41 protein-coding genes and 4 pseudogenes are annotated in these 57,671 nt (G+C 59.3%); 11 read left to right on the plus strand and 34 right to left on the minus strand.

The window, feature by feature from the left end:
- Nucleotides 1-606: 606 nt before the first annotated feature.
- The 6 genes from AC0L2K_RS29185 to AC0L2K_RS29210 all read right to left on the minus strand — a co-directional run bounded on the left by AC0L2K_RS29185 (nucleotide 607) and on the right by AC0L2K_RS29210 (nucleotide 7,935).
- A complete protein-coding gene (locus AC0L2K_RS29185) occupies nucleotides 607-1,650 on the minus strand; it encodes a ComEC/Rec2 family competence protein (RefSeq protein WP_473533028.1) in 1,044 nt (347 codons plus the stop codon).
- A 10-nt stretch (nucleotides 1,651-1,660) separates the two neighbouring features.
- A complete protein-coding gene (locus AC0L2K_RS29190; RefSeq protein WP_473533029.1) occupies nucleotides 1,661-2,887 on the minus strand; it encodes a hypothetical protein in 1,227 nt (408 codons plus the stop codon).
- Nucleotides 2,884-4,068 carry a caspase family protein gene (locus AC0L2K_RS29195; RefSeq protein WP_473533030.1) on the minus strand — a complete coding sequence of 395 codons (1,185 nt, stop codon included), beginning with the start codon at nucleotides 4,066-4,068 and terminating at the stop codon, nucleotides 2,884-2,886. The genes AC0L2K_RS29190 and AC0L2K_RS29195 overlap by 4 nt, the downstream gene beginning before the upstream one ends.
- Nucleotides 4,069-4,093: 25 nt before the next feature.
- Nucleotides 4,094-6,523 carry a S8 family peptidase gene (locus tag AC0L2K_RS29200; protein WP_473533031.1) on the minus strand — a complete coding sequence of 810 codons (2,430 nt, stop codon included), beginning with the start codon at nucleotides 6,521-6,523 and terminating at the stop codon, nucleotides 4,094-4,096.
- Nucleotides 6,524-6,615: 92 nt separating this feature from the next.
- A complete protein-coding gene (locus tag AC0L2K_RS29205; protein ID WP_473533032.1) occupies nucleotides 6,616-7,584 on the minus strand; it encodes an AAA family ATPase in 969 nt (322 codons plus the stop codon).
- Between the two features lie 3 nt (nucleotides 7,585-7,587).
- The gene (locus AC0L2K_RS29210; protein ID WP_473533033.1) at nucleotides 7,588-7,935 is read right to left on the minus strand and encodes a helix-turn-helix domain-containing protein; all 348 of its coding nucleotides are present in this window, start codon (nucleotides 7,933-7,935) and stop codon (nucleotides 7,588-7,590) included.
- A gap of 486 nt (nucleotides 7,936-8,421) precedes the next feature.
- Here AC0L2K_RS29210 and AC0L2K_RS29215 point away from each other — a divergent pair, with 486 nt between their 5' ends.
- Nucleotides 8,422-9,156 (plus strand): DUF4336 domain-containing protein, encoded by a 735-nt coding sequence (locus tag AC0L2K_RS29215; protein ID WP_473533034.1) that lies wholly within the window; start codon nucleotides 8,422-8,424, stop codon nucleotides 9,154-9,156.
- Nucleotides 9,157-9,993: 837 nt separating this feature from the next.
- Here AC0L2K_RS29215 and AC0L2K_RS29220 read toward each other — a convergent pair.
- Nucleotides 9,994-12,240 carry a heavy metal translocating P-type ATPase gene (locus tag AC0L2K_RS29220; RefSeq protein ID WP_473533035.1) on the minus strand — a complete coding sequence of 749 codons (2,247 nt, stop codon included), beginning with the start codon at nucleotides 12,238-12,240 and terminating at the stop codon, nucleotides 9,994-9,996.
- A 70-nt stretch (nucleotides 12,241-12,310) separates the two neighbouring features.
- Here AC0L2K_RS29220 and AC0L2K_RS29225 point away from each other — a divergent pair, with 70 nt between their 5' ends.
- The gene (locus AC0L2K_RS29225) at nucleotides 12,311-12,733 is read left to right on the plus strand and encodes a MerR family transcriptional regulator (protein WP_473533036.1); all 423 of its coding nucleotides are present in this window, start codon (nucleotides 12,311-12,313) and stop codon (nucleotides 12,731-12,733) included.
- Nucleotides 12,734-13,244: 511 nt separating this feature from the next.
- Here the strand turns inward: AC0L2K_RS29225 and AC0L2K_RS29230 are convergent.
- From AC0L2K_RS29230 to nifA, 4 genes are all read right to left on the minus strand, one after another.
- Nucleotides 13,245-14,339 carry a Fic family protein gene (locus tag AC0L2K_RS29230; protein WP_473533037.1) on the minus strand — a complete coding sequence of 365 codons (1,095 nt, stop codon included), beginning with the start codon at nucleotides 14,337-14,339 and terminating at the stop codon, nucleotides 13,245-13,247.
- Between the two features lie 294 nt (nucleotides 14,340-14,633).
- Entirely contained in the window at nucleotides 14,634-15,662 is a 1,029-nt protein-coding gene (locus AC0L2K_RS29235) for an LLM class flavin-dependent oxidoreductase (protein WP_473533038.1), read from the minus strand.
- Nucleotides 15,663-15,748: 86 nt separating this feature from the next.
- Nucleotides 15,749-16,888: a histidinol-phosphate transaminase gene (hisC, locus tag AC0L2K_RS29240; protein ID WP_473533039.1), complete on the minus strand. Its 1,140-nt coding sequence runs from the start codon at nucleotides 16,886-16,888 to the stop codon at nucleotides 15,749-15,751.
- 219 nt (nucleotides 16,889-17,107) lie between these two features.
- The gene (gene nifA, locus AC0L2K_RS29245) at nucleotides 17,108-18,892 is read right to left on the minus strand and encodes a nif-specific transcriptional activator NifA (RefSeq protein ID WP_473533055.1); all 1,785 of its coding nucleotides are present in this window, start codon (nucleotides 18,890-18,892) and stop codon (nucleotides 17,108-17,110) included.
- Nucleotides 18,893-20,050: 1,158 nt separating this feature from the next.
- On the opposite strand from nifA, the gene AC0L2K_RS29250 reads away from it, so the two are divergent.
- From AC0L2K_RS29250 to AC0L2K_RS29260, 3 genes are all read left to right on the plus strand, one after another.
- Complete coding sequence (locus AC0L2K_RS29250; protein WP_473533056.1) at nucleotides 20,051-21,349, plus strand: dicarboxylate/amino acid:cation symporter; 1,299 nt, start codon at nucleotides 20,051-20,053, stop codon at nucleotides 21,347-21,349.
- 282 nt (nucleotides 21,350-21,631) lie between these two features.
- Nucleotides 21,632-22,696, plus strand: coding sequence for a LacI family DNA-binding transcriptional regulator (locus AC0L2K_RS29255; RefSeq protein ID WP_065011499.1), 1,065 nt, complete (start codon nucleotides 21,632-21,634; stop codon nucleotides 22,694-22,696).
- 1,630 nt (nucleotides 22,697-24,326) lie between these two features.
- Nucleotides 24,327-24,788, plus strand: coding sequence for a transposase (locus AC0L2K_RS29260; RefSeq protein ID WP_473533040.1), 462 nt, complete (start codon nucleotides 24,327-24,329; stop codon nucleotides 24,786-24,788).
- 430 nt (nucleotides 24,789-25,218) lie between these two features.
- On the opposite strand, the gene AC0L2K_RS29265 is transcribed toward AC0L2K_RS29260, so the two are convergent.
- The 4 genes and pseudogenes from AC0L2K_RS29265 to pdxR (AC0L2K_RS29280) all read right to left on the minus strand — a co-directional run bounded on the left by AC0L2K_RS29265 (nucleotide 25,219) and on the right by pdxR (AC0L2K_RS29280) (nucleotide 30,486).
- Entirely contained in the window at nucleotides 25,219-26,061 is an 843-nt protein-coding gene (locus AC0L2K_RS29265) for a TIM barrel protein (protein ID WP_065011503.1), read from the minus strand.
- Between the two features lie 299 nt (nucleotides 26,062-26,360).
- Nucleotides 26,361-26,692, minus strand: a pseudogene (locus AC0L2K_RS29270) (FMN-binding negative transcriptional regulator); the annotation flags it as partial.
- Between the two features lie 1,353 nt (nucleotides 26,693-28,045).
- Complete coding sequence (locus AC0L2K_RS29275) at nucleotides 28,046-28,768, minus strand: B3/B4 domain-containing protein (protein WP_176478102.1); 723 nt, start codon at nucleotides 28,766-28,768, stop codon at nucleotides 28,046-28,048.
- Between the two features lie 179 nt (nucleotides 28,769-28,947).
- On the minus strand, nucleotides 28,948-30,486 hold the full coding sequence (gene pdxR, locus AC0L2K_RS29280; RefSeq protein ID WP_065011497.1) for a MocR-like pyridoxine biosynthesis transcription factor PdxR: 1,539 nt from the start codon (nucleotides 30,484-30,486) through the stop codon (nucleotides 28,948-28,950).
- A gap of 68 nt (nucleotides 30,487-30,554) precedes the next feature.
- Here pdxR (AC0L2K_RS29280) and AC0L2K_RS29285 point away from each other — a divergent pair.
- Nucleotides 30,555-31,792, plus strand: a pseudogene (locus tag AC0L2K_RS29285) (trans-sulfuration enzyme family protein).
- Between the two features lie 40 nt (nucleotides 31,793-31,832).
- Nucleotides 31,833-32,735 (plus strand): dihydrodipicolinate synthase family protein, encoded by a 903-nt coding sequence (locus AC0L2K_RS29290; protein ID WP_473533041.1) that lies wholly within the window; start codon nucleotides 31,833-31,835, stop codon nucleotides 32,733-32,735.
- 293 nt (nucleotides 32,736-33,028) lie between these two features.
- On the opposite strand, the gene AC0L2K_RS29295 is transcribed toward AC0L2K_RS29290, so the two are convergent.
- A complete protein-coding gene (locus AC0L2K_RS29295; protein WP_348626648.1) occupies nucleotides 33,029-33,301 on the minus strand; it encodes a DUF982 domain-containing protein in 273 nt (90 codons plus the stop codon).
- 623 nt (nucleotides 33,302-33,924) lie between these two features.
- Between AC0L2K_RS29295 and nodU the strand changes: the two genes are divergently transcribed.
- Entirely contained in the window at nucleotides 33,925-35,610 is a 1,686-nt protein-coding gene (gene nodU / locus AC0L2K_RS29300; RefSeq protein WP_473533042.1) for a nodulation protein NodU, read from the plus strand.
- A gap of 811 nt (nucleotides 35,611-36,421) precedes the next feature.
- The gene (locus AC0L2K_RS29305; protein ID WP_473533043.1) at nucleotides 36,422-36,916 is read left to right on the plus strand and encodes a hypothetical protein; all 495 of its coding nucleotides are present in this window, start codon (nucleotides 36,422-36,424) and stop codon (nucleotides 36,914-36,916) included.
- A 153-nt stretch (nucleotides 36,917-37,069) separates the two neighbouring features.
- On the opposite strand, the gene AC0L2K_RS29310 is transcribed toward AC0L2K_RS29305, so the two are convergent.
- From AC0L2K_RS29310 to AC0L2K_RS29325, 4 genes and pseudogenes are all read right to left on the minus strand, one after another.
- Entirely contained in the window at nucleotides 37,070-37,471 is a 402-nt protein-coding gene (locus AC0L2K_RS29310) for a hypothetical protein (protein WP_473533044.1), read from the minus strand.
- 118 nt (nucleotides 37,472-37,589) lie between these two features.
- On the minus strand, nucleotides 37,590-38,495 hold the full coding sequence (locus AC0L2K_RS29315; protein ID WP_473511976.1) for a LysR family transcriptional regulator: 906 nt from the start codon (nucleotides 38,493-38,495) through the stop codon (nucleotides 37,590-37,592).
- Nucleotides 38,496-38,546: 51 nt separating this feature from the next.
- On the minus strand, nucleotides 38,547-39,668 hold the full coding sequence (nolL, locus tag AC0L2K_RS29320) for a nodulation factor fucose acetyltransferase NolL (protein WP_473533057.1): 1,122 nt from the start codon (nucleotides 39,666-39,668) through the stop codon (nucleotides 38,547-38,549).
- A pseudogene (locus AC0L2K_RS29325) lies at nucleotides 39,661-40,268 on the minus strand (NodA family N-acyltransferase). Before AC0L2K_RS29325 ends, nolL begins: the two are co-directional and overlap by 8 nt.
- 124 nt (nucleotides 40,269-40,392) lie before the next feature.
- Between AC0L2K_RS29325 and AC0L2K_RS29330 the strand changes: the two are divergent.
- Nucleotides 40,393-41,328, plus strand: a complete 936-nt coding sequence (locus AC0L2K_RS29330; RefSeq protein ID WP_473533045.1) for a LysR family transcriptional regulator — start codon at nucleotides 40,393-40,395, stop codon at nucleotides 41,326-41,328.
- Here the strand turns inward: AC0L2K_RS29330 and AC0L2K_RS29335 are convergent.
- The 12 genes and pseudogenes from AC0L2K_RS29335 to AC0L2K_RS29390 form a co-directional block, all read right to left on the minus strand.
- Nucleotides 41,269-42,054 carry a TIM barrel protein gene (locus tag AC0L2K_RS29335; RefSeq protein WP_473533058.1) on the minus strand — a complete coding sequence of 262 codons (786 nt, stop codon included), beginning with the start codon at nucleotides 42,052-42,054 and terminating at the stop codon, nucleotides 41,269-41,271. The genes AC0L2K_RS29330 and AC0L2K_RS29335 overlap by 60 nt on opposite strands.
- Nucleotides 42,055-42,111: 57 nt before the next feature.
- Nucleotides 42,112-42,753, minus strand: coding sequence for a LysE family translocator (locus tag AC0L2K_RS29340; protein ID WP_473512043.1), 642 nt, complete (start codon nucleotides 42,751-42,753; stop codon nucleotides 42,112-42,114).
- Between the two features lie 28 nt (nucleotides 42,754-42,781).
- The gene (locus tag AC0L2K_RS29345; protein WP_065010655.1) at nucleotides 42,782-43,405 is read right to left on the minus strand and encodes an FMN-binding negative transcriptional regulator; all 624 of its coding nucleotides are present in this window, start codon (nucleotides 43,403-43,405) and stop codon (nucleotides 42,782-42,784) included.
- 464 nt (nucleotides 43,406-43,869) lie between these two features.
- Nucleotides 43,870-44,529 carry a chitooligosaccharide deacetylase NodB gene (gene nodB, locus AC0L2K_RS29350; protein WP_473511980.1) on the minus strand — a complete coding sequence of 220 codons (660 nt, stop codon included), beginning with the start codon at nucleotides 44,527-44,529 and terminating at the stop codon, nucleotides 43,870-43,872.
- Nucleotides 44,526-44,633 (minus strand): hypothetical protein, encoded by a 108-nt coding sequence (locus tag AC0L2K_RS29355; protein ID WP_473489080.1) that lies wholly within the window; start codon nucleotides 44,631-44,633, stop codon nucleotides 44,526-44,528. Before AC0L2K_RS29355 ends, nodB begins: the two co-directional genes overlap by 4 nt.
- Before the next feature lie 111 nt (nucleotides 44,634-44,744).
- Nucleotides 44,745-44,849, minus strand: a complete 105-nt coding sequence (locus AC0L2K_RS29360) for a hypothetical protein (protein ID WP_082982601.1) — start codon at nucleotides 44,847-44,849, stop codon at nucleotides 44,745-44,747.
- A 494-nt stretch (nucleotides 44,850-45,343) separates the two neighbouring features.
- Nucleotides 45,344-46,533, minus strand: a pseudogene (gene pdxR / locus AC0L2K_RS29365) (MocR-like pyridoxine biosynthesis transcription factor PdxR); the annotation flags it as partial.
- 629 nt (nucleotides 46,534-47,162) lie between these two features.
- Nucleotides 47,163-49,178: a carbamoyltransferase family protein gene (locus tag AC0L2K_RS29370; protein ID WP_473512044.1), complete on the minus strand. Its 2,016-nt coding sequence runs from the start codon at nucleotides 49,176-49,178 to the stop codon at nucleotides 47,163-47,165.
- A 292-nt stretch (nucleotides 49,179-49,470) separates the two neighbouring features.
- A complete protein-coding gene (locus AC0L2K_RS29375) occupies nucleotides 49,471-50,259 on the minus strand; it encodes an ABC transporter permease (protein WP_065010657.1) in 789 nt (262 codons plus the stop codon).
- Nucleotides 50,260-50,262: 3 nt separating this feature from the next.
- Nucleotides 50,263-51,285, minus strand: coding sequence for a nodulation factor ABC transporter ATP-binding protein NodI (nodI, locus tag AC0L2K_RS29380; protein WP_082982602.1), 1,023 nt, complete (start codon nucleotides 51,283-51,285; stop codon nucleotides 50,263-50,265).
- 49 nt (nucleotides 51,286-51,334) lie between these two features.
- Entirely contained in the window at nucleotides 51,335-52,609 is a 1,275-nt protein-coding gene (nodC, locus tag AC0L2K_RS29385) for a chitooligosaccharide synthase NodC (RefSeq protein WP_473533046.1), read from the minus strand.
- Nucleotides 52,610-52,664: 55 nt separating this feature from the next.
- On the minus strand, nucleotides 52,665-53,261 hold the full coding sequence (locus tag AC0L2K_RS29390) for a NodA family N-acyltransferase (protein ID WP_065010659.1): 597 nt from the start codon (nucleotides 53,259-53,261) through the stop codon (nucleotides 52,665-52,667).
- A 941-nt stretch (nucleotides 53,262-54,202) separates the two neighbouring features.
- Here AC0L2K_RS29390 and AC0L2K_RS29395 point away from each other — a divergent pair.
- On the plus strand, nucleotides 54,203-54,496 hold the full coding sequence (locus tag AC0L2K_RS29395) for a hypothetical protein (protein ID WP_163602975.1): 294 nt from the start codon (nucleotides 54,203-54,205) through the stop codon (nucleotides 54,494-54,496).
- Between the two features lie 705 nt (nucleotides 54,497-55,201).
- On the opposite strand, the gene nodS is transcribed toward AC0L2K_RS29395, so the two are convergent.
- Nucleotides 55,202-55,810, minus strand: a complete 609-nt coding sequence (gene nodS / locus AC0L2K_RS29400; RefSeq protein ID WP_095780356.1) for a nodulation methyltransferase NodS — start codon at nucleotides 55,808-55,810, stop codon at nucleotides 55,202-55,204.
- A gap of 349 nt (nucleotides 55,811-56,159) precedes the next feature.
- The gene (ubiM, locus tag AC0L2K_RS29405) at nucleotides 56,160-57,341 is read right to left on the minus strand and encodes a 5-demethoxyubiquinol-8 5-hydroxylase UbiM (RefSeq protein WP_473533047.1); all 1,182 of its coding nucleotides are present in this window, start codon (nucleotides 57,339-57,341) and stop codon (nucleotides 56,160-56,162) included.
- Nucleotides 57,342-57,671: the final 330 nt, after the last annotated feature.

The raw sequence follows: 57,671 nt of genomic DNA on the forward strand, positions 1-57,671 counted from the left end.
AAACGCTGTCCGCGAATTACTGAAATCACTGTCCGGGATTTAGCGAAAAGGGTGTCCGGGAATTAACGAAACACGCATCGCGGTACGCTTCTTGGTGATAGTGACCGCATTTCTTACCGGGGTGGCTGGCCTAAGAGCAGTAATCTTCTTACGTATATTTGAGGCCATCTGCGCTTCTCCTCCTTGCCGGCGCGTTAACCCTCGTCGTGAGCCGCCCGCCACAATGACCGATATAGGCCCACAAGGAAATCTTCCGAGCATTGTTGAGGCCGTGACCGGACTGTCTGCTGTTGGGCAGCACTGGGCGGGTAGCTGCCATTCGGCAGCCGACGCCGTTCCAGCGTTTGCAGGTCAATCTTGAGATAAAGCCGTCAATGAAGTGCGATTGAGTGACGGCACTTCAACCGCATCGTCATCTTCCAGGCCGTCCAGCAGCACCTTAAGGCCCGCGGCGCCCACACTATCTGAAGGCTAAGATGCCGAATGTCAGAAAATTCTTCGCAGAATGTCTACGGATGGTTCGTGCGGTCGGAACGGGGGCCTGAGACATCGCTCTCGTTGGACATCACGCGTTTGAAAACTTGAAGAGTCAGGGGACTCTTGATCTCATACGTCGATCTTCATCTCGACTCCTTCGCCGAAGAAGCATTCATGGCCGAAGGCATCGCGCATGGCCTGTGAATCCCAGGCCTCGGTATATGGTGTCCGATAGTTGAAATAGAAATGCAATTCCTTTGGACCGTATTGGATCAGCCTCGCGACCGCTTCCGGGTTCGGGTGTCGGTTTCGAGCGCCACTGGTCGAAATCGCGATGCGCTTAGCTGCCATGGCCCTTACCAGCGGGATGGTCGTGTTCGCCTTGCTTCCGTGATGCGAGAGCTTCACCAGGTGAAGTTCCTCGGTGTCGAGCTTCCGCAACCCTTCCAAGAGATCCGACGGGTGGGCATCCGCAGCCAACAGGACTCGTCGGCCCTCGAATTTGGCGACGAATGCAATGCTCGATCCGTTCGGGACGGTTCTGTCCTCCACATCCGGCGCGTCCGCCAGCGCCGCGACGTTTCCAGGGACGGTCGCGAGCTTCGGGCCAAGGATCTCAAGCCCGGCTGGGACTGGATCGGGATCGACAGGCAGGCTCTTGGATTGACGATACTCGATCCAGTCCGAGCGTAGCCGGGATAGCGCTTTCATCGTCGGTGTCAGGAGGGTTATCTTCATCCCGCCTACTACGTCAATAACCGGCAGTTTCGCTTCGCGGATTGCCACCGCCTTGCCATTGAAGTCGGCGTTCCAGGGCCATGCTCGTTTCAGAAGACCGTCCGAGAAGGCGTCTCCTTGTCTGGGCCCCAAGATCTCCAGATCCGATAGCTGGTCGAAACCGTTGAACCAGACCTGCGCCACGGATCCTGGCAGGTCAGGATCCTCAATCAGGGGCAGTAGTCCTTCGATATGGTCGGCGTCGAGGTGACTGAGGACGAGGAGATCGATGCGTTCACCGCGCGCGCGTATATCCTTCAGCGCCGGGACGATCGAAGCGGCGTAGGTGGACCCACGTCCACCATCGATCAGGATATGATGCTGTCGATCCTCCGTCCCGTAATCCAGAAGAAGACAGTCGCCGTCATCGGCAGGCAGCATCCTGACGCGGAACATGACATCCCTTTCAATGACGTGGGAACTGAAGTGTCGTGAAGGCCTCGCTGATCTCGCATCGAGAACTCATCGAGCGGACGCGGCCCAACATCTGCTTTGCTTCGGCATCGTCAGCCGAGAAGATCGTGAAGATGTCGCGCAGGTGACTGAACCCGACAGTGAAGAACGGCAGCCCGCGGTTAAAGGCTTCCTTGGCAAGTTGAAGGATTTCGGACCGCGTATCGCTGGAGACCGGGCCATCCATCAGCGTGCAGGCTCGGATGATCGCACCGTCGGGCATCCACGGAAAGAAATTCATCAAGTTGGGCGCCCAGTTCCGCCAGCGTTCGATCTGCTTCCTGTCCGCCGTCGCCAGGCTCACATAGGCGGCCGCGCATGCCGCCAGGGGATTGGAACGCTTGTCCCGGATGGCATGAACGATCGTGTTGTCATCCGAGAACATTGCGACCGATGCCGCTGCGGCCGAAAGCCTGCCCGCTTTGAGATACTCGAGCAACGCATCCAGTCTGGAGTCGCGTACGGTGACGCCGAGATGATTACTTACCCGCTCGAACCTGACTTCAACCGAAGCCACGGGAGATTGGGTCGCGCCGGACAACCAGGCCAGCGGCAGAACTCCGAGGCTCTCCCCGCGATCGTGACGCACACGAACCCACCAACGTTCGAACTGCGACCCGAAGTAGTCATGGCCGTCGCCGGCACTGATGGACAAGGCATTGGTGCCAGCATCGAAACTCACGTCCAAGCCGTGCCCGATTTCTCCGTTAACTTCGACGATGTGGTCATGTACGTCGGTCCAGGACACGAAGGACGGGGTTTCTGTGCATATATCCAACGTCTCCGTCGGTTCGTCGTCGAATCCGGAAGTGAACGCGGGCTGCAACTCGAAGGGGTCGTACTCCTTGCTGAGATCTACCCTGTACATTCCGAGGCGGTACCGGGTGTAGGCGGTCGCGCGCGACATTGGCGGCCTCAATTCCACCGGAGTTTCGGAGGCCTCTTCCACGTTTGCGCTGTATTGCAGGATTTGTCCGGATGGGAGCCAGGCCTGTAGCCTGTAGGTTCCCGCATCGACTTCAACGGAGAGGCCGTGAGGAGACGTAGGGACGAGGACTGACCAAGCGGTCGCTTCGCCATCGCTTTCGGAGAGCGTTCTCTCGATCCGGACAGCGATACCCGACGGCAAATCCCGGATGCCTTCACCACGGGCGAAGTAGAGTTTCAACGTGCCCTTCATGGCACGGCCCCGGCTTGTATCGTCAGGGTGTAGACCGTCTCCGGCGGGGCGACCATCACCACTTCAGCTGCGTGATTGTAGGCAGCACCCTGCTTGAAGGCGGCTGCGACCATGTGCTCGCGCAGAGGCACGACACACGACCATTCCTCGATCGGATTCGCGGGATCGTGGGTCAAGCTCGCCGAGATGCCCGTCGCACAGCGCGCCTCCACGTTGTCCAGGTGTCCCCAGGCTTCGGCGAGATCGAGAGAGATATGGAGCGGTACGTCCACTTTCGCGGGTTTGGAAATCTTGAAGAACTGGCCACGCGATCTCTCCGGGACCTGTATCACGGAGTGCTTTTGCGCGGCCCGTGACACATATGCTCCCAACGCCTGCTCCAGGCCACTCGTGCCAACATGCCATTGCAGATGAGGTTGCGCACCTCCGCCACGAAGGGCGCGAAGCAACGCTTCGGTGAACAAACTAACCCCATCGGTCGTCCCATAAGCCGGGGCGAATTCGGTTGAAGCATGATGTACGCTTTGGAGAGCCAGCTTTCGCCCGGTTCCGGTGGGGTCAACGGCGGAAACCAGCCCTACACCCCGGTGCTCGCCGGCGAGTTCGACGGATGTCTTCTCCGTTGTCCGGCAGGCGTCGATAAGGAACAGCTGCTTTCCGGGGACCATCGTTCGCATTCCACCGAGGAAGTCTTCAAGGTTTACGGAAGTCGCGTATTTATCGAATAACCGGGCCCCGAAATCCTGGAGGAAAAGCAGGGGGTCCGATGAAGATACACCATGCCCTGCGAAGAAGAATACCACCATATTGTCAGGAGACTTCGCAGAACGGCCGAGCCAGCCGTCGATCGCAGCGGTGACGCTCCCGATCGTCGCGGTCGGAGGTACCTTCGGCTCGCTCAGGTTCCCGGGAAAGCTGAACGGCGTAGGCGAAGGATCCGAGATCAAAAGCGAGAGGCTTTGAAGGGGAGTGTCGGCGTTCTCGAACTCCGTCAGAAACCATTCGGCGAGGGCGCGCGCCGACTTGGCAGGCGACGCCAGCTGCCCCATGTCGTTGGCGAGGTGCGGTTTCTCGTCGGTGCCTCCCAGCAGATGATCGTAAGCGGAGACGCCGATCAGTAGGACGTGAGTTCCGGGACCGTCTGGCGCGGGACCCTCGAATACGAGTGCAGCATCGGTCATGGTCGAGACCATACTTGGGCAGCGCTCATACGTTTGTCGAAACGATGATCGCGTGGGCCGGCACGTTGGCCATCGCCTCAGTGTAAAGGTCGACGTCGGCGTGCGCCGTGCGTAGCGAGATGACTAGGCTGAACGGTGTAGAAACTCGACACTCGGGCGAACTGCGATCAGCCCACCAGCCTTTGACTGGATAGACACATACGCCGCCGCGGACCGCCAGCTCGTGCGCAGGCCCCATCCATATGTTGTTATGAACGGTACCTATGTCGCTGCGGCGCCAATCCATGAACCAACGACCGTCATCGAGGTTCGGGACCTCAATTTCGTCGTCATCCAGTTCGACGAGTTGATTCAATCGACTTTGAGCAGTTGTGGCAGTGTCGTCGGGCTGGTTGAATCGGAACCGCAACCTGTGCGACGCGTACCGATCCTTCCTAGCGCGTTTGTCCGCCAAAGGGTCGGGTTCGATGAAATACGATAGGGTGCAGGCAAGCCTGACTTCGGCATTGCCGATCCGTTCGAGTTCACGTTTTGGCCACGGAAGGTCGAAATACTTCATTTCCTTGAGGCCGCATCGACCGTCTCGCGTTTCGAACGGTGTGATCTCGTCTTCAATGACCAGAGTAAGCGAGTTGCTGTCGCTTTCCCGAATGAGCCGCTCGTCCGGAACTCCCCAGCCAAACGTGTCGAGTACCCGCTTTCGTTCCTCGGAGCCGCCCTCTGCCTGCCGTTGCATCGCTGGTGTCCAGGATGCGCCGTTCACGATCAGGCCTCGGACGCTTTCCGAGCGCATCTGAGGATATCGGGAAAGTAGACGGGTCGCGAGACCGGCGACCCCGGCTGTCGCTGCACTGGTTTCGCCTGTGAGATCCAACTCCTCCCCGGCTGCCCGACCCGTCGTCAAAACGCGTGTGTCGGCGGAACCACGCGACGTCTTCTTGCCAGGATCGAAGATGTGGTTGCCACCTTCGAAAACCACGTCCGGCTTGTTGGAGGTGCGGTACTTGTTGTCCCACTTCTGGCTGGTGCGCGAGACCGGGCAAAGGTCGCCCTTCGGCGCAACTGGCGTGCCGACGCTGATGTCCTTATCGGTATACGCGCCTACCGACAACGCATTGACTGCCTGCCCGGGAGATTGAACCGGGAAATCCGCGTTGCGCCCGTCGTAATGAGCTACCTGATAAGGCGTCTCCCGGCTCACGGGAACATTGCCGGCCGCCACGCAGAAAAGCCTCGACCGAACTCCGTCGTTCCATGCCAGCTTGTCGATGGCAGCCGAAGTGGCGCTCTGCCGTCCGCTCTCGTCCTCGCCAGGAATCGTCGCCGATAGTGAGAAGACACGCTCTACTCCGGAATCACGCTCCACCAGTTTGACTGCCTCCTGGATCGCGTCGCGCGGAACGATCAGGTTCGTGGAAGACAACGGTCGGAAAACCTTGACGGACTCCAACGCGGTCGTCAGGATGATCGGCGCGCGAGAGGTAGCAGCCGCCTCGAGGTTCGGGAACAATGCCACACCCGCCATCGCGGTGCCGTGGCCGCTCTTGTCGTCCGTTCCCCAATCCGCATCCACGGTTTTGAGGTTGGCCGGAGATATCGAGGCTCGCAGCAACGGGTTGGCCGCATATACGCCCGAGTCGAGGATCACGGTGCGAGGTGCGCCGGCAGGCGCGGGAACGATCCGTTGAGCGACCGCATTCGAAATCGCCTTGCGTGCGTCTCCGTCCCCGCGTCGGTAATCGTGCACGAAATGGGACGAGGGACGGAACTCGATGACAGCTCCCGTGGAGTCCAGCAGTGCCTGCATCTGGACCGTGTTCAGAGTCATGTCAACGACAATGCTGTCCGTGAACTTTGTAGGATTCCCGATGGTGGAAATCCCCAGCCGCTCGACCACCCGATAAAAGTAAGTCGCCCTGTCGGAACGGATCCAGGTTTCGACGGACTCGGACTTCCTCTTGGGCATGTCGTCGATAGGTCCGGTCCAGACGTCTTCCAGCAAAGTAGGCTTGAATTCCGACGTGCTTTCGAACAGCTGAAAGCGTGTGGGCTTCTTCTTCGAGCTGAAGTTCGAATGGCGCGTTTCGAAGGCTGAGTACTCGTCGATCTGGTTCGAGATCGTCTCCAGGCTGTTCCTGGTCACGAACAGTTTCGCTGAGGCAGGCGCGCCATCGTACGCCGACGTAACGGACAGCAGGCTGACGCCCGGGCTGGAGGCCTTCATTTCGCCGACCCAGAGCTTCTGGACTCCGAAGCCCGTGGCGGTGATTACCACCCCCTGCTTGTTCTTGGGAATTCCCGCTTCCTCCTGCGCGGGAGTATGCTCCGCCAGACGGTCAGCAATCGTTGCGAAATTCGCTTTCAGGGCACGGGCATGGCCTGCCCGATCCGGAATGGTCGCCGGATCTTTCTTTGTCCGTCCGCTGCGATGAGGTCGAAACGGAGTAGCGTCCAAGGTAAGGTTTCGTAGATGAAGGTGAGGCTGAAGCGGCATCTATTCAAATCTTAGAGTGATTCCCTGCCTCAAGAATACACCAGATACCATCCTTAGTTCGAGTGGATTTGCATCCTTCCCTCGAGTGCCCACAACAATTCTTCGGTCGTCAGCTTTCCGTCATTTTCGAGCACGGCTTTTCGCGCTGCATCGACAGCGGCCGCCGCGAGATCTGCCTGTGACAGAGCACTGGCATGTTTCTCGATGGATTCCCAATCGACCGAACCCGCATCGAACGCCAGGATGTTGTTTCGAATGACCTGGCGCGCTTCGTCACCCGTGGGCAGCTCGTATCGAAAAGCGCTGTCGAACCGCCGGAAGACGGCGCGATCCAGAAGGGAACTGTGGTTGGTCGCCGCGATGATGATGCTGTGCGACTGGTCGCGGTCCACGAGTTGCAGGAACGAATTCAGCAGACGCCGGGCCTCCCCGATGTCGTTCTCGTGCGCCCGACTTGCCGCGATCGCATCGATCTCGTCGAAGAAGTAGACGCCCCGAACGCCAGTCATGGATTCGAAGATCAATCGCAGCTTGGACGCGGAGGCACCCATGAACTTGGTGATGACGCCATCGAGTTGAACGGTGAAGAGGGGAAGTCCAAGCTCGGAAGCGATCCCATGAGAGGTCATCGACTTTCCTGTGCCGGGCGGGCCGACAAAAAGCAGTTTGCGGCGCGGCTTCAGGCCGTAAGCTTCGAGCTCGACAAGTCGCTTGTGCTCGTCGACGATGCGGTCGATACCATCACGCAAATCCCGGCGCAGAACGACGTCCGGAAGCAGGATGTCCGGATACGTGACATCGAGGAGTTCGGCGAGATCGCCCCGGGGCTTCGCCAATTGGATCGTGCGCGAGGTCTTTTCGCTACGCGCGGCAGTCACGAACTTATGCAGGGACTCTGCGAATTTGCCTCGCCCGGCCTTTTCGGCCTCTAGCGCGATCTGCTCCGCGATCGACAGAAAACGAACGCCATCCCCGGCGATATGGCTCTGAACCATTCCCAATACCTGTCGAGAAGTCGTCATGCGTTACCCCTTCTGCTTTTTGGCTTCGCGCATCAATACATCGAGCTGCTTGAGCAGATCGTTAAGTTTTTGGGACATCGGCAATATTTGTCCCATAATTTCTATTTCCCGGTCCTTTTTAGCTTTCATTACAATCGCCGACGGGGACGTGTCCACGGTCTTCAGCCAACGGGCCACTGCTTCACGGGATGGCTGCGATACGGTGCCTTCAGATAGAAGTCGATGAAGCGTTGATTTGGGAACGCCCGCTGCTGCGCTTATGTCTCTGACCGATAGGCTGCGTTCACGACTGGCAGTCGCTACCGCGGCGGCCAGCGCATGATCAATGCTATTTTTGGGACGACCAATCATGTCCCATTAATCCGCTTTCGGTGGTTTGGTCAAGCGGCGACGCTCAGCCAACGGGAACGCGGCCGATTACGCGCTAGCTGTCAGGGGCAGACGAGCATGCCCGACGCGTTGAACAACTTAAAAGCACGGTATCGTTGATGAAGCTCGCCCTTGCCGGAGAGCGCGGCCACCAATGCCGTCAGCTACACCACTCCCAGAGACACGATCTCGAACATGCCAGGAGACAGCGAAAACCTCAGCAAGCGCAAAGGCTGCGGAGTGCTATCGCCCTCCGTTAAAACTCCGACAGACGTAGGAAATGTCGGCTTTCAGGAAGTGATGTGGTCTGTCGCTACGGCCGACTTTAAGGCGCGAAGCGGTCTTACAGCGCGCAGAATCAAGTGAGATTCCAATCCCACCAGACAAGTAGGTCCGCCGAGCAATTTGTGCTGGAACAGATTACCGCGATCTCTGTTGCGCTGGGTTCAGGCTACTGGAGAGCAGGCCATGAAACCCGAAGATGCGACCTACCCGCCTCTTGATGTTCCCAAAGCCGTCGCGACTGGGATCTGGATCGTGGACAGCGGACCCCTGAGAGTGGTGGGCATTCCAGTGCCGGTGCGCATGACAGTAATCCAGCTCGGGAATGGCGGCCTCCTTCTGCACTCGCCGACACGGTTCGACTTTGAGCTGAGAAAACGGCTCGAGCAAATTGGCACGATCGAGCACCTGGTTGCTCCAAACAGCGCACACTGGACCTTCATCAAGGAATGGCAGAGCCATGTGCCGGGGGCGTTGACGTGGGCCACTCCCGGCTTGCGCTATCGGGCACAGGTCCGCCGGGCAGGCACAAGGATCGATCACGATCTGGAAGCAGCGGCGCCAGATGTTTGGGCGAAAGATCTCGATCAGGTTCTGGTTGCAGGATCCGGGTTCGCTGAAGTCGCGCTCTACCACAAGAGCAGCCGGAGCCTGGTGCTTACCGATCTCGTTCTGAATCTCGAGCCGGAAAAGTTGCCTCTCATGATCAGGCCGGCGGCGCGCTTCTTAGGCGTCACAACGCCCGTAGGGAGAGCTCCCTTTTACCTGCGCATGATCGTCAAACGAAAACGTGACGAGGCGAAGGCTGCCGCGCAGCGTCTCGTGGCCTTTCAGCCAAAGCGCGTCATATTCAGCCATGGCAGGTGGTTCCACAAGGACGGAACCGCACTGCTTCGCCAGTCGCTGGAATGGCTTCTGTGAGCACCGGCCCCGCAACAGAATCGTCAGGCGGTAATACCCACCAGCTCCCGCTGCCGTTTCCACTCTACGGGTATTCCCCTGATAAACGCCTGGAGCTGAACTGTAGGGGATTGCCGCCCGTCGAGAATGACCTGAAGCCCTTCGCCTGCAATGTACGGGCCAGGATGCTAGCTAGTCACGGGCCTGGGCACGGGCAGGGTTGTGTGTCCGAAGGCGACCTCGACCTGCGGGACGATCGCCGGCAAACGGTCTCGCCGGTACGTTCCATCTTCGTTTCGCAGCTTGTGCCGCGAGCTCGGCGCTCCTCTGCCACACAATTATCTGATCAAACTGACGCTCAACGAGGTCGCCGCAGCATCGGGATGAGCGTCGGCGACGAACCGACCTGGATCGCGCCGAGCAGCGATGTCCGCTCTGGAGGACCGGCAGGGGCCAGCGAATGACCGGGATGGGCGCAAAGCTGCCGTCCACACTCGATGCCTCCCAAAGTATCCTAAAACCGAGTCTACTGTCCTACGTTGTCCATAAGCGCCCGCAATTCGGGCGGAGGCGCGACCCAGAAAGTTCGAAAAGCTTCCAAGAACCCCAGGCAAACTGGACGCCGCGGCAGACAAGGAGGTTCAAAGATAGCCCGGCGAACATCCGCATTAAGTCGGTCAAAATCGGCGACAGAAGAGCGCCCGAAAGAGGGTTCGGCGGCTCCTTCGTGCGAACGAAAAAAGAAGAGAAGCAGAACTTTCGTGTGCGCTTTCGCGCGAGGGTCGGAAGCCGCGCATGGCCATGAAGCGCCGGCACGGCTCACTGCGAGCCGTCCCAAAAGAAATGGAAGGCGGCAATCTACACCCCACCTTTCCAGCGCAACAGCCGCATGGCGTTGGCTGTCACCAGCACCGTCGCGCCTGTGTCGGCGAGAATGGCGGGCCACAGGCCGGTGATGCCGACTACGGTCGTCACCAGGAACACCGCCTTCAGCCCCAACGCCATGGTGATGTTCTGCTTGATGTTGGCCATGGTCGCCTGAGACAGTTTTATCATCGCCGCGACATCGCCGACGCGGCCATGCAGCACCGCCGCATCTGCCGTCTCCAGGGCGACATCGGTGCCGCCGCCCATGGCAATGCCGATGTCGGCCGCGGCGAGCGCCGGCGCATCGTTGATGCCGTCGCCGACCTTAGCGACCGTCAGCCCCTGTCCTTTCAACTCGCCGACAATGCGCTGCTTGTCTTCGGGCAGCAGTTCCGAGCGCACCTCGATATCGAGGTGCTTGCCGATTGCTGCCGCCGTGCGCTGGTTGTCGCCAGTCAGCATGACAGTCCTGATGCCAACATCGGTCAGCGCCTTCAGGCCGGCCTGCGCGTCCGGCCGAGGCTCGTCGCGCATGGCGATGAAACCGGCCAGCACATCGTTGATCAGCAGCACCGACACCGACTTGCCCTGGTCGTTGAGTTCGGCGATGCAGGCCGCCTGCTCGGCCGGCAGCGCGACCTTCTCGCCTCCAGCGATCGGCGAGCCCAGGAAGACGTTCTTACCGCCAATGCGACCGACCACGCCCTTGCCGCCGAGCGCCTTGGCCTCCGCCGCCGGCGGCACCGGCACGCGATCGGCCTTGGCCTTTCGCAGGATAGCCAGGGCAAGCGGATGGCTCGATCCGGTTTCGAGTGCAGCGGCCAGCGACAGCACCTCTTTTTCGCTAATCCCGATGGCCACGACATCCGTCACCACGGGCTTGCCTTCAGTCAGCGTCCCGGTCTTGTCCAAAGCCACGGCGGTGATCTTGCCCAAGCCTTCCAGCACCGCGCCGCCTTTCATTAAAAGACCACGCCTGGCGCCGGCCGAGAGCGAGGCGGCGATTGCCGCCGGCACCGATATGACGAGCGCGCAGGGGCAGCCGATGAGCAGCAGCGCCAGGCCTTTGTAGATCCATTCGTTCCAGTCGCCGCCGAAGGCCAGCGGCGGGACGACGGCCACCAGAGCCCCCACGGCGACGACGGCGGGCGTATACCAGCGTGAGAAACGGTCGATGAAGCGTTCCGTCGGCGCCTTGCTTTCCTGGGCCTCCTCGACCAGCTTGACGATGCGGGCGATGGTGTTGTCGGACGCCGCAGCCGTGACGGTGATGCGCAACACGCCGTCGCCATTGATGGTGCCGGCGAACACGTCCGCGTCGACGCCCTTGCGCACCGGCACGCTTTCCCCCGACACCGGCGATTCATCGATGGCGCTTTCCCCCTCGATGATCTTGCCGTCGGCTGGAACGCGATCGCCCGGCCGCACCAGAATGACGGCGCCAACCCCAAGGGCTTCGGCCGGAACTTCGCGCGTGGCGCCATTCTCCTCCAGGAATGCGGTCTTGGGCACCAGCGTGGTTAGCGCCTGGATGCTGGAGCGCGCCTTGCCGGCGGCCACGCCTTCCAGCAACTCGCCGACGAGGAACAGGAAGACTACGGTGGCGGCTTCCTCGCCGGCACCGATGATGACGGCGCCGATCGCGGCGATGGTCATCAGCATTTCGATGGTGAAGGGAATGCCGGCGAGCGCGGCCATCACAGCTCGCCGTGCAATCGGCACCAGTCCGATCAGCATGGCGGCAATGAAAAGCCAGACGCCGGTGGCCGGCCAGACATAGTGAATCGCAAAAGCTGCGGCCAATGCGGCGCCGCTGGCGATGCTCAGCCGGCCTTTGGCGCTGTTCCACCACGGCCCCGTGGCCGGCGTGTGGTCGTGGCCATGCAAGCCCTCCACGTCGTCGTGGTCATCTTTGGCTGTGCCGGCATGGTCGCGGCCAGCATGGTCGTGGCCAGCGTGGTCATGGCCGCCTTTGGTGCCGTGCCCGGCCGGTTTGGCGTTCTGTCCGGCTTCGCTCGTGAGCTGAGCCACAGAATAGCCGAGGCCTCTCACCTTCTTTTCGATCGCGGCGAGGTCGCTTTCGGCAGTGTGCCTGACGGTCATGGTGCCGGCAGTGACCGAGACGTTCACATCCCGGACGCCATGCATGCGGCGCACCGCGCCATCGATTTTCGTCGCGCAGCCGGCACAATCCATGCCTTCGACGCGATAACGGGTTTGTGGGGCGGTTGCAGCCATCGTCTCACTCCTTGAACCATTCCAGCGGCACGCTACATTCTCTAGCGACTAGAGGAGCAAGCGAAAAATCATGCGCAGTGTCCCGATTGGCGAAGCGGCACGACAGAGCGGCGTGAAAGTGCCGACTATCCGCTACTATGAGCATATCGGTCTGCTGCCCGCGCCGAACCGCAGCGAGGGAAATCGACGGCACTATGAAACCAGCGATTTGCGCCGGCTGGCGTTTATTCGCCATTCACGCGAGTTGGGGTTCGGCATCGAAGCCATCCGCACCCTGCTGACGTTGCAGGATAATCCCAGCCAGCCCTGCGCCACGGCCGACACCATAGCCCAGGCGCGGCTGGCCGACGTCGTTCAGCGGATACGCAGCCTCACGGCATTGAAGGCCGAACTTGAACTCATGGTCGAAGGCTGCCGGCACGGGAAGGTCGGCGAATGCAGGGTGATTGAGGTGCTGGCCGATCACAGCCAATGCGAACACGCCCGGCACTGACTGGACCCGGTGTCGAACGATCTAATCATTCGTGAGCCGGCCTTTCCGCCACCCTCCAGGTCATGAGGCGCGACCGCACGGCGAGGTGATGGTTTTGACCACGGCTAAGCCACCGAGCTGAAGTGCGGCTTGCACTTCGGCAATTGGTAGCAGCCGCCCTCTATTTCTATGCATCGGCGCGTCGCAAGTACGTGATTTGCTTTGCTCATGTAACAAACCAGATGGGCCAGATCGAAGGTGATTTTGAGAAAGGCGGAGCGGGACCGCCGATGCGTTGGCCGTATCGCTTCGTCCCGAAATGCCATGAACATTGCCGACACTTGAAGATAAAAACATGCTGGGACCGCAACCGTTGCCCTGAAATTCTCAGCGAAATGCAGACGGACCCGTTTAAGTCGGACTTGGTGCCCAGGCTTTGCCCAGCGCGATCCTGAATTCATAGACCTTTTTTGCTCAAAAACTTCGCACGTGTGGCTGCGCGAGTAAGGTGGCAACAAATCTGTGCTGCGGTTTACCTGCGGTCATCCAGAATGTTCAGGGCGTAACGTGTGTGTCGCCGTTCGCCAGTTCTTATCATCGCGCCCTTGGAAACGAGGTCTTGCAGATCTCTTGTCGCCGTCGCGCGCGATGCTTGAGTGATGGCGATATAATTCTCGGCGCTGAGCCCTCCTTTGAACCCGTCGATGTCTTCGCGGAACATTCGGGCGATGACCTTTTCCTGCCGCTCGTTGAGATGGTTTCGGTAGCGTTCGTAAAACTTGGCCTTGGCGACGGAGAATTCGACACGGGCAAGCGTTACACGCTGCGCCTCAAGGATCGTGTTGGCAAAGTAGAGCAGCCAATGTGTTACCGCGTTGCTCTTATTGCTGGCCTGCAGGTTGTCGTAATAGGCCTTGCGGTGGCGTTCGATCGTGTATGCCAAAGCGATGAGACTTGGCTCACCCAGGCTTTGAGCAAGCGCCTTTTCGCAAAGGGCACGCCCTATGCGGCCGTTGCCATCCTCAAATGGGTGGATGCTCTCGAAATAAAGGTGCGCGATACCGGCTCGCGTCAACGCCGGGAGCGGCGTCTTACCTTTAGGTGCGGTATCGTTGAACCAAGCGGTGAAAGCATCCATTTCGGCTTTGACCCGCGCTGAGGGAGGTGCCTCGAAATGCACTTTGGGCTTATCCAGCCGATTGGAAACGATCTGCATGACGTCGGCATGCTGGCGGTAATTGCCAATGGTCTCAATACGCCGTTCCCCCGACATCACCATCTTGTGCCAGGCGTAGAGAGTGCGATGCGAGAGGGCATGGCCAAAATGTAAATACACGTCGGCCATCATTTCCGCGATGCCGCGCTCGGCAGGCGGAATGCGCCTGTTCTCGCTGCCCAGCCCAAGTTGCTGGCGCAGGGATGATTGCAGACTCTCGCGGTTGAGGTATTCCCCTTCAATCGCGGATGTCTTCAAGGCCTCTTCACTGATAAGATCGATGCGTATCTGGTCGCGATCGTCAGAACCGACGTGCCGAAAGACACCCAGGAACTCACCCGATCGCAGCAGGAATTCGCTTTCCAGCGGTTCCAATACTTCCTTATCGTAGGTAAAATGCCCCAATTCCATACCATGAGTTATAGCGCACCTCTCTATAACTCATAATACCGTAAATAATGAGCTATAGCAATCTTCTCTATGCCTCAGAAACCGGGCTTTGCCCTGATACGCACAAGTTCGCCCTCTCTTGCGAAACGAAATCGGGGCGATTTCTTAACCGGCAGGCCGGTCGCTCCAAGTATCCAGGGCCTCCACAACGCCCTCCACCCACACACCAAGCACTATACCGGCATCATGCGCGGGACCGGAAGGTGATGGTGCGCCGGAGAAATTCAACTTCGAACGCGGAACGCGCATTTCACGTCAGGTAACTCGAGCCATGATTTCAGATTGGATCGTCCTTGCGGTGTATAGCGAAGCGTCTAAGGACAGATTCCCAAATGCAAGTTGGCAAAGCAGATAATTAGCACCGGCCTCTTCGAGCTGATCAAGAAGAGCTTGTCGCGCGGAAGATGCCGTTCCCACCACGCACAATTCGCTTTCGATTGCTGCATCCAAGCTCAGCGGCAGATTCGGGGGCGTCTGGAGCGCATTGAGGTCGTAGAGGAACCTGAAGCTCTTGAGCCATCGTTCGTAAGCGGGTGCCGCGAGCGCATATGCATCTGTTTCCGATCGCGCGATCACGACCATGCGGAGCATTCCAAGAAATGGCCCTCGCTCGTCCGCGTCGGCACTGCGCTCCCGGCAGGCTCGGAATGCATCAGTAATTCTGCGAACAGAAGAGCCAGGTCCCAGGCACGCGATATTTGCGCCACTTGCAGCGGCCCAACTCGCCGACTCGGGTCTATTGGTGGCGATCCATGTCGGTGGATGGGGGCGCTGATGAGATCTCAGCGTCAAAGGGACGTCATTCAGCTCAAAATGGCGGCCGCGATAGGACAGCGTGTCGCCTTTCATCGCCTTGATAAGGATTTCGCTGGCTTCCGCATAGTGACCCGGCGCCGCCTCCGCAGCAATCCCGAAGTAACCCAGTTCGACTGGGAGAGAGCCGCGCCCTATGCCCAGTTCGACCCTGCCACCACTCAATTGGTCGAGCATGCAGATCTCCTCGAACGCACGCAGCGGATGATAAAGGGCAAGGAGCATTACCATCGGGCCGACGCGAAGGTGCCGGGTGCGCTGGACGACGCTGGATAAGAACAGATTCGGCGATGGGCTCCTCCCGTGCGGAGTGCAGTGGTGCTCTGCCAGATGATATGCATAGAAGCCAAGCTGATCGCACGCCTCTGCCAAACTCAGGCGATTGGCGTATTGCCGGGCAATCTCGCAGCCGTCCTCGTCCAGATGGTCGAATATGCCGAAGGTCAGGCCCCGGGGGAAGGCATTCTTCACGAATTTTCTCCAACTCTTTGCAACAGTTCGTGGCTCGCAATGATGCAAGCAAATCCAAATTATTGGTGCGCTGAAATTGCGGGGAACTATCGACTGGTTAAGGCAGAAGCAGCGGCCGCTGACGGCGGGATCGTTTCCTTCGCCGTTGCAGCTATCTCTGTGGCGACCTCAAGAAATTCATCCATCTCATTTTTTGTGCCGATGCTAATGCGGATGTAATTTTCCAGCCCTGCATCCTCAAAGAAGGCGACGAGTATCTTTTGCCTTTCCAAGGCTGCTTGCCACCATGAGCCTTCCTGCCCCGCTGGCACACGCGCTAGCAGGAAATTTGCGTGAGAAGGTATGACGGAAAATCCGAGTTTCGACAGTGCCACTGTCACTCGCTGTCTTTCATGCTTGATGTGCTTGTGGTTCTCGGCATAGGCGGCGCGGTGCCCAAGCACACTGATGCCAACAGCCTGGCCGATCACGTTCATGTTGAAGACGTTCTGGAGATCCCGCAGCCTGCCAATGACTTCAGGGTGGCCAAGTCCGAAACCGACGCGAATGCCGGCGGTGGCATAGCTTTTCGAGAATGTTCTCAAGATCAGGAGGTTTGGATAGCGATCGAGGAGATGCAGACCATTGTCCGGTGCAAAATCGACATAGGCCTCATCCAAGACAATCAGACGGTCTGATTGTGATACCAGGCGTTCAACATCGGCCACAGGAACAAACGTTCCGGTCGGATTGTTTGGGTTGGCCAGCAGAATGAACTTGGCATCTTTTGCTGGTCCCGAAAGCAAGTCTTCGACGGGCAAGGAATGATCTGCGCACCATCCGATTTCGAGAAATTGAGCACCCTGCAAACGGGCAAGCTTGCGGTTGAACGAAAACCCCGGCGACATCATCGCCATTCTGTCTCCTGGAACCAGGAAAGCTCTGTAGATAAGCCCGAGCAGTTCAGACGATCCGTTTCCGGCGATCACCTGATCCTTCGAGACGCCGTAGGCTTCCGACGCTGCTTGCCTCAAGCTGACGTTGTCGTCTTCTGGATATAGATATTGCCGTTCGAGAGCCGCCATCGCACTTTGCATTATGGGTTTCGGCAACGGAAACGGGTTCTCGTTCGTGTTTAGCTTGACGCAACAAGGATCCGGCGCCGGTTTGTCGGACAGCAGAACATCTAACTGTCCCGCTACTTGCGAAAGGGAAGAAAGCACAGTTTGCAGTTTTGCATCAGACATCAATTTTCTCCGTTTCGGTCTCAGTGCGTCCGGTACGAACTGGTGATCAAGACATGGCCTGGACCAACGGCGATAGCGCTGCCGTCCGACCCGGGTGCACGGTGGGCAACGACCGCGGGGGCAGCGCGGCCTGTGCGATCGGATCGGAATTGCAGGAGCCCCGCATCACTCGTCTCAACGCGCCAAGGCACGAATGCTTGATTGTCCCAGCTACTCGGTTCAAAGACGCTTGATCTCGATGCCGTATTTCCTCAACACGTAGCCGATCTGGCGCGGCGTCAGTCCGAGCAGGCGCGCCGCCTTTGCCTGGACCCAGCCACATCTCTCCATCGCCTGGATGACACGTTCGGCATCGGCCTTTCTCGCAGAGTGGACTACCCCGACTGGGTCCAGCGGCGGCTGCCCTTCGGTCGCTGACGGCGGTGGGACGGCGGCAGAACTAACCCCAGCAGCCGGCGGTATGGCCCGAACCACTGGTAGCGGCCCGATCGGCGAAGGTTGCAGCGCGACTTTGCCAACTCTGCAATTATGCAGCGCCTCGGCGAAGCATTTGCCCTGGCAGCATGCAAAGTCGTCTTTCCCGATTGATGGCCCCGCTGCCAGAACCGCTGTCCGATGTACGCAGTTTTCCAGTTCGCGAATGTTGCCGGGAAAGTCACAGTTTATCAGTACTTCGATTGCGCTCGGATCGAACGTCAACATAAGGCCATTCTCATCGTTGAAATTCTTGAGAAACTCAGCTGCAAGGAGCGGAATATCGCTGCGCCTTTCGCGTAGCGCCGGCACCAGCAAGGGAACAACACTGATGCGGTAGTAGAGGTCGGCACGGAACTCGTTTCTGGCAACTGCCTCTTCCAGGTTCTTGTTCGTGGCGGCAATGATACGGACGTCGACTTTAATGGTCTGGTTGCCCCCGACGCGCTCAAACTCCTGCTCCTGCAGCACGCGCAAGAGCTTTGCCTGGAACGAGGCCGAAATCTCGCCGATCTCGTCTAGGAACAATGTCCCCTTGTCGGCGAGCTCAAAGCGCCCCTTGCGCGAGTTGAACGCACTTGTGAATGCACCCTTCTCATGGCCGAACAATTCGGATTCCAGCACGGTCTCGGGTAGCGCCGCGCAATTGAGCTTGATGAAGGGCCGCTTGGCGCGCGGGGACAATTCGTGGATAGCCTTGGCGACCAGCTCCTTCCCGGTACCGGATTCGCCTCGCAACAGAACCGCAATCTTGGCCTTGGCCACGAGCGCGACCTTCTCAAGCAGACCGCGCAACGCCAAACTGTCGCCAATCATCCCCTCCACGTGAGTGTTACGCTGCGGGGCCAGGCGCTTCTGCTTTGGCAGGGAGTCCTGCTTTGCCATCGGTTGCTCGCGGTCGCCCTCGAAAGAGCGATGCGACTTCACTGCCTGCCCTACCAGGTTGGCGATTAGCGGGAGCAGACAGAGGCTGTAATCGAGCCAAACTCTTGAGTCATGGCGCAGTACGTGGTCGATGGTCAGAGCGCCCACGACATTTGCATCGACGCGAATGGGAACGCCGATGAAGGACACTGGTATGTCGTCGGAAGCCCCGAGCACATCCATGTCGGCGGCGGTGAAAGCCGGATGAGACGCAATGTTCTCGGTGGCCAGGGGCTTGTCCGTCGCCAAAACCTGGTCGATTGCATTCCGTGGCAGGTACGTCCGGCAGCGCTCACTGCAGCTCTCGGTCCGGCCGGCGCCTGCGATGATTTCCAGTTCGCCATCACCGTCGAAAAGAGAGATGATGCCGTGCCTCATCTGCAGAAACGATCGCAGCAGGTCTACAACCTTGGCCAGCCTGACCTCGAGCCCGGAGGGGGCGGCGAGCGCTTTCGAAATTTCGTAGATGCCGGCAAGCGCGCTCGCGCGCGACGGCAGAATGGCGGGTTCCGAGTCATCCCTTTTGGTGTCGTGCAATGATGTGCAGCTTGACGAAGTCTGCTCAGCACTGTCTTCAGATTGGCGACCATTGTCCTGATCTGACATGTCATCCTCGATCTTGGGCCGCGACAGCAACGCCGCGCCATCTGGATCTGCGATGTCCCCCGGCGTAAACGCATCATCAGATGGCATCAGGGCCCGAGCCACCGATGGCCGGCACCAACAAGAATGTCTTCGCACCGCGAGCCGCAGCATGATTGGCGCACTTGCTTGCGAGCGAGAGCCGCTTACCGGAACGCTTAAGACGTTGATGCGGGTAGTCGTGATGTGTCGGCGGGAGGACGCCAGAGTTCCGCACGCGACATACTGCCTTGCATAAGATCAAGTGTGGGTCACGGTTTTGGGCGTCGGTCAGGCTCTGACGAGGGGCAAGCCCGAAAGACGCCGGAGGCAAGGCTTGATGCATGGCTTGGCTATCCTTACTGAACTGAGGCGCGGTTCAGGCTTCCGGAGCGCAACCACACGTTGCCCTACAGAGCGGGAACGAGGATGGCTAGTCAACCGAGCTTTCCTCGCATTTCTGAAAGGAAAGCAGGAGGACATGATAGAATTCCATCAACTGAGATTTGCCGACAGATCGATCTCGAACGGCAGAGTTACCCCGGCGTGTTCACGGATGCCCGGCGCGGTGAGCGTACGGAGGTCGACGCCTCCGGGATGCTGTCGGCGTTAGGGCGGCTCGTCGGACACTACGGCCCGAAGTGTCGTCGAGCGGCCAAAGTGTTCGCGCTATGAAGCATCTTCTGAGTCGCACCGATGCGCGCCAGGTCCGGTGAATCATTCGGTCTTATCGACGACCCGTCGGGATGCCACGGCTGCAGCGGGAGCGCGGTAAGAGCCAGCTCGTGTAGGCAATCCTCCACTTCCGTGCCCGGCCGGGTCGCAATTGCGACAAAGAAGCGAGCGGGCACAGCGGATCCCAGAGTTACCGACTGGCGGCTGTCAGGCTAAAGCAATGGGTGCAAAGCTGGGCGTTAGTGCGGGATTTCGCCAGAGATGACGGCAACAGTGCGGAAACCCGCACAGCCTACCCCTACTGAGGCTGCCTCACCGAGCGGAGGAATACGCGTATTTCGGCGCGGGCCCCACTTGGCACGACACTTGCTGTCGACATGCCAGCAGCGCGTGACCGGAGCGCCGCGATGGGAGAAGCGCGGGAGGGAGGAGGCCCCCACCGCGACCCGGTCAGGGAGAGAAAAGCTGTTGGTTTCACCAATCCGAAGCGCGGGTCCTGCGCCCCGCAAGGCCTTCTACGCCCAGCCCTACATTCAGGTGCTTACCGCCATCGCACTCGGTGTCGCAGTTGGGTATTTCTACCCGGACGTCGGCGAGAGCCTGAAGCCGCTCGGCGATGCCTTCATCAAGCTCGTCAAGATGATTATCGCGCCGGTGATCTTCCTAACCGTGACGACCGGCATTGCCGGTATGAATGACCTCAAGAAGGTCGGCCGGGTCGCCGGCAAAGCAATGATCTATTTCCTCACCTTCTCGAGCCTCGCATTGATTGTCGGTCTCGTTGTCGCAAATGTCGTTCAGCCGGGTGCCGGCCTGAACATCGATCCGGCGTCGCTCGATCCCCAGGCCGTGAAGGGCTATGCCGCCAAGGCCCACGAGCAGTCGGTGACCGGCTTCCTGATGAACATCATTCCCTCGACGATCGTTAGTGCCTTCGCGGAGGGCGACATCCTGCAGGTCCTGTTCTTCTCGGTGCTGTTCGGCATCGCTCTGGCGATGGTCGGCGACACGGGCAAGCCTGTGCTTTCTCTGCTTCAGGCGCTCCTCGCGCCGGTGTTCAAGCTGGTCGGCATTCTGATGAGGGCCGCGCCCGTCGGCGCTTTCGGCGCCATGGCCTTCACCATTGGCAAATATGGCATCGGTTCGGTGGCCAACCTCGCCATGCTGGTCGCGACGTTCTATTTCACCGCCTTCCTCTTCGTATTCGGGATTCTAGGCGCGGTCTGCCGATACAACGGCTTCTCGATCTTTTCTCTCGTGCGCTACATCAAGGAAGAGCTGCTGCTGGTCCTGGCAACGTCCTCCTCGGAGGCCGCACTGCCTTCGCTCATCGCGAAGATGGAGAACGCCGGCGCGAAGCGTTCCGTCGTGGGTCTCGTTATCCCGACTGGATATTCCTTTAATCTGGACGGCACCAATATCTACATGACGCTCGCCGCCCTCTTCATCGCCCAGGCAACGAACACGCACTTGTCGATTCCCGATCAGATATTCCTATTGCTTGTCGCGATGCTTTCCTCGAAAGGTGCCGCAGGTATAACAGGGGCCGGCTTTATCACGTTGGCCGCTACGCTCTCCGTAATCCCAAGCGTCCCCGTTGCTGGGATGGCTCTCATCCTTGGCGTGGACCGCTTCATGTCCGAATGCCGAGCGCTGACGAACGTAATCGGCAATGCGGTGGCCTCGCTGGTTGTCGCCCGCTGGGAAGGCGAACTGGACGAAACGCGTATGAAAGCTGCCTTCTACGGGAGCTTGCCGAGAGATTAAACCGGCCACGCGCCCCAGCAAGATTGCTGCAGCGCGACCAGCCAAGTCGCCGGCTCATCAGCCACCAAACAATCGGCTCGCCGGGTCTAAACAGCGCTTCGCGGGCCACAGATCAGAAGCATCAAATGCGGTGAGGACAAGAAACATGCATGCCCTATGGAAACGGACCGCAGACCGAGACGCGCCCGGGTGCGCCTGGAGCGCTGATCAATGTGTAGGCCGTCGATCGGGGAGGATGCCGAAATCACTTTGCCGCCCCAATCCGTCGCCGGCATGCACCGGATGACGGAGCGCCAGCCGATCAAAATCGGAGCGACGGCAAAGCGCCCTACAATTGCCGATCTCGCCCGCGAAGCGGGGGTGAGCGTGGCAACGGTCGATCGGGTGCTGAACGCTCGCCTTCCGGTGCGGGAGGAGACCGCGCGTCGCGTCCACCACGCGGCCCACGCGATCGGCTATCATGCTGCGGGACTTATCAAACAGCGCATGGGAAAGGACCTGCCTCGCTACCGGCTGGGCTTCATCTTGAGGAAACCGGCCCAGCATTTCTACCAGGAGTTCGCGCGCGAGGTCGAGGCGTCGGTCAGTTCGGCCCACTGCTTCCACGGCATTCCGCTCATCGAATTCGCGCCGTCACATTTGCCTGGGGACCTGACGGCACTGCTTAAGGATCTTGGTAGCCGATGCCACGCGATCGCCATGGTGGCGCCAGATCACCCGAAGATCACGGCAGCAGTCGAGGAGCTCAAGGCGAAAGGCATCCCGGTCTTTTCGCTACTTTCTGACTTCGCCGCCGGCGTGCGCGAGGGCTACATAGGTCTCAACAACCGCAGCGTCGGTCGGACGGCAGCTTGGATGTTCTCCAAGGTCGCTAAACGGTCTGGCAAGGTGGCCGTGTTTGTCGGCAGCCACCGTTTCCAGGGTCATGAGCTGCGGGAAAGCGGGTTTCGTTCCTATTTCCGTGAGAACGAGCCAGCATTCGAGGTGCTGGATACGCTCGTCAATCTTGAGAAGCGACAGATCACTTACGAGGCGCTGCTGGATCTTATGCAGCGGGAACCTGAGCTCGTCGGCTTTTACATGGCCGGCGGTGGCATGGAGGGGGCTATCTCCGCGCTCCGGGAAGAGGGCAAAGGCCAGGATCTCGTCGCGATCGTGAATGAAATCACGCCGGAGTCGCGGGAGGCCCTCGCGGACGACATCATCACGATGGCGGTGGCGACGCCACTGCGCCGACTTTGCCAGGAGCTGATGTTGCTGATGGATCGCGCCATCAGGACCGGCACCGCGGAGACGCCGGGGCAGACATTTCTACCGTTTGACATCTATCTGCCGGAAAACATCTGAAATGATGGGATCTATCGCCATGGCCGACATTCCTTCCAAAATGCCCGCGCAGTCCACTCCACTCGGGACAGTGTGCGCATTTCAAATGAAGTGTACGCTCTGCTCATTCAGATCGAGGCCGAAGCCGTGCTGGGGGATCTCCTCAATTCAATCACGTTAGATGAAGCTAAGCGTGAAGCTCTTACAAAGGAGCTTCGCCAGTTGTGGGAGCAGCGCTGCATTCGGCTGCATCCCTCACAAGCTGCTCGCGTCCGCCGATCGTTTGCTGGACGAAGCATAACGGGCCCACCCAAATGGCTCTTTCGCTTCATGCGGTGTTCCGAACAGGAGCGGTGCGTTGCCCAGAGTCGGACCGCTCACTAATGGTCGGGCGACGCCGAGGCCGGTCGGGGGCAGTTTTGGCGCCGTTTTGCAGCAATGCTTGCTGATGGCTCAGCGAAGTCCCCCGTGATCGCCTGGCTGCCGGAGAGGCAACCTGGCGTGCGTCCTTCAGCATTCCCAAACCTCACCGTCGACATCACGGCCATGATCGGCCTTGAGAACGCGCCATCGATCGAACGCGAAAAGCGGGTTGGCAGGCCTTCAGGAGAGGCGAACACAAGTGAAGCGGCTTGAAGCTCGGCGTGAAAGGGGAAACAACTTTTCCGGACATATCGTGAGCGTGGCAAACTCGCTCCCAAGAGGTATAGCGGCCCGGTAAAGGCTCGGGGAATTTATGCACTCCGCGGGCCACGAAAACGTCCTGCCCAGGGCAAGCCTATATTGGCTTTCCCGATTGCGCACGACGCCGCTGCGTGGCTACGCAAAATTCACTCGGTCAGTACCGGGACGACGTTCCGACCAGGCGGCCGCCGCGGTTACTCGTGGAAGAAGGGTCGCCCCAGCAACGACTGCGGCGACGAGTAGCTTCGGTCAGGCTCCGTTCTTGTCGAAGCATGCTCTGCCGCTGCCGGACGACGCTCGATGCGAGTTCGACTCGGCTCGTGCCCTCGCCTCTCCCCGCTCGCCAATTCTGCGCAGCTGTCCGTTCTTCGGCGCCAACCGATGTCGGTAATCAGCGGGCTAGCGTCGGTAGCACCGGCCTTCGGAGGTTTTGCACTGCCAGCGCAGACTGGATCGCAGCTCTTAAGCAGCTCCTTTCAGTTCGGATGCCAGCCGTCGCGCTACCATCGAAAACACGGGAGATAGCTTTTGCATGCTGCAGGAATCCACCATCTCCTCGGTCCCGAGATGGCATTGCATACTTGCTCTTAGGTGCTCATAGGAACCGGTCTGTTCCGGGGTGTGCGTCGCCAGCGGGGCTTGCTCGGGCGGTCGGATGCATATAGCTCGGCTACAGAAGAAGCGGCCAGACCTTCATTCGTCGTCTGCCGCGACTTCCTGCATAATTCGTGTTCACAAGGAACGACCTATGAGGCGGCAGCCCCGAGCATTCACGGTGGAGATCAGACAGAAGCGCAGTTCTCAAAAACGGAGTCGTTCGATCTGGAGCGATGTCGATCTTACCGCAGCAATGGCCGAGACAACAAGGGAACTCGAGGAGATGGAGTTGCCAAATGGTCGCCCTGTTGACTCAAGTGTTGTAGCGCTTGATGCTGAACACTTGCACAAACCGCGAGCGGAGTATCTCATGGCAAATCCCCTGGACGCAGAACCAGAAATAACTGCAACGCAACCGGCAGCCAAGGTAGAGGGGCCTCAAAAGAAGAAAGCCAAACGGTCGCCGAGAGCGAAGGCTGAGCCTAGGCCGCCTGCTCGGAAAGCGCCCAATGCCGCGTCTCAGGCGGAGGAAGCACCAGCAGCGACCGTGCGGACCGGACGTAAGATCTACTCTGAAAAGGAGCGCGCCCAGATGCTCGCCCTGATACAGAAGTCTATCAGTGGCGGCGCCACCCTCAAGAGCGCCGTAAAGCAGGCCGGCATTTCGGAACAGACCTACTATCAATGGAAGAAAGCTGCGTTGCCCGCATCGGTTGGTGACGATCTGAAGGACCTCGTCGCGCTTGAGGAAGAAAACAAACGACTGAAGAGCCTGCTCGCGGAACGCCTGCGCAAGGAGAACGCGGAACTGAAGAGGAAGCTGGGGTTTTAATAACGCTGAATCGCAGATCGGAGCGCCAGAATTCTTGTCCGACGCGCTATCCGAGAGCTCATAACTGCGGGTCTGGCACCGGCACTTCTGGTCGGATGAAGCGGGTCGTCGGTGAATCCCGGAGAGGCCGCCTAGGTGAAGCAGCTGCTGCGCGACCGCGGTCCTAGAAGAAGATCACCTCAGGACCACCTGCGATTGGCTTCGCGCACTCGCCCTTTGTCCGCCATCAGGTGCTCTTCGTCCGAAAATTCCGATAGTCCGTCGCCCTCAGCATCAGATCCAACCTTCGCCTTGCGGGCCCATCGAACTGCCGCGGCCGCCCAAGGCAGTCCAATGGCCAGTGTTGACAATGGTGATCCGGCAAGCATCTGCATGAGCGGGACATAGGAGCGATCTCGAATGACTACTCCGCTCAATTTGTCTACGCGCCTTAGACCGGCACTCGCGCCAGTAGCCCGTGTCGGATGAGATCGATGCTGGCGGCAAATGCGCCTGCAGAGTCATTCAATGCGTGGACTTCCTCGACGAGCTCAAGAGAAAAGGGACCCGTATAGCCGCCATCAAGTAGCGCCCGGATCTGGCTGCAATTGTCGGAACCTCCCAGGAGGCGATCCGGGTGAACCCACAAGGTTGGATCGTTTATGCCTGAAATGTGCACGAGACCGGTCAGATCGCAGAAGAAGGACGTCTCGCCGGCGAGTGTGTGGTGGAATGTATCGTGCACAAGCCGGAAGACGGACTGGCCATCAACCCAGGCAATAGCGTTAGCCGCTTCGGTCTTCGACCGAAGCGAGGAGGTCTGGAAGCCAAGCGGTTCGATGAGCCCAACCAGACCCCGTGACTGAAGTATCGGCTTGAGCGCCTTCAAGGCGACGCGGAGATTGCCATTGCGCTCGCCATTGGCGGACCACGAACCGTCGTTCACCGGCACTAGCATGAGCGCCTGGGCGCCACAGGCGGCCGCATAATCGGCGAGCTTGCTGGCCTCGGCCTTGCGGGCGGGAGTCCATTCGTTGAACCGCTGTAGGGCGTTGACTGAGATGATCGTGACGCCCGCTTCGGCAGCGGCAGACCGAACCTCCGCCGGCGGCTTGCCGCGCACAACAGCCTTACTGCAGGGATTATTCCGGATTTGCACGTCGGTCAGACCGAGATCGCGGGCGAGCGCGAAGAACGTCCTGACGTCAAGCCCGGGCGTCGCCATGTGGTCGAGTGCAAACCGAAGTGGCGCCTGGCGCACGGAGAGGCTTTCCTCCATGAAGGCGGCCGCCATTCTCGGCTGACTGGCTTCTGCCGTTTGTTGATTTACGAGGCCGAAATGATCGGCATAGGGAGGCGAATCAATCGAACTGACCCGCTCTTTATTCACACGATTGTGCTTCATTGTGAGCCGACTTTCACGCAGCGGATACTACCGCGCCTCTTGAGAACATTGATCTGCTAGGCGAAATGACCGAAGATCGATCGAGGCTATCCAGCTGCTTCCGCAGAGTAGGCGCCAACCCGGAAAGATGCTGAACCGATCCGGAGCCAAACTGATGTGGCAGGCTGCTTCTTCGTAGCGAGGCCGATGCCCAGCGCAATCATAGCGCGTCCCTTCCAGGTCGGCACAACCTTCCTGGTTTCCCGTTTGGCCGCATACCACGCCGGGTCACGTAAGCGTCCGGCCCCATGAAGGTGGCCAAGCCATCGCTCAGCGGCGGAACACGGCACTGCGGATTGGCCTTCGCGAGCTAGCCGTAGATCACGCCGTGCTCGCCCTCGCTTTCATCAAGCAAGAGGGGCAGTGACGAGGCGAAAAGTCATTGGGCCGTGGCAGTGACGAAGTTCGCCAGCGGCGCTGCGCGGACGCTCGCTCGCAGGAAATCGATATCATCATCTCGGAAGGCTGGAGGGGTGTACATCGGGGGAACTCCTTGTGTGCATTGCAGGTCAGATACTTGCAATCTGGCCCTCTGGAAACAGCCAGTTCGTTGCAATTGAAGCCGTCCAGTTGGTGAAGTGGCATGGCGGGGGATCATCGGGCTAACAATTTGGCGGTCCAACAATGAGGCCCTCCGGCTTCTGCGCCCCCGACATCTCTTGGCTTCGCCCAACCGTCCGTGGCTCCGCCGTCGCCAGCGTACCGCTACCGATCGAGTTGCCGGCGATAAAGATAGAATCAGCGGCAGCCTTTCTGGCGGCCCTGATGGGGTGCTGTTGAAGACACCTACCCGGAGATGGCGCATCTCGTGCGGCTCGTTCAAGGGAGGAGGAGCGGCCAGTGCATTATGGCCCACGGTCACAAAGAGCGCATGCTGCTGCCGATCGAGCGGGGCGCGGCGCCCGGTGCCGTGATGCCATGCTGTCGGCCGGCCGGCTTAGCCGACTGCGCTACGCATGTAGGTCGGGCGGCAGCAGGGCGTCGCTGCGGTGGCTGGCCGTTCCCGGGGCAGCACGCGATTACCCGACGTTGCAGATCCATCGGATTGTCGCCGAGACTGCAAAAGCGCCAACCCCGTAAAGGGGCCCGGCCGGCACACGCTGCGTCACAGCTTCGCCAAGCCTGGAGGCCGGCGCCGAAGTCGGAGTTACCCGGGTCCTGCTGGGGCTCGACCCGCAGATATGCTGCAGGCCAGTCAGCTCGAGAACTTAGCCTTTTCAAGGAGGCGGAGAGCTCGCCCGACGGGTGAGCGTGCGGCGACTCGATCGAGATCGCCGATATGCTCCGTGCTGCCCGGCCTGCCTATCAGGTCGCGCATGCAGGCCAGCTCAGCCTCGGCAGCTCAAGGTCATGTCGGCGATCGAGCACTGCCGCACGGCAGGTGTTACGCGGCCAACGGCGGATCGGGCACAACTGCCGTGGTCGTCACACACGTCGATGAGGTAGGCGGAAATGAATCGTCATCCGCATCCCCCCCTCGGCGGAGAGCCACGAGTCTGCCCAAGCATGGCAGATGTCTCGCGACCGCTTCGATCCGAATTAATCCGGCTTTCGCGACGAGATGTATGAAGGCTCGGAGTGCCAGGACTGAAGCTCGCCCCGGAGCGTCTGACGTCGAGATTGATCAAAGCAGCAACCCGAAGAGGTGCGCATCTTTGGACCGTGGCTACACTGGGTCGATTCGAATTATGAATGCGGTGCACCTTCCGCTGGCCTGTACGAAATGGCCAGAGGGGTTACCTCCTATCGACCTTCGCAGCCCCAGGAGACCCAGCTCGCAAAGGAACGCAGACTGCTTGGAGTGAACCGATTATCATCGGGGCGGGCACGTTCCTCAACCGACCCGCCTGTCGAGACTAGCGACCGAGGCTTTAGCGGTGGTGATTTCCTGCTTGTAGACCTTACACCCTGGTGCCAGCTCTCTCAGACCGCTCACGAGCATGTTGGCCGCCTGCTCGAGCGCCTCTTCCGGCATCGCTGCCAAGCTTTCCAAAATAAACCACATGCGGCCGCCCACCGTCTCCAACCGGGTGCGCGTGCTCTGCCGCCAATTCCAGCGGCGACATGTAGCTCCCAGATCGTCGCGCCAGATGACCTCCCCCTTGGAAGCGCTTTCGACGACCGCTTCCCCATTCAAAACAGTGTGGAAGGACTCCGTTCCTACGGCAATCGTCAGCCGCGGTTTGCCGACATATGCATCGAAATTTTCGCCGCCAATGGGTATTGAGAAACGCAGGCTCACTGCATTGTAGAGGTCAACGACAGGATTTATTGGTGGGATGCGGCCATCCTTCTCCACCCGTTTTTTCAATGCCTGCGCCGAGCACGGCGTCCGGTTTGGTTTCGCGCCGAACCGGACGTATGCCTCCGCCCAATTGGCCAAGTGCGCTTCTCCCCAGGCGGGTCCCCCCGCTCGGGCGAAATCGCAAGCCTCTCCCAACACGTCCCGAGCCATGACGCCTCGCGCACTGTCCTCTGCATCAACAAGAATGCTGATTGCGCGAAAGTCAGGTGCGATCTCTGCTATTTCTTCGTCGATCAGCGGAAAATCCAACAACGCTTCCTCCTTTAAGCCGGCCGCGATGGCGCCTCTGCTTCCACTGGATTTTAGAGTCTCCTCAAGAATTCCTTTCCCCAGGTCCCAGGGTCAGAGTACTGCCCGGACCCGGACTGGCCGACAGAGCCAGTCCTGGCAAGTCTTGCTGGTCTGCGATCACTGCCGGCGTGACTCCGGGGTCACGAGCCAGGCCCGTTCGCTGTCAGGGCGGGTATTGAGCATCTTGCCGAATCCTTGGCAAAGCTTTTTACCCGTTGGACAGCGCCAGTAAGGAGCCGAACGCCATTCTCGATCTGCCGAATCGTCAGGGCGGAATAGCCCATCACCAGTCCAATCCGGTCAGCACGGCCTTCATCTCGGATGTACAGCAATGAAATCGGATGGATGCCAACCCCGACCCGCCGCGCCTCTTCAACCAGGACGTCCTCCAGCGACCGAGAAAGATCCTTGAACCAGACGACGACATGCAGCCCTGCATCGGCCCCCTCGATGGCAATGCTGTCTGCGAACGCGCGTCGAAGGACGGCAAGCAGTGCCTCTCGCCGCTCGCCGTTAAGACGGCGGACGCGGCGGACATGGCTTTCATAACCACCGCTCTCGATGAGTGAGGCCAGGGCCTCCTGTTCCGCGACCGGAGAATGCCTGTCGAGAAGCTGCTTGGCCATCGCAAAGACGTCTTGCAACTCGGCCGGAACCACCAGGTAGCCGATGCGCAGCATCGGCGACAGTGTCTTGGAGATCGTGCCAACATAGATTACGGAACTGCGGTCTTCCAGCTTGTGCAGCGGGGGCACCGGTCGAATGTCGTACCGGTACTCGCCATCGTAATCGTCCTCGATAATATAGGCGTCATTGCGCCGAGCCCATTCGAGGAGCTGATACCGCCGCGAAATCGACAAGACGGCGCCGAGCGGGAACTGGTGCGACGGGGTGACATAGGCCAGCCGCGCTGGGATCTCCTGCAGCAACTCGGTCTTCATGCCCTCGCTATCGACGGCGACAGCGACGGGCGTGGCTCCTGTGCTGGCAAAGACTTGGCGCGCCATTCTATAGCAGGGATCCTCGATCACGAAGCTGTCAGAAGGATCGAGCAGCAGGCGCGCGCACATATCGAGGCACTGCTGTGATCCGCTGACGACGAGGATCTGCTCGACCTGGCAGCTAAGCGCTCGGGCACGCCACAAATATCCCTGCAGCGCCTGGCGCAAGCGATGCGAGCCGCGTGGATCGTGATAGGCCAGCCTTCCGGGGCTTTGTGACATCGCCGCGTTCATCGCACGCTTCCACGTCAGCGCCGGGAAATCAGATGGGGCGAGGTCGCCATAACGAAAATCGACCTTGAGGCGGTTGGGGAGGTAATCGCGCCGTGGCGGACTGGCGCGCAGTCGCTCGCCGTAACAGGAAAGGTGGATCGGGCCAGTCCGTTTCGGCACCGCGCTGGTCTCTTTACTCCGGACTAGCGAAGATGCAACGCGAGGTCTTGCGCCTTGAATGACCTCGATGAAACCTTCGGCGACCAGCTGATCATAAGCCACGGTGACGGTGGTTCGCGACACACCGAGTTCATTTGCGAGGCCGCGTGACGACGGCAGCTGGCTGCCCGTTTCATAGATCCCACCCAGGATCTGCTCGCGAAGAGCTTCGCAGATCTGGCGCGCGCCGAGACCTTGCGAGCGAGCTGCCGACGCTTCAGGAGAAGGCTGGACCATTTCTTTCATCGCCAACTGGACGTTCCATCTGAGTTAGTGTGACGGCATTGTCCCCGAAATCAAGAGGGTTAAAGCCGATGACCAGCGCCGAAGATCAGCTTGAAGCCGAGGCAACATCAACGCCGTCCCGGAACGACGTCGGTCTCGCATTCGCCACCCGGGCCATCCATCATGGCTACGATCCGGCCGGCTTTTCCAATTCTGTTCAGACGCCGGTGTTTCTTACATCGACCTATGGATTTGAAAGCGTTGCAGCAAACGAAGCCGTCGCAGCGCTTGGCGGAAGGCTCTACGCACGCGAATACAACCCGACCACCGAGATCCTCGAAAAGCGGCTCGCCAATCTCGAAGGAGCCGAAGCTGGGCTGGTACTCGCCTCGGGGATCGCCGCCTTCGGCACGCTGATCCTTTCGCTGCTTTCGCAAGGTGACGAACTCATTGTCCACAAGACACTCTATTCAAATACGCTCGCCATGGTCGAGCAGGGGCTGCCGCAGTTTGGCATCAAGGTCGTTGCCGTCGACCTGTCGAATCCGAGCAATCTCAATGGCGCCATCACTGACAGGACCCGGCTCGTGTTCTTCGAGACACCAATCAACCCGCTGAGCCGTATCCTCGACATCGCTGCCATTGCCGAACACGCCCATTCTCGCGGCGTGAAGGTCGCCGTCGACAGCACCTTCGCCTCGCCCGCCCTCCAGCGTCCGCTGGAACTCGGAGCCGACATCGTGATCCATTCGCTGACCAAGTACATCAATGGCCATGGCGATGCTCTGGGCGGTGTGATACTGGGCGATGCGAAAACACTGCACCTGCTGCGCGAAACTGGCCTGCGCTATCTCACCGGGGCAGCGCTCTCGCCCATGTCGGCGTTCCTGATATTGCGCGGGCTGAAGACACTCACGTTGCGTATGGAGCGTCACAGTGCCTCTGGGCTTGCGGTCGCTCAGGCGCTCGCGGCGCACCCGGCTGTGGCTTGGGTTAGCTATCCATTTCTCGGCTCTCATCCCGACCATGAGATCGCGCGCAGACAGATGTCGCAAGGCTCGGGCATGTTGGCTCTCGGCCTCCAAACGGGGTTCGAGGGCGCGCGCCGTATGATGGACCGGCTCAAGCTGATCATCAGGGCGGTCAGCCTCGGCGACGCTGACAGTCTCATCTATCATCCGGCAAGCCTGACCCGCTCGCGCAAGTCAATCCGCAAGGACGCGCATTTGCCTGACGGGTCGGCGACGACCTCATGCGTCTGTCGGTAGGGCTCGAAGACGCCGCCGATTTGATCGCGGATCTAGAGCAGGCGCTGGACGGGGTCTGATGCCCAACGCCTCACCCAATGTAACAACGGGAGCTTCAGCATGGCTTTCCTGAGCGGCCTTTCGGCCTTCCCAATAACGCCAAGCGACAGTGACGGCGGCGTCGATGTCCTGGCGCTTCGAAAGCTGATAGCGCGGCTTTGCGCAGCAAAGGTGGATTCCATCGGCCTGCTCGGTAGCACCGGCACCTACATGTATCTGTCGCGCGCGGAACGCCGCCGGGCGATTTGCGAGGCGCTGGACGAGACGCGTGGACGAGTCCCGCTCGTGGTTGGCGTGGGCGCTTTGCGCACCGATGAAGCGGTACACTATGCAAGTGATGCGAAGGCCATTGGCGCAGCCGCGGGGTTGCTCGCGGCTGTTTCCTACACCCCGCTTGCTGACGACGAAGTTTTCGAGCATTTTTCGACAGTGGCGCGCGAAAGCGGCCTGCCGATCGTGATCTACGACAATCCTGCAAACACGCATTTTCGCTTCACGCCAGCGCTCATCGAGCGTCTGGGACAGCTGCCTGAGATCCTCGCTATTAAAAACTCAACCGACCGGGGCGATGCTATCAAAGGCCAACTTGCGCACCAGAAAAAAATTGTGCCGAAAGGATTCTCGATCGGCTACAGCGGCGACTGGAACGCCACCGAGGCCCTGATCGCCGGCGCCGATACATGGTACAGCGTCCTCGGTGGCATCTTGCCCGACCCCTGCCTGAGGATGGTCAGAGCCGCTCAGCACGGCGACCACGCAGAAGCACACCGGATCGACGCCACCCTGGCCCCGGTGTGGGAGCTTTTCAAGACGTTCTCGAGCCTTCGCGTCGTCTACGCAATCGCCGAGCTCCTCGAAATCTGTTCCGCCGAGCCCCCACGGCCAATCAAGCCGCTTTCCGCTGCGGCGAAGGGCCAGCTCGCCGGCGTCTTGGACCGTCTAGGATCAGGTGTCGGATCGTAAGCCGCGCGACTTCATATTGCCGAGGGAAAAATGTACGCACCGACCCCTTTCGATGACTAGCCGAGATGTTCTCCATAATCTGATCGGGAACAATGCGCGCGGCGTGCTGATCACCGATGGATCGACAGGCCTCGACGCCAATCACGTCCTCGTCAACGTGTTCGATTGGCAGAACGTCTTATCGGCGAGTGAGGTAGGCGTCCGGGGCCGCCAACGCCTACATTTCTCCGGACGAGTGTGCAGGCCAGACGACTTCCACTCGAAGCATCAAAGCCTTGATGCGCTAACAGCATTCAATCGCTGCGCAGGATCTTTGCTTCAAGCGCGGCTGCCACAAAAGCCCTTCGAGCAGCTGGTGGATGGGCCTCACCACGCAATACCTGCAGACAAGCGTCCATCGCTACCCTCCGTTTCTCGGTCCGATGATGAAGGGCACGGATCAGGATAGCGGCCGCCTGGTTGACATCGAACACGATACGCTCAGAACTGTGGCGGCCAACCTGAACAACGACCGCCCTCTCAAATCTGTGCAAGCCGGTCATCTCTCCGCCCCCCAAGGCGATCATCCGTCAATAGGGCCCAGGGTCGTCTTCTTTGCCGAGCCGACACTGCATCTGTGAGCCGAGACAATGCCCTTGACCGACCCCGCGCTAGCCTCACACGCGCTTAGCCGCTCTGTTCCGCTGCCGATCTGCAGGCGGGATCCATCGGTTGTCGGAGGTTGTTCCTCCAACATGACGGCGCGATTCAAAAAGCCGAATAGGCCCTTTGGGCGCTGCCCTCGCCATCGAAAATCTTGTCGATGACCTAAAGAGTAGCTTGATCAGGGAAGGCTCTCTTCTAACGCGATAACCTTCGTGCTCAGCACGCGCGCTCGGTGCCGAGGGAGCGCGGCACCTCCCGTGGCGCGGGTGATGTGTGACCGTGCACATCCTTGCCCAGCGCTTGCGGTGGCCAGGCCTTCTAGACTGCCGCACAGCGCTGCCTCGCAATTCTGGTGATTTTTGCGTGTCAGCCATTTTGTTCTAGATCACGCGGCAGACCTGATCATTCACCGCGCGGATCCCTCACATCCAAACAATCTAATTTACCGGTTCCTCATGATCCTGCATAGCGCGACAAAACCCACGGCTATGTTTTCCAGCCGTTTTCTGCGGTTGCTCTACGGTCACCTCGACAAGGATCTGCTATGCGCATTTGCGGTATCAAGCTGACGCACGACGGGGGAATTGCTGTCGTGGAAGACGGCAGATTACTCTTTTGCATCGAGATGGAGAAGCTCGACAATAACCTACGACACCAACATATCGAGCGGCTTGAGACGGTCGTCGCCGTTTTGACGGAAAACGGGCTTGCTCCGCGCGATATCGACCGGTTCGTTATTGACGGATGGGACGGTGAAATCCAGTCAGAATTCCAGGTTCTGAGTAACGGCTCCCCTATCACTCTCAACGGCGCGCCATATGTGGAGCGGGACGCCGAAGATCCCCTGACAGCCTATCAAGGTTCCGGTCTCATGCTCGACAATGGGGTATGTTCTTATGAAAGCTACCCGCATGTTGTTGGGCACGTGGCTTCCGCATACTGCACCAGCTCATTCGCCAAAGCAGAGGAACCGGCATTTTGTCTGGTATGGGACGGCTGCATCTTTCCGCGGCTTTACCACGTCGAGCCAAGTGGAGTCCGATTTGTTGGGTGCCTGTTTCCGATGATAGGCCATGCCTATGCGGCCGCGGGCCAACATTTCGGTCCTTACAGGCGAGAGCTGCGGACTGGCTGGAGTCTCGGTATCCCCGGCAAGTTGATGGCCTATATTGCGCTCGGAGTGGTCCATGAACACATCGTGAACGTGTTTCAGGAGCTTTACGAGGACCATTTTGCCTGGGATACGGACCTTGCCTTTGGCTACAGGAACAACAGCCACAGCGAAGACGCGTTACTCACGGCTGTGCACGACTTCTTCGATGCAAGCGCGTCGCGGCTAATCCCCGAAACGCCCGAGGACATACTTGCTTCGTTCCATGCCTTCATGGAGCGTCTTCTCGTCCGGGGGATGACAAGGGCGCTGCGTGGGTACTCAGTCCCCAAAACCCGAAACCTGTGCATCGCCGGCGGATGCGGGCTGAACATCAAATGGAACAGCGCCCTTCGGGCGAGTGGTTTGTTCGACGCAGTATGGGTGCCTCCGTTTCCAAACGACAGCGGATCGGCGATCGGCGCCGCTTGCTGTGCGCTGGCCGCCGACAAAGGTTTCGTGCATCTCGACTGGTCAGTCTACAGCGGGCCAAATGTGAGCCATGGCAAGGTTCCGCCTGGTTGGCAATCTGCTGCTTGCAGCCTGAAAGAACTTGCCGGCGTGCTCGCTGACAACAAGCCTGTGGTGTTCCTTGCAGGTCGCGCAGAGCTTGGTCCACGTGCTTTGGGAGCCAGAAGCATCCTGGCGGCCGCAACTTCGCCGGAAATGAAGGACCATCTCAACAAAATCAAAGTTCGAGAGCATTTCCGACCGGTAGCGCCAATATGCTTGGAGGATCGTGCACCTGACATGTTTGACCCCGGCACGCCGGATCCTTACATGCTGTTCGAACACCGAACCCGTTCGGAGTGGAAAGAAAAAATCCCGGCGGTCGTCCATCTCGACGGGACTGCGCGCCTTCAGACAGTTTCGAGAACTTCTGAACACCCAATTGCAGAACTTCTGATAGAATATGAGAAACTCACGGGCATTTCGCTGCTCTGCAACACGAGTGCAAATCTCAATGGACGTGGTTTTTTTCCGGATGCGGCTGCCGCTTGTGAGTGGGGATGCGTAGACCACGTTTGGTGCGATGGGTTGCTGTTGACCAAGACAGGTGCAAGTCAATTCGAGGGCTGAGCGGCGGGCTGTAACGAACTTGAGTTACCGCGCTCTAGGGCTGCAATGGCCGGCAGCATCGCTGAGGGAGCCGGACACTGCGGGTGCGTGCGGTTACGGCTCTTGAAGCTGCCCTGATCTGACGAACGAATCTGATCGTCATGGCCGATAAAGCGCCGAGACTGTGCTGTTGAGCTGTTGAGCTGGCAAGCACGCGAATGCTTTTGCTTAACGATGTGAATGGAGGGTTCGAACACCAGGGCCTGCACGGCCCTGCCGACCGGCACGCCAGTCGTCTGCTACGGTGGCGACAAGCATGAGCGAATTAGCTGTTTGAGCTCCTTCTGCCAACGGAATCCCGCATTGCCTGCCGCGTTAATCCCTGGGAGCGTCCGCCTTGCCGTCCGCGACTTTGCTCAGCACCGAACCACTCCGCCATCGCGCCGGGCATGTGGCCGACCACGTTGACCCCGACACCCTCCGTCAGTGTCAGCAAGTCGGAGTAGAGGTCCACATCCTCGAGCATGCTCCTTGCAGGATCCATACGTGCGAGATCGGTTGCAGCAACCCTATGCCGAAGAGCACAATTGCCAGCGCACGGTCCTGGTGCCGTCGCGGGGTCGCTGCCGGTTCTTCTGACCGCCCGCGTCGTGCTCGGAATAGCGCTCGGAGGCTTCTGGTCGATGTCGGCAGCGTTGGCGATGCGGCTCGTTCCAGGTCACCTCCTGCGGCGCGCCATGTCGATCATCCTCACCGGCGTACCGTCGCTACCGTTTGTGCGGTTCAATCGGCGCCTATGTCGGCGACGTCTGGGGGGTGGCGAAGCGCCTTCATGATCGCTGTAGTCTTCGGCGCGTTACACTGGTGTGCAACTCATGAGTTTTCCGAGGCTGCCTCCGATAGAGCGGCCAGCTTCCGCAGTCTGCTGGATGTGGCCAAGAATCCGATGATCAAAGTCGCGATTTTGGTCGTCCTGCTGGTCGCTTCCGGGCACTTCGCCGGCTTCATCTGTATCCGCGCCTTCCTCGAGAATGTTCCCGCGCTCAATATCGAGACGATCTCGCTCGTGTTGCTCGCCTTTGGCGCCGGCGGCTTCTTCGGCAATTTGGCCGGCGGATTCTTGGCCGAGCACAGCCTCCAGGCAGTCGCGGCCCTGCCGCCCCTGCTCATAGCGATGGCCGACGCTGCTGACGTCGGGAGCATCGGCCTGGGCCGAGGCGATTGCGGTACCGTATGGGGCTTTGCGTTCGGCGCGGTGCCGGTGGGACTGCAGAATGCATGGTGCTGCGCGCCCCTCCCGAGCAGGCCGAAAACGCCGGTGGGCTGATGGCCGCAACGTTCCAAGTGGCCATGGCCGCCGGCGCGATTTTCGGCGGACGCTGGTGGACGATGCCGGCGTTGCCAGTGCCTTTGCCTACAGCGCCGTTGCCTCGCTCCTCGCTGCCGTGACAGTGTTCTTGCTCGTACCGAAGCGCGAACCCTAGACCGCCTGACACAGGCCAGTGCAGCACGGGGAAAGATGCAATCGAATCAGCCGCGCGGTGCGATCCTGCTCACGATTTTTGGCGGTTGCAGCCTCGTCTCCGCGCGATCGCACGTTGTTGTCCGGTCGATTTCGACCAGCGGCGGCGTTTTGAATGATGGTGCCGACGAGAGAAGCCAAGAGTGCCGGACCGAAGCGGACCGCCTCGCCGTCGACCGCTCGCCTCGTACGACTATTAATCCAAGGGCGATCCCGTGCTTGATCCGTGTGAGGCGGCTTTCCATTCCTCCGGGCCGAAGCAGCTTTTGACTTGATGGAATTCCCGGCAATTGGGCGGTGCATAGGGGGTAGGCCTTCAGACTCGCAAAGCCTGCGGTAAAAGTACTTCTTCCACTTCATGTTTTTGGTGTTGCCGGCTACCAGCGTCGGAAAATCAGCACCACACTGTCATGCAAAAATCACCGAATTGGAGTCAAACCCAATTTTTGCGTGCCGTTCGCCAGGAGCGCCCGCGGCTTCACATGCGGGATGCCTCCTGCAACATTATCTGCCGCATCCAGGTGCTTGCCGGATCACTGTTGTGAAGGGTGGGCCATTGGACGGCCTCAGTGAACGTGGGTAGTGGCAGGGGAAGTTCGACGATCCGCAGAGGAAAAGTCTTTTTGAAATGCTGAACCAGCCGGAAGGGCATGGTCGCTATACGATCTGTGCCTGAGACCATCGGCGGGATCATGCTAAAGGCCTGCACGATAATCTCGACACGTCTCTTGAGACCATGTTCAAGCAAAAACCGTTCCTCGATGGATGGCATCTGCGCACGGCCGACCCTGAACGCAATGTGCTTCATCGACACGTACCTCTCGAATGTAAGCTGCTGTGGCAGCTGCTTGTTCGTGGGGCAGCCTACGCACACGAATGTCTCGTCGAACAGCGCCGCTCTTGGATGCGCGCTCGACATGAACAATTCCGGAAGAATCAGAAAATCGACGTCACCGCGCCGGAGAAGCTCATCGAGATCGTCGTCGAGCGGCAGCAATTCGAAGCTGACGGCGGGTGCTTCGCGTGCAACACGCTCCACGACCTTTTCAAAAAACACGAGTGTGGCGAAATCGGAAATCATGATCCGGAAGCGGCGATCGGATTGAGCCGGTTTAAACGGATCCCAAGAAATAATCGAGCACTGTATGTGCAAGAGTGCGCCGCGAACAGCGGGGGCGAGTGTTTCCGCACGCGAGGTTAGAACACGTTCGCGGCCGCTCATCGTAAACAGTTCATCGTTGAAATAATCGCGCAGCCGGCCGACGGCCGCGCTCATGGCCGGCTGACTTAGGTTGATGCTGCTTGCCGCCGCCGTGAGGTTGCGCTCGGTCAGCAGTGCGTCGAGCACAACGAGAAGGTTCAGATCAAGGCCTTTGAAACGCATGCCTCATCTGTCCGTAACGTGGTTGCTTGTCATCGCGACCATTGTGGATGGCTAATTTATTGCAGATTGAGATTTGAGCAGACTTGGGCGTGGCGGCGCTCCGACAAGGATCTGCGACACATATCCAAGGTCGCGCGCAATCTTGCGAATTGCCATCGCCGTGACGACAATCGCCACTCCAACCACACTTGCGAACGCGATTCTGGTCGTGAGATTCCAGAGTTCTCCAAACTGTATCAAATCCATGAGGCGAAACACGGCACCCTGGACCAGGTACAGCAGCAGCGTGCTCTGACCAAGCTCCACCGCGACAAACTGAGCTACTCTAGTTGAATGGACAATTCTCCAGCACTGGAACATAAGCTGCATCGCTACTGCAGAAGCTGCTGCAGAGCCAGCGAACATCATAAACACTTGTTTAGCTGACTGTTCATCATAAACTAAAACAAGATTGTTGTAGACGTAAGTCTCCTTGCCCCACCCAAGGAAGCATAAGAAAGCTATTATCGAAAATAAGACCAAGAAAAGCGATTTGTGGCGCCAGACGATACTTTTCTGCCATCCGATCGGCTGGGCAAACAAGAACCCCAAACAATAAAATGGGTAAGTGTATCTTAACGACGGGGTTATTGACAATGTGATCGGCGCCAATGCGACCCCAATTGCGGATGCGCTTATGATCCACATCGATAGTCGATTGAAAGTTGCAAAAAATCTAACTAGAACGAACGAAATAAACGCCGCCCATATGAACCAGTATGTTCCAATGACCTCCTTCGATAGGTCCAGCAATACACCAGTTAAACTCTTCGTTGGATAAATCATGGCGGACTTTATTGCGAAAATAAACGCACACCAAAGAATCATTGGCAGTAGTAACTGCACTGCTCGATTACGGACCCCTTGAATGAACGTTTTTCGCAAAATTGCCCCAGAAGAAACATATCCACTTATCGCCATAAAGAGAGGCATATGAAACATGTAGATCGTCTTATAATACGCAGACATCCAAAAATCGTCAGTGCCTCGATAAATTACATATTGTAATAGGTGCCCAATTATCACTAAAGTAATTAGTATACCTTTGGCGAAGTCAAGGCTTAGGTCTCGGTCGTTTGTCTCTGCTGGGCGCGAGCCGCGTCCCTTCGCTCCGACTGTTATTTGATCAAGCATCAGACTCCAGCCCATCTGTTGCGGTTGCTACCGGCCGTTTCTGGGCACGGCGAGCACGCCAGTTTCGGTGAAAAGGATCGAATTTTACGCGGATCGCGGCGTGGTATCGAGGGCCGACTGGCTGCAACCGAGCGGACGAAATCCCAGTGCCTGATCGCAAACCTGGAGCGCAGTGGCGGTCGCGATCATGTGTGGCGACGCGATGGCCCGGCACTATGGTCGCCAGGACGTCTCTGCAGAACCTCTCAAGATGATTCCGCAGCGCGTGCCGAACCGTGCCAAAAGCGAATGGAATGCCAATCTGCTGCTGCACCGGACGCATGACGTGGATAGAATGGCTCATTCCGAGTCTCTCAAGATCCGGATGCACCCTGTACAATCCGAGTTCGCCTACCAAGAAATCAACCTCGCCAACCGTAGTGAACGGCGCAGCAGGTCCAAGTGAGCCGCTACGCCGTGCACATAGAGCCGATTGCGCGAACCTCCGGCCTTGCACCGGCCCAGCTACGACCGCCTGAAAGCCCCTGTCGGCCCATAGGCCTTTCGGAAGAAAGCGGAGAGCTCGACATGATCGGCTACTTGCAAGTCATTTCCCAGCACACGCTACAGAAGCCGTGGCGTGATCGGGTGCATGTCAGGTCCGGTCATCTATGCAGCGCCCTGGAAGTTTGGTAAAATCGATTGTTTAGATCGCGAGCATTCACGCTATGGATAAGTGAAAGCGATGCGCTTCAAAGGCCTTGATCTGAACCTTCTCGTCGTGCTCGACGCACTGCTGACCCAGCGCAACCTCACGGCGGCGGCAAGCAGCATCAACCTGAGTCAGCCGGCCATGAGCGCGGCCGTCGCCCGGCTGCGCGATTATTTCAACGATGAACTGTTTACGATGAGCGGCCGCGAACGTGTTCTAACCCCACGTGCGGAAACACTCGCCCCCGCTGTTCGCGGCGCACTCTTGAAAATCCAGAGCTCGATTATTTCTTGGGATCCGTTTAATCCGGCTCAGTCCGATCGCCGTTTCAGGATCACCCTTTCCGATTTCGCCACACTCGTGTTTTTTGAAAAGGTCGTGGAGCGTGTTGCACGCGAAGCTCCCGCCGTCAGCTTCGAATTGCTGCCGCTCGACGACGACCCCGATGAGCTTCTCCGGCGCGGTGACGTCGATTTTCTGATTTGTCCAGAATTGTTCATGTCGAGCGCGCATCCAAGAGCGGCGCTGTTCGACGACACGCTCGTGTGCGTAGGCTGCCCCACGAACAAGCAGCTGCCGCAGCAGCTTACATTCGAGAGATACATGTCGATGAGGCACGTTGCGGCCAAGTTCGGGCGGAAGCCCTCCGTCGAGGAGCGTTTTTTTCTTGAGCATGGCCTGAAGAGACGTGTCGAGGTTATCGTGCAGGCCTTCAGCATGATCCCGCCGATGGTCTCAGGCACAGCTCGTATATCGACCATGCCCTTCCGGCTGGTTGAGCATTTCAAGAAAACCTTCCCGCTGCGGATCATCGAACTTCCGCTGCCGCTTCCCGCATTTACCGAGGCCCTCCAATGGCCCGCCCTTCACAACAGTGATGCGGCAAGCGTCTGGATGCGAGAGATATTGTTACAGGAGGCGTCGAGAATGAGTTCTCCGCGGGACGCCAAAAAGGGTCGCAAGCCCTGATTGACTACCGCGTCTCACACCGGCACTCGTGTCAACAGGCGTGTCGAACGAGATGATAGTCGCGGAAAGAGCGCCTGCGAGGTCGTCCAGCGGGTGGCTTTCGTCGACAAACGGTGCGAATGAGAAGGGGCCCGCATAACCGCCATCAAGCAGCGCCCGGATCTGGCTGCCATTGTCGGAACCGACCAGGACGCGATCCGGGTAGATCCAGTGGATCGGATCGTTCACTCTTGAAATGTGCACGAGACCGGTCAGGTCGCAGGAGAAGAACGTCTCCCCGGCGAGCGTGTGATGAAACGTGTCGTGCACGAGGCGGAAGACGGACTGGCCATCAATGGCGGCAATGGCCTTAGCCGCTTCGTTTTTCGATCGAAGCGAGCAGGTCTGGAAGCCCAGCGGCTCGATGAGACCGATCAGGCCGCGCGACTGGAGGATCGGCTTGAGCGCCTTCAAGGCAAAGCGGAGATCGCCCCGGCGCTCGCCATTGGCAGGCCACGAGCCGTCGTTGACAGGCACCGGCATGAGCGTCTTGGCTCCGCAGGCCGCCGCATAATCGGCGAGCTTGCTCGCCTCGGCCCTGCGGGCGGGAGTCACTCGTTGAAGCGCTGCAAGGCATTGATGGAAAAATCCCAACGCCTGCTTCAGCGGCGGCAGACCGGACGTCCGCGCCTGCTGAGACATCGCCTGAATCGGTGTAATGACCGAAGCTGGCTCGCAGCCATCCATCTGCTTCAAGCTAACCCGCCGACCCGGAGAGATGCCCAATCAGATCGGATGCAAAATTCAGGCAGCAGGGTGCTTCGCCAGAGCGAGGCCGACGCCCAGCGCAATCATCGCGCCGCCCGACGCCTCCCTCAGGCGGCGGATCAACCTGGGACGCGCTGTCGCGCCGTCTTGAATGCCGCTGGCCACGAAGGCAACCACGATGTCGGCGAGCGTGTTGAGCGCAATCGACACGGAGCCAAGCACCACGAATTGCAGAGCTACGTGCCCTGCGCTCGGGTTCACGAACTGCGGAAGGAAGGCTAGAAAAAAGGCTGCCGTCTTCGGGTTGAGAGCCTCGACCAGCACCCCTTCACGAAACGCCCGCCGGGGTCCGACTGAACGCACCGGGGCGCCATCATCGCCAGTCGCTCGGCGCGCGGCTTGAAAGGTGCGAAAGCCTAGCCAGACGAGGTAGACCGCGCCGAACAGCTTCAATGCGGAGAACAGTTCCGAGCTCTCGAGCACGATCGCGGAAACACCTAGGCTTGCTGCGAGGACGTGGATCATGCCCCCCAACCCCGTGCCGAAGCTGGAAGCGATACCCTCCGGACGACCGCCGGCGAGCGTGCGCGCGGCAACATAGAAGATGCCCGGACCGGGCGTGATGGCGAGCACGGAGGCCGCGGCGAGGTACAGGGCGAATGGGGCCAGTTCTGGCATCATGGGTCGATTCCGACAAAGTTCATGATTATTTTGGGATGAGAGCGGCGAGCTCGCGGTCAGATGCCCGCTCGCTCGCCGCAAGGCCCGCGGCCACGCCATCGCGGTCGGCCGCGTTCCGGTTCTGACTCAGTTTGCGCTTGCCCTCCAGCCTCGTGATCGGCATGCGCAGGCCGACGATTCCGCGGAGTTGCGCCTGTACAAAATCCGGCGGTGCGTCCGACACCGCCCAAGGCGAGGCGCGCTCGCCCTCGTGGTGGTCGGTCAGACGATTCACGACGTCCAGCAGTCTTCCCGCATGCTCGAAGAACTCGACCGGACCATAGGCGTGGACGGCGATGTAATTCCAGGTCGGGACGACCTTCCCGGTTTCCCGCTTGGTCGCATACCATGCCGGCGTCACATAAGCGTCCGGCCCCATGAAGATGGCCAAGCCGTCGCCCAGCGGCGGAACATGGCACTGGGGATTGGCCTTCGCTAGGTGCCCGTAGATCACGCCGTGCTCGCCCTCGCTCTCGTCAAGGAAGAGGGGCAGTGGCGTTGCGAGCGGCCCTTCCGCCGTGACTGTAACGAAGTTCGCCAGCACCGCCGCGCGGATGGTCGCGCGCAGGGACTCCTTGTCGTCGTCGCGGAAAGCGGGAGGGATGTACATGGCGAAGCTCCTTGCGTCACCAGTCAGATACCGGCACTCTGGCCTGCAGGAAACAGCCAGTCAGAAGCTATCGACGTGGTCCAGTTTGTGAAAGATGGCATCGCACCCGACCATCGTGATGATCGAGGAGCAGATCCACAGCGGGGTGTGCGAGTCGGAGAACCCCTGGTCCTTCGCAGCCGAGGGGTCGGGCATATCCCGGCAATGGCGACTAGTTTGCCAAACCTTGTGGACGCAGCCCGCGATCCCGGAGACCATATTGAAAGAATCGTCGAAGAGGTTCCGGCGACGCCAGGCAATGCCGAGAGGCTGCGCGGGTCTCATTGTAGCAGGTGACAACAAACGTCTACGCTTAGTCAACGGGTCGGAGCCTACAGTTCGTCCGATGTCGGCGAAGCCTGTAAGCCTTCATAAGCGAGACCCAAGGCACTGGCTGGGAAAGCAGGTCCATAGGATCTCGCATTTCAGTGATGTTCTGGAAGCGGGCGAATTTCATATCCGCAGGCATCTAATGCCGGAATCAGATTGGATAGCGCCATAACGGTCTGGTTGCGCAGACCGGCTTGAGTGCTCCGTCTCGACTCGTCGGGAGGACAACCGTCGTGCAAGAGCACGATTGCGCCGGGCCGGACCGAGGCGAGCACAGCATCGACGATCGCTTCGGTGCCGGGCCGCGACCAATCTTTTGGGTCTATCGACCAATGAAGGGCCGCCAGCCCGGCGATCTCTGACGCAGTAAACACTTCTTCGCTCCAGGCGCCGTATGGCGCGCGAATGTAGCGGATCGAGGCCTGGGGGCATGCTACCATGATGGCACGGTTCGCCTCAAATACCTCACGTTGGACGTCGCCCAAGCCGCATTTGGACAGATCCGGATGAGACATCGTGTGGTTGCCCACCTCATGCCCTTCTGCGATCATTCGCTGGATGAGGTCCGGGTGCTCTGCGGCGTAGGCACCAATCACGAAGAAAGTCGCTGGCACCCGATTTTGCGCCAGCACATCGAGTATCTGTGGTGTGAAGAATGGATCGGGACCGTCGTCAAACGTCAGATAAACGCTCCGACGGCCGGTTCCATCAGCGCATTCACTCTGCACCTCCCATCCGTCATCAAGATGTTTCATAGCTCCGGATCCTTCCGGTCAATTGTTGCATCGGTCGGCCATTCGCTCATCGGCCGCGCAATCGGCATAATCACGAGGAGCACGTCCTCCACGCGAGGCGGCATGTCGAGATCCAGCACTTCTGAGTGGGACCGCACGCGAACATCGATACATCGTGGCCGGGCCGTCTCTGCAGAACGTCTCAAATTACCAGCGCATAGCTTTTCATTGCAGGGTCAGTCCCCCCGATAGGGTTTTCGGAAGAACTCGGAGAGTCCGATGTGATCGGCTACTTGCAACTGGTTCTCCCGGCACAACCTCCACCGTCCTTGGGAGCGCATGGGAAACCTCGACTTGTTGATCCTTGGGGTAGACACCTACGCTAGTTGGGGCTTGTGGCGAAAGAGCCGACGCGATGCAGCTTGCGCGATCACCGACGTACCTGGTCGAAAAGGGGATCGGCTCGCTCAATGTTCGGCGCAGACCAGAATGCACACACCAAAAAATGCTCCTCGGAGCCAACCGCATACATCGACAATCTCCCTAGCCTGCATCCTTGAATTCTTCCTATGCAATGTCCTGTCCGATAGTCAAAATCGAATGTTTCGATGACAAGCATCCATGTTGCGGATAGATGAGACAATGGCCCTTGATGTGAAGCTCCTCGTGGCTCCACGCACTGCTGACCGAGCGCAACGGCACGGTGGCGGCAAGCCGGATCAGCTAATTCAGCCGGCCATGAGCGCGGCCGTCGCCCAACTGCTTTCAACCATGACCTGTTTACGATGAGCGGTCGCGAATGTTCTAACCCCGCGTGCGGAACCGTCGACGTCTCAGAGTTGAGGACGACGTCGCGCAGCATCTCGACGCCTTTTTCGATCTGCCGGATGCTCAAGGCGGAATAGCCCATGACAAGCCCGGCGCGGTCGGCTTCGCCTGCTCCCGGCTGCCGATGATAAAGCGGCGAAATCGGGTGCAGCCCCAGACCGGCATGTCGGGCGGCTTCGACCAACGCTGTTTCACGCGATCGCGGCAGGTCGTTGAACCATATGACGACGTGCAGTCCAGCGTCGGCCCCTTGGACGGCGATCCGATCTCGGAAAATCCGCTTCAGGTTGGAAATACCTCCCGGCGCTCGCCGTTAAGGCGGCGCACGCGGCGCACATGCCTTTCATAGCCGCCGCTCTCGAACAGAGAGGCCAATGACGCCTGCTCCGCCACCGGAGAATGCTGGTCGGCAAACTGCTTGGCGGTTTCGAAAACCTGCTGCAATTCCGCCGGGACGACGAGATAGCCGATGCGCAGCATCGGCGAAAGCGTCTTGGAGATGGTGCCGAGGTAGATGACGCCCCATGATCCTCGAGGCTGTGCAGCGGGGGAACGGGGCTGATATCGTAGCGATATTCGCTGTCGTAGTCGTCCTCGATGACATAGGCGCCCTGCTCCCGCGCCCATTCCAGAAGCTGATGCCGCGCCATCGGCATGACGCCGCCGAGCGGAAACTGATGCGAGGGCGTCGCATAGGCCAGCCGGGCCGCGACCCCCGCCAGTTGCTCCGTCTGCATGCCGTCCTCGTCAACCTCGACGGGAACGGGCGTAGCACCTGTGCCGGCAAAGACCTGGCGCGCCATCCTGTAGCAGGGGTCCTCGATGACGAAGCTGTCCCCTGGGTCGAGCAGCAGGCGCGCGCAGAGATCGAGCCCCTGCTGCGAACCATTGACGATGACGATCTGCTCGGGTTCGAAGCGAACCGTACGGGCGCGCCAGTGATAGCCCTGAAGTGCCTGGCGCAGCCGGGCGCGAACCGCACGGATCGTCATAGGCGAGCCGTGCCGGCCGCTGCGCCATCGCCGCGTTCATCGTGCGCTTCCAAACCGAGGCTGGGGAATCTGAGGCCGCCAGGACGCCATACCGGAAATCTACCTTCAGCGTGTTCGGCAGGTGATCCCGCCACCGCGGATTCCCACGCAGCCGTTCGCCATAGTCAGACAAGTGACCCGGGCCGCCCCGTTTTGGGGGATTAGCGGCCCATTCCGATCAGGCGATTGCCCGAGAGCAGATGTCGGGCATCGCCAACGCTAACCCCTGCGTGACCTTGACCAACAGACCCTCGGTTTCCTGAAGATGGCGTCGTCGAAATCTGCACCGGCGTCGTATTGCCGTAAATCAAGGATGCCAACAACAGGGCCGGATGATTGGAGGCCGAAGCATCAAGCCGCATAAAGACAAGATCGTCGCCCCACCGACGCATTTTGCCAAAAGCAGCTCAACGACGAACATGCCGGCTTGGCGCGCCGAAGGGCCGCCGCCTTTCCCGCAAGCGGCCCAGCCCGCTCGCCACCGGGGTCAACCCACGCCAACCTATCCACCAACGCTCGTCCCATCCGCTATGCGCAACACCAAGCTGATGTCGCAGGGGCGGTCACCGACCCGGTACGCCGTCGAGAAACGACGAACTCGTGCTGTCTTGAGCCACCGGTAAGCAAATCCATTGCTGATCCGCGTCTGCAATAAGCGTTAGCTGGAGCGAACATGCATGCTCGCGGCAGACGCAATCATCAGGACCCTTGCCTCGGTCAATTGGATTGGAGACCATCATATGAAGGTGCAGACCGGTGTTTGGGCAGCTGTTATCGGTCGTCCAGACTTTGGCATCAGTTTTGGTGGACGCGAGCAGCTTGCGAGGGATGCATCCGAACGTGGCGCTGCTCCCATAATCCTCGCAGTTCTCCTGTGAGAGCCTCGCGCTGGCCCTGATCCAGCGTAATTGTGTCGAGGAGATCCGCGAGCACGGCTTCGCCTTCGATCCGCGTCAGCAGATCGAACAAGTCATGTGAAATACGCGCACAGTCACGGTGATCCGTTCGGATTTCGCAGACGGTCTCGTGGCGATCCTGCGCCGTGTATGCGCGGACTTTATGCAGGGATACATAGGGCGGCAATGAAACAGCGAGCGCAGTCCAATCCTGCAGCGTTGCGGCCCGTTTTTTGACGAGGTACGGCCCGACCACAAGTCCATCCAGCTCTGTCGTCAGGAACGTGGCAATCGAGTCTGCAACTGAATCCACGATCGGCTCGGCATTGTTGTTAAAGGACGTATTGAGCAGAATTGGGATGCCTGTCCGCTGCTTGAAGGCATTGATGACGTCCCAGTAGGCCGGACTGGCCTTGCGCGATACTGTTTGCAGCCGAGCCGTACCGTCGACATGCGTGATGGCGCCGAGCAAATCACGCTTGGAATCGCGCACACGAACTACGAAATTCATGAAGGGAAATTCGCACGCACTGCCCGGGAGGTCGAAAAATTCGCGCGCATCCTCCTCCAAAACTGATGGGGCGAACGGGCGATATCCTTCCCGCTTCTTGACCATAGCGTTGATCCGGTCCTTGTTTGAAGCGGGCCTGGGGTCGGCAAGAATGCTGCGATTTCCGAGCGCTCGCGGCCCGAACTCCGAACGACCTTGCACCCAGCCGATCACGGCGCCACCGACCATCCACTCGGCTGCCCTATCCGCCACCTCCTCAGTGCGTTCAAACTCCAGGTGCCCCGCCCATGCCTTTAGTTCCTCTTCGACAGCGTGATCGCTCGCGAGTTCCGGCCCCCAATAGACCTCCTGCAATCGCCTACGCGGCGCTGGGCGGCCCAACTCATTAGACACGATTAGCGCGGCGCCTAATGCGCATCCAGCGTCATGCGATGCGGGCTGCACGAAGATGTCTTCGAAAAGTCCTGAATAGAGCAGCTTGCCGTTCATGGAGCAATTGTGCGCAACTCCGCCGGCCAGGCACAACCGCGTCATCCCGGTGGCCTCACGATAATGGCGAAGAATGTGAAACACGATGCGTTCGAGCGCTTCCTGTAACGACGCACTCACATCCATATGCTGCTGAGTGAATGGCATTCCCTTTTGCCGAACCTGAATGCTGCGGAGCAAAGTCGGACCGATGCGGTCCAGGTGGACGCGATACTCGCCGTTTGCAGAGAGTTCATAGAATTTCTCGAAAAGCTCGCGATAGGGAACGGGATCGCCGTAGGGGGCAAGCCCCATTACCTTGTATTCATCGAACAAGCCGTAGCCGAGATACCGGATCGTCTCGAGATAAAATTGCCCGAGAGAATTGTTCTCCGGGAAAGTCGCAAGTTGCGTAATTTCAGTACCAGATCCTACCGCCACAAGGCCCGACAGGAAATCACCAGAGCCATCAATCGCGAAAATCAGACTTTGCTCGAAGCCCGACATTGCAAAAGCACTCACGGCGTGCGCCTGATGATGACTTACAAATGAGATACGCGAAGCGTCGAGCTCGGTACCGAACTCCTGCGCCAACAGCCTCTGCATCAACAGTTTAGCGTCCAAAGGAATGGAGGCGTCCGGCTGGGAAGCTAGCATGTTTTCGAGCATGGCGTTGCTATAGGCTTCGGTAGCGTAGAACGCCACACGATCGATTTCGCTGAGCTGAACCCCAGCGGCTGAAAGACAGTATTGAGCCGCACTAATTGGGAGCTTGTTGGAATGTTTGATCCGATTGAGGCGCTCCTCTTCTACCGCCGCAATGACCTGTCCGTCCCGGACGAGCACCGCAGCGCCATCGTGCATGAATGTGTTTGAAATCTGAAATCTGTTTTCATAGACTTTGTCCAATCCGCCGTTCAATCCTAGACACAGCATCTCGCTCTCCATTTGTCGTACAGGAATATTAAATTGGCCGTCTGATCAGAAACACAGGCCGCGTTGTCGTTCGCGCCACGAACGCCAGTCAAACATGATCGGGCTCAAAGAAATTCTCTTCGGCCGGGATCAACATGACATCCTGTGATCGAGGTGCCGGGCGGCCCATAACGTTGATAGATTGAGTGGATGCCACCGAAGACCCTCCGTGGCATGCCGATTTCTGTTGGCGATGTCGTATTTATTGGCAGCACGAAGTCCATAGCGCATCGTTTATCTCCTTCTCTTCGCGTCAGCGCATCAGTCGGCGGCGCAACAGCGCCATCGAGAGGAAGAATGGCAACAGCGCGTACAGGCCGAGCACCCCGATGTGCAGGGCGATGCCGACGATCGGGCGATCAAGCATAACCGGACGAATGAGGTCGATTGAATGCGACAGCGGCATGCATCGCGCTATCTTCTGAAAGGCGTCAGGCAGCTGATTCAATGGGAAAACGGCACCGGACAGGAACAGCATAGGTGTGAGGACAAGCGTCTGGTAAAACACGAAGTAATCGTAGCTGGGCGAAAGCGCGGTGACGACCATCGCAAGGCTCGCAAACACGCACCCAGTGAGAGCAATGATTGGCAGCGCATAGAGGACGGACGGCCAGGCTGCATAACCCAACGTTGCGGTGACAATGGTGATTGCCGTACCGGCCAAGAAGGCCTTGGTGGCTGCCCACGCCAGTTCACCCAGAACGATGTCGCCGAGGGTAACGTGCGTGTACAGCATTGCTTCCCAAGTGCGCTGAGAGTGCATGCGAGCGAAAGCCGCGTACAATGTTTCGAGGGTAGAGGCGGTCATCGCACTTACCGCGACCATGCCGGCCGCCAAAAAGGCGATATATGACGCACCGTCGACGCGGCCGACCATTATGCCTAGGCCGGTGCCGAGTCCGAAAAGGTAGATTATAGGATCGGCAAGGTTACCGAGAATCGTCACGAGTGAGACTTTCTTCCATGCCAGATAGTTCCGGCGCCACACCGCAACCCAGTTCCACGCATTGGACGGCAGCGCCGCCGCAAAATCTTCAATCATCGTTCACTCCTCTATCTCGCGCCCGGTCAGCCGCAAGAAAACATCCTCGAGATTGGCTGGACGCAAAAGAAGGCGCAGACCTGCTCGCCCCTGCAGTTGCGTGCGCACCTGCTCAGGGTCGGGCGCGTAGCAATAAAGGGTTTCGCCGCTCACCTCGATGCGCTGGGAATGTGGCTTGACCAGCGAAAGCAACTCGTGCGGATCGCCGCCGTAAATCTCCATGACCTGGCATCCGATATGCTCGTCGATCAGCGCCTGCGGGCGGCCTTCGGCGATATTGCGACCCCTTTCGAGCACGCACAGCCGATCGCATAATCGCTCAGCCTCTTCCATGAAATGCGTCGTCAGGATAATCGTCTTGCCGCGTGCCAACAGGGCGCGCAGCCGCTCCCAGATCAGGTGGCGCGCGTGCGGATCGAGGCCGGTGGTCGGCTCGTCCATCACAATGAGCTGGGGGTCGTTGATCAACGCCCGCGCCATCGTCAGGCATCGCTTCATGCCGCCGGACAGTTCCGAGACGCGCGCATCCGCCTTGCGCTCGAGGCGAGCGAACTCGAGAAGCGACGGGATGACCGCTTCGCTCTCGCGTGTGCTCATGCCGAAGTAGCGTCCGAACACCAGCAAGTTCTCGCGTACGGTGAATTCCTGGTCAAGATTGTCGAATTGCGGGACCACGCCAATGCCCCTGCGTGCCAGCCGAGCGCGCGCCGGCACTGGCACGCCGAGCACCGTGATCGCGCCCGCGTCAGGGCATGTCATGCCGAGGAGCATACGCGCAATCGTGCTTTTGCCCGCCCCGTTTGGTCCGAGGAGGCCGAAACACTCTCCCGACGCAACGGAGAACGACAGTTCGTCGACAACGACCTTGTTCCCATACGACTTGGTTACGCCGGCAAAATCGACTGCCACGGTCGACAGAGAGTCAGGCACGGAGCTTTTCGCGCTTGTCTGCCCGTGAAACTCCCGTTCGATCGGACCAGTCTCGATCCGCCGCAAATCCTCTGGGTCCAACTTCCGACTCAACATTTGATCTTCCTGGTCCTGGCTCAAAACTCTTCCACCTGCGATCACGTGACTATTGCTGTTCGCTGTAAGCTGCGTCAGATGCCACCAAGGCGGGCTTTGGAAGGGCGCCGCCGATGTCTGTCACAGTGGCGGCCGAGCTTCGCGACAACCAATCGCTATTGCTCAATGTACACAGCGCGTATGCTTTCAATGGGAGCAAGAGAAAGATGTTGATGAGTGTGTGGAGCGAGAATCCGAGAAATCGAAGTTGGCGCGCACGAAACGCTGCCACGCTGCAGCGAACTATAGTCATGACCGCGATCGTCAGGCATGCCGTCCAGGGCACAGTACCTGTCGTTATGAATTGCGCGAGCCCAGCCAGGAGCGACAAAGAGAGCAATAATGGGCCAAGATTCTGCCCAATCACGTCCAATGTGAGATAAATATTAAGGCCGCGCAGCAGTTGGAGCGCCAGCAACGTGTCCCGGAACGTGCTCCGGGCCCAGCGAAGCTGTTGGCGCAGATAGGGACCCATGCTGCTGGGAACGACTGTTGCCGCGACGGCCTCCGGGACATACTCTGTTCGAAAGCCTGCTTTCAGCATCAGGATCGTAAGGTGGCGGTCCTCACCGAAGTCGCTCGGCTTCCCTCGAAAGCGCTGCGTCTCGTATTGATCCAGGAGCGAAACAAGCGCGGATCGCCGGTACATGGCACACGGACCGCAGCAACACATGACGGCACCGAACCGAGCCTGCGCTGCCCGCTCTTCGTTGCAGGCGAGCCAGTATTCCATGTCAATCAACCGCGTCAGCCAAGTTTCACTGCGATTGCTAGCCGCCAACTGGCCCATGGCGGCGCCAATCGCTTGATCTTGCATCTTTAGCGCAAGCCTCGTGACGACGTCCGGCGCGAGTATCGTGTCCGAATCTACATTGAGCACCAAATCTCCGCACGAGCGGCGAACCGCCGCAATCTGTGCCTTGCGCTTTCCGACATTCTTTGGGAGCGCAATGAAGTTGAACCTCGGGTCGCGCGCGTATTCCTCGTGTATACCTACGAGGGCATCGTGGTTTCCAGAACCGTCATCAACAACATAGACCTGCAGTTTTCCGGCGTAGTCCTGACTTGCAATGGAAGCCAGGCAGTCCGAGAGGGTGCGAGGAGCCTCGTTGTAGCACGGGATAATGACATCGACGCTCGGCCAAGGCTCACAGCCGGCGGGTTCGCCCGAGGTCGGCGGTACGCTTGTAGGCAGGGTATAAAACACCTGCGCGGTCTTATAGACGGTCGACAGCAGCGCATAAGAGCAGACTGCAACAATACTGGCTGGGGCAAAGAGGTTCATGAGATCTCAGATTTTTCTGTGAATTTGAGGAAGCGAGCGGATAACAAATCCGAGGTCATAGCTCTGGACCGTTCCGATCGATCAAAGTGCCGGCCGGCCACTCGCTCATCGAGCGTCCAATTGGGAGCACCATGAGGAGTACGTCGTCGTCGACTCGCGTCGTGGAAGGCAGATCGGGGTACACGTCCGGGAGGGTTGAACGCACGCGAACGCCCGTCAGAATGTTCGCCAAGCCTTTGCGGCAGAACCTCCCAACATGGTTCCGGAGCGCTTGCCGAACCGTGCCGAAAGCGAATGGAACGCTAAGCTGCTGCAGCACTGGGTACATGACGCTAATCGAATGGGCGATTCCCAGCCCCTCAAGATCCGGACGCACCCCGTATAGACCGAGTTCAGCGACCAGCAGATCAACGTCGCCAACTTTGATGTATCGGCGCAGCAGGCCCAAGTGAGCGGCTACCCCGTGCACATCATAGCCGATTGCGCGGACCTCTGGCCTTGCACCGGCCCAACTTCGACCGCCTTCGAATTGCATTCCATTGAAGGCTCCGGTCGGCTCATAGGTCTTCCGGAAGAACTCAGAGAGTTCGAGGTGATCGGAAAGCTGCAACTCATTTTCCCAGCACAACCTCCACTGCACGTCATTGCGCATGCGAAGACTTCCTCTTTTTGGGTTCTTTTGTGCACCTCACGCGGTAGAGCAGCGGCGGTGCATGTCATGTGGGGGTCTATGAACGACCCGCCCAGATTGGTAAAATTGATTGTTTAGATCGAGAGCATCCACGCTATGGATGCTAAAACCATGCGTTTCAAAGGCCTTGATCTGAACCTTCTGGTCGTGCTCGATTGGCCCCGATAGCGGCGACGCACCGATGGCAGCTGTTGGTGACACAACCTGCCTCAAGAGCGGCCGCCAGCGGCGTGGCTGCGCCTCGTGCCGAAGCAGCGATCAAGTGGAGGATGGGCCCGATAGGCGTCAGCAAACGCGGCGAGCGTTGACGTACGATCGCGCAGCTCTGGATCGCCGGCGGCAAACAGGTTCCGCGAAGCTCTGGCTCGACAAGTTGCGGCAAGACGGCATGCCAATGGTGCGATGGTCGCACTCGCCAACAGGAATCGTCTGGTCAACGCTCTCGAGTGTTGCCTGTCAACCGGACTGTCGGTGAAAGCACCTGGAGAGCGGGAAGGAGGGCGCACCCGGATGGCGCTACTTCGAACGAATTGTTTGAGGTTTTGGCCGACTGGAACACCCAGCTTGAGCACCTGAGGCCTGAAATGCGCGAAGGAGCTGGCCCCTAAGTTTTCATTCCGTGCGAGGGATCAAAGATCGCCGCACACAGAAGAGGCAGCCTAAGGAGCGTCAGCACTTGCGCCGGCCGAAGGGCCGGGACGCGGGACTGGCTGCAACGACGAGATCGGTTAAAAGGGCAGCCGGTAGGATTGTCAGCATAGCGCCGCCGAAGGCGGGACACGGGACCGACGGCCCCCGACGAGGAGTGCCGCTTTCCCGGCTAGGGATCGTCACCCACCTGGGCCGAAACACCTTTGAGGTTCGGTGGCGGCAGTCATAGAGCCCGTCCCGCATAGGGGGCCATGCAAAATAAGGACTTCGCTCCATCTGGGTATTTATCGGTCATTTATTGGGTAAAGCCGTTTCTTGATTTTTTGGGTATTTTCAAAGGGGCTTGGCGGGCCTTGGCACGCTCGCGCCAGAGCGCCTATCGGCTTTGCGCCGTGTTGCGATCATCGAGAGCATTGGCTCTTCTACTGAAACAGGTTCAGCAACATGTCACCGAACTGACATGCGCCGTCATGAACACAGTCACGCATATGGGCTGGCAATTTCCAGGTTCGCCAGGCCCCGGGAATCCCATCTTTGAAAAGTAGCCAAAGCCTTGTGGTGTGCGCAGACCTCGATGAGAGGGAGGGAGAGATCCGCTTATGCGTGTACCGGTGGCAAGACGCCGGCGGCATCTAATCCGCGCAGGCTTGGTCAGGGCTCCAAGGGGCTCGAAGGCCCTTTGGTTCGTCTTCATGTGCGAAATCATGATGCGGGGCCAAGGCGGCATACGCCTTGGCTGCGATCCAACGGCAATCACGTTGGTCTGGGCGGGGTCTTGGGAGGGGCAGGAATGCCCCGCCTCCAAGCGCGATGAAACGGCGGACGTTTCGATGGTGTGATGAGGCTCGATGCCGACAGAACCGCAAGGCCGGAAGGGTGCACGGGAAACGCGACAGCGGATTTCCCTGCCAAGGTTGCGATACTACACCGCACATCCTTGCAATGCGCCTTACGCAAAATGGCAGAGGTGGGGGAACGGTCACCCCGTCGCTTCCGACCCTGATATGTGGAGCGGAAAGGCTTCGGCCGACGTCTGGGGGCCGTTGAGGTGGAAGTCCGCGAAACCCCCTCGAGGCTCGCGGCCCTGAACATCGAGCCCCATGAAGACGCCGGATATACCTAAGCAGAAGTGACCATCGCCCGGACCCGGCTAACTTGTCGCAATCGGGCGCTCTTATACGTCCACATATAGGATCAGCTTGACACCACAGAAGCGCACAGTGTCTCCAAATCAACTTCGACAATTTTCATCAGAAAGCGGAAATCGGCTTTCGGAAGCGGGCCAGCAGGCAGTCTTCATTGATCGACGCGCCCCGGCACTCGATGCACTCGATCTCGGTCAACGATTCGTTCAGCATGGCGATAGTGGTCTCTGCACCAGCAGCGTGCCCCCAGCGTTGGCAATTGGCGTCACGTGCCGACCCGAAAACCAGGTGCCCGCCTGGCGCAAGCAGGCCTACCAGGTTGCGGACTGCTGCGCGGATCTGAACGAGGTCTCCTACGTAGTAAAGAACTTCCGCCACGACGATCAGGTCGAACAGCTCATCACTCGAAAATTGTTGAACATCGGAGATTATCCACCTGATGTGCGGCGGCTCCTTCATGCGTAAACGTGCTCGCGTAATCGCTGGCTCCACGACATCGATCACAGTGAGCCGCTGGCAAATGGGGGCTAGCCGTTCCGTAAAAGCGCCAGCAGCGCACCCGACTTCGAGCCCATTTGCGACAGGACCTTGCGCAAGTGACAACCGGAGAATTTGCGTGTGGCGCTCCCGCTCGAACGGGTTGCCATCGAGCCGCCATGGATCGTCTGCGGCCATTTCTCGATTCAGCAGTTCATGATCGATTTTATGGGTCAAATTCCCACCTCGCTAAGGCAGCAATCACCGGCGCTGCAAATGCCGTCAGATGTCGCTAGCGTCGGGGACCCGGGCACACCAATCTGAGAAGCGGGGCCGCTTCCTGCACCGGGCAGACCTGCGGGCCGAGGCACTTGATTTCGGTCACGCTCCTAATAGGGTCCGCAGGATTGGCAAAATTGATTGTTTGGATGATAACCATCCACGCCGTAAACACATCGAAGGCGGAATTGGGCGTGGCTGGGACCACGTCTGGGTGGCGCCGGCCGACAAATTTCTCACATCGAACCAAACTCGCCAGCCTGTTACGACGCCAGCACGCTGACGATGATGCTATGATGACTGCGGTTCACCGCCTCAGCATGGCCGCAATGCCATGACGGACAAAGGGAAGATGCTGGCCGAAGCGCAGCCCCACATGTCTTGCAAGCCGTGCCGCCGGGTGCTCGCTTGAGTAGAGTCCGACGAGAATATTCGTAGCATGGTAGAGCGGCGCCGCCGACAGGCGCAGTCGGCTTTCATATCTGTGGAGCATGTCGGGATCGGCAATGTCGCGACGGTCGCGCCATGCTGCCAGGATACCACGGGCGAGTTGCCTCTGGCCGCCGAGGCCGATGTTGAAGCCATGCGCGGTCACCGGGTGCATGCCAATGGCAGCGTCGCCTATCAATGCGGCGCTCGGCGCCCGGAACATGTGGGCCCAGGTGGTGACCAACGGATAGATATGGCGGCTGCTTGCCAAGCTCATGTTGCCGAGGCGCCCTCGACAGCGCTTCGTCAACTCCATCAGGAACAACTCGTCGTCGAGGGCAAGCAGTCCGTCGGCCTCGTTTGAGGGCAAAGTCAAAAGCAGCGACGACATGCCTCGCGCGAGGGGCAACATCGCTATCGTCTGATGGTGGTCCAACCATTCGATCGCGATCTGGTGGTGGGGGCGCTCGTGCCACACCCGGCAAATCAGCATTGAGCTGCCAAGCCGATTGATATCGGCGCCGATGCCGAGCAGATCGCGGGTGGCGGACAAACGCGAATCGGCGGCAACGAGAAGCCGAGCGGTCAGCTGCCTGCCATTGGAGAGCGTTACGACTGCTCCCTGATGGCTGTTTGTTGCACGCGCGACCGAGTGGCCGCACAGCAGCCGGGCATGGCCCTGCAAGCGGATGATCTTGAAAAGGGCATCGCGGATCCGGCAATTCGGAACCAGAACGCCCAGTGGTTCCGTGGATCCGTCGGGGGAATCGAAACACAGCGCAAAAGGACTCGATCCGTTGAGGACGCGTGCGCCTTGAAGCGGTGACTTGTCCGAAGCGGGGATAACATCCCAGGCGCCGAGCTCGCGAAGGATTCCAGTCGAGGCGTGGGTGAGCGCGATCTCGCGACCGTCGAAAGCCGCACTTGCCAGTGTTTGCAGGGACTGCCCTTCGACAACCGCCAGTTTGAGCTCGCTGTGGGCAAGCGATGCGGCGAAGGAAAGTCCGACCGGCCCGGCGCCAACGACAATGATGTCGAAGCTGTCGTCAAAGCCGGCCATCAGCGTGCCGCCAGCGCGTTGGCTATCTTCGTGAGACGTTGCTGGAGTCGAGCCGCATGTCGCGCATCGATTGCGCTGCGATCCAGTGCCCGCCGCATCGCCTCAAGCGGGTTTCTCACGTCGGTTCCTGGCCGGTGAATCGTCATTTGCCCGCCGTATGGTCTGGATTGTCAAGACGTTGGGAGCGACGATCAGGCTGTCGGTCAGCACATGCGTTTTCCCTTGAAGGACTGTCGATCAAACCACGCCGACGAGGACATGGCCTTGATCTGGGTCAGTCGAGGCGGGACCGGCGTCAGATGACCTCGATCCAATCCAGTCGTGTGCCAG

Source organism: Mesorhizobium sp. WSM4817 (assembly GCF_055811135.1).

Bases quoted from the DNA above. Each gene is read 5' to 3' on its own strand.
- AC0L2K_RS29260 (WP_473533040.1), top strand. From the start codon at position 24,327: ATGGCAAATCCCCTGGACGCAGAACCAGAAATAACTGCAACGCAACCG.
- AC0L2K_RS29305 (WP_473533043.1), top strand. From the start codon at position 36,422: ATGATCGCTGTAGTCTTCGGCGCGTTACACTGGTGTGCAACTCATGAG.
- AC0L2K_RS29340 (WP_473512043.1), bottom strand. From the start codon at position 42,753: ATGCCAGAACTGGCCCCATTCGCCCTGTACCTCGCCGCGGCCTCCGTG.
- AC0L2K_RS29335 (WP_473533058.1), bottom strand. From the start codon at position 42,054: ATGGATGGCTGCGAGCCAGCTTCGGTCATTACACCGATTCAGGCGATG.
- AC0L2K_RS29210 (WP_473533033.1), bottom strand. From the start codon at position 7,935: ATGATTGGTCGTCCCAAAAATAGCATTGATCATGCGCTGGCCGCCGCG.
- AC0L2K_RS29255 (WP_065011499.1), top strand. From the start codon at position 21,632: ATGACGGAGCGCCAGCCGATCAAAATCGGAGCGACGGCAAAGCGCCCT.
- ubiM (WP_473533047.1), bottom strand. From the start codon at position 57,341: ATGGCCGGCTTTGACGACAGCTTCGACATCATTGTCGTTGGCGCCGGG.
- nifA (WP_473533055.1), bottom strand. From the start codon at position 18,892: ATGTCAGATCAGGACAATGGTCGCCAATCTGAAGACAGTGCTGAGCAG.
- AC0L2K_RS29295 (WP_348626648.1), bottom strand. From the start codon at position 33,301: ATGATCGCCTTGGGGGGCGGAGAGATGACCGGCTTGCACAGATTTGAG.
- AC0L2K_RS29330 (WP_473533045.1), top strand. From the start codon at position 40,393: ATGCGCTTCAAAGGCCTTGATCTGAACCTTCTCGTCGTGCTCGACGCA.
- AC0L2K_RS29225 (WP_473533036.1), top strand. From the start codon at position 12,311: ATGCGCAGTGTCCCGATTGGCGAAGCGGCACGACAGAGCGGCGTGAAA.
- nodC (WP_473533046.1), bottom strand. From the start codon at position 52,609: ATGAACCTCTTTGCCCCAGCCAGTATTGTTGCAGTCTGCTCTTATGCG.
- AC0L2K_RS29315 (WP_473511976.1), bottom strand. From the start codon at position 38,495: ATGCGTTTCAAAGGCCTTGATCTGAACCTTCTCGTTGTGCTCGACGCA.
- AC0L2K_RS29195 (WP_473533030.1), bottom strand. From the start codon at position 4,068: ATGACCGATGCTGCACTCGTATTCGAGGGTCCCGCGCCAGACGGTCCC.
- AC0L2K_RS29205 (WP_473533032.1), bottom strand. From the start codon at position 7,584: ATGACGACTTCTCGACAGGTATTGGGAATGGTTCAGAGCCATATCGCC.
- AC0L2K_RS29215 (WP_473533034.1), top strand. From the start codon at position 8,422: ATGAAACCCGAAGATGCGACCTACCCGCCTCTTGATGTTCCCAAAGCC.
- AC0L2K_RS29360 (WP_082982601.1), bottom strand. From the start codon at position 44,849: ATGCGCTCCCAAGGACGGTGGAGGTTGTGCCGGGAGAACCAGTTGCAA.
- AC0L2K_RS29345 (WP_065010655.1), bottom strand. From the start codon at position 43,405: ATGTACATCCCTCCCGCTTTCCGCGACGACGACAAGGAGTCCCTGCGC.
- AC0L2K_RS29370 (WP_473512044.1), bottom strand. From the start codon at position 49,178: ATGCTGTGTCTAGGATTGAACGGCGGATTGGACAAAGTCTATGAAAAC.
- nodB (WP_473511980.1), bottom strand. From the start codon at position 44,529: ATGAAACATCTTGATGACGGATGGGAGGTGCAGAGTGAATGCGCTGAT.
- pdxR (WP_065011497.1), bottom strand. From the start codon at position 30,486: ATGAAAGAAATGGTCCAGCCTTCTCCTGAAGCGTCGGCAGCTCGCTCG.
- nodU (WP_473533042.1), top strand. From the start codon at position 33,925: ATGCGCATTTGCGGTATCAAGCTGACGCACGACGGGGGAATTGCTGTC.
- AC0L2K_RS29390 (WP_065010659.1), bottom strand. From the start codon at position 53,261: ATGCGCAATGACGTGCAGTGGAGGTTGTGCTGGGAAAATGAGTTGCAG.
- AC0L2K_RS29290 (WP_473533041.1), top strand. From the start codon at position 31,833: ATGGCTTTCCTGAGCGGCCTTTCGGCCTTCCCAATAACGCCAAGCGAC.
- hisC (WP_473533039.1), bottom strand. From the start codon at position 16,888: ATGTCTGATGCAAAACTGCAAACTGTGCTTTCTTCCCTTTCGCAAGTA.
- AC0L2K_RS29375 (WP_065010657.1), bottom strand. From the start codon at position 50,259: ATGATTGAAGATTTTGCGGCGGCGCTGCCGTCCAATGCGTGGAACTGG.
- nolL (WP_473533057.1), bottom strand. From the start codon at position 39,668: ATGCTTGATCAAATAACAGTCGGAGCGAAGGGACGCGGCTCGCGCCCA.
- AC0L2K_RS29265 (WP_065011503.1), bottom strand. From the start codon at position 26,061: ATGGCGGCCGCCTTCATGGAGGAAAGCCTCTCCGTGCGCCAGGCGCCA.
- AC0L2K_RS29220 (WP_473533035.1), bottom strand. From the start codon at position 12,240: ATGGCTGCAACCGCCCCACAAACCCGTTATCGCGTCGAAGGCATGGAT.
- AC0L2K_RS29185 (WP_473533028.1), bottom strand. From the start codon at position 1,650: ATGTTCCGCGTCAGGATGCTGCCTGCCGATGACGGCGACTGTCTTCTT.
- AC0L2K_RS29310 (WP_473533044.1), bottom strand. From the start codon at position 37,471: ATGAAGTGGAAGAAGTACTTTTACCGCAGGCTTTGCGAGTCTGAAGGC.
- AC0L2K_RS29230 (WP_473533037.1), bottom strand. From the start codon at position 14,339: ATGGAATTGGGGCATTTTACCTACGATAAGGAAGTATTGGAACCGCTG.
- AC0L2K_RS29190 (WP_473533029.1), bottom strand. From the start codon at position 2,887: ATGAAGGGCACGTTGAAACTCTACTTCGCCCGTGGTGAAGGCATCCGG.
- AC0L2K_RS29395 (WP_163602975.1), top strand. From the start codon at position 54,203: ATGCAAAATAAGGACTTCGCTCCATCTGGGTATTTATCGGTCATTTAT.
- AC0L2K_RS29355 (WP_473489080.1), bottom strand. From the start codon at position 44,633: ATGCCGCCTCGCGTGGAGGACGTGCTCCTCGTGATTATGCCGATTGCG.
- nodI (WP_082982602.1), bottom strand. From the start codon at position 51,285: ATGTTGAGTCGGAAGTTGGACCCAGAGGATTTGCGGCGGATCGAGACT.